At 63.3% G+C, this 56,286-nt stretch carries 56 protein-coding genes (2 of these 56 running past the window's edge); 20 read left to right on the forward strand and 36 right to left on the reverse strand.

The window, feature by feature from the left end; translation table 11 throughout:
• Both CNX70_RS17055 and CNX70_RS17060 read left to right on the forward strand, forming a co-directional pair.
• Positions 1-796: the 3' portion of a substrate-binding periplasmic protein gene (locus CNX70_RS17055; RefSeq protein WP_157751076.1), read on the forward strand. Its footprint begins 23 nt before the window's first position; only the last 796 of its 819 coding nucleotides appear in the window; the start codon falls outside the window, past its left edge; the stop codon is at positions 794-796.
• A gap of 1 nt (position 797) precedes the next feature.
• A complete protein-coding gene (locus CNX70_RS17060) occupies positions 798-1,925 on the forward strand; it encodes a metallophosphoesterase (protein WP_096235682.1) in 1,128 nt (375 codons plus the stop codon).
• 41 nt (positions 1,926-1,966) lie between these two features.
• Here the strand turns inward: CNX70_RS17060 and CNX70_RS17065 are convergent, their stop codons facing one another.
• From CNX70_RS17065 to CNX70_RS17085, 5 genes are all read right to left on the reverse strand, one after another.
• Entirely contained in the window at positions 1,967-2,677 is a 711-nt protein-coding gene (locus CNX70_RS17065) for a hypothetical protein (protein ID WP_157751078.1), read from the reverse strand.
• 17 nt (positions 2,678-2,694) lie between these two features.
• Complete coding sequence (locus CNX70_RS17070) at positions 2,695-3,990, reverse strand: hypothetical protein (RefSeq protein WP_096235684.1); 1,296 nt, start codon at positions 3,988-3,990, stop codon at positions 2,695-2,697.
• Positions 3,991-3,992: 2 nt separating this feature from the next.
• A complete protein-coding gene (locus CNX70_RS17075) occupies positions 3,993-4,649 on the reverse strand; it encodes a dynamin family protein (RefSeq protein ID WP_157751080.1) in 657 nt (218 codons plus the stop codon).
• 11 nt (positions 4,650-4,660) lie between these two features.
• Positions 4,661-6,853 carry a sugar kinase gene (locus tag CNX70_RS17080; RefSeq protein WP_096235686.1) on the reverse strand — a complete coding sequence of 731 codons (2,193 nt, stop codon included), beginning with the start codon at positions 6,851-6,853 and terminating at the stop codon, positions 4,661-4,663.
• A 421-nt stretch (positions 6,854-7,274) separates the two neighbouring features.
• Positions 7,275-8,207, reverse strand: coding sequence for a LysR family transcriptional regulator (locus CNX70_RS17085; protein ID WP_096235687.1), 933 nt, complete (start codon positions 8,205-8,207; stop codon positions 7,275-7,277).
• A 123-nt stretch (positions 8,208-8,330) separates the two neighbouring features.
• On the opposite strand from CNX70_RS17085, the gene CNX70_RS17090 reads away from it, so the two are divergent.
• The gene (locus CNX70_RS17090) at positions 8,331-9,098 is read left to right on the forward strand and encodes an SDR family oxidoreductase (protein ID WP_096235688.1); all 768 of its coding nucleotides are present in this window, start codon (positions 8,331-8,333) and stop codon (positions 9,096-9,098) included.
• Here the strand turns inward: CNX70_RS17090 and CNX70_RS17095 are convergent.
• The 10 genes from CNX70_RS17095 to CNX70_RS17140 all read right to left on the reverse strand — a co-directional run bounded on the left by CNX70_RS17095 (position 9,026) and on the right by CNX70_RS17140 (position 21,146).
• A complete protein-coding gene (locus CNX70_RS17095) occupies positions 9,026-10,015 on the reverse strand; it encodes an NAD(P)/FAD-dependent oxidoreductase (RefSeq protein WP_096235689.1) in 990 nt (329 codons plus the stop codon). The two genes, CNX70_RS17090 and CNX70_RS17095, sit on opposite strands and share 73 nt — an antisense overlap.
• Positions 10,002-10,454: an RrF2 family transcriptional regulator gene (locus CNX70_RS17100; RefSeq protein ID WP_096235690.1), complete on the reverse strand. Its 453-nt coding sequence runs from the start codon at positions 10,452-10,454 to the stop codon at positions 10,002-10,004. The genes CNX70_RS17095 and CNX70_RS17100 overlap by 14 nt, the downstream gene beginning before the upstream one ends.
• 114 nt (positions 10,455-10,568) lie before the next feature.
• Positions 10,569-11,981 (reverse strand): cytochrome c, encoded by a 1,413-nt coding sequence (locus CNX70_RS17105; RefSeq protein WP_096235691.1) that lies wholly within the window; start codon positions 11,979-11,981, stop codon positions 10,569-10,571.
• Positions 11,978-13,588 carry a GMC family oxidoreductase gene (locus CNX70_RS17110; protein ID WP_096235692.1) on the reverse strand — a complete coding sequence of 537 codons (1,611 nt, stop codon included), beginning with the start codon at positions 13,586-13,588 and terminating at the stop codon, positions 11,978-11,980. Before CNX70_RS17110 ends, CNX70_RS17105 begins: the two co-directional genes overlap by 4 nt.
• A 9-nt stretch (positions 13,589-13,597) precedes the next feature.
• Positions 13,598-14,122, reverse strand: coding sequence for a sugar dehydrogenase complex small subunit (locus CNX70_RS17115; RefSeq protein ID WP_244198837.1), 525 nt, complete (start codon positions 14,120-14,122; stop codon positions 13,598-13,600).
• Positions 14,123-14,150: 28 nt separating this feature from the next.
• Entirely contained in the window at positions 14,151-15,317 is a 1,167-nt protein-coding gene (locus CNX70_RS17120; RefSeq protein ID WP_341865520.1) for a porin, read from the reverse strand.
• Positions 15,318-15,646: 329 nt separating this feature from the next.
• Complete coding sequence (hpaR, locus tag CNX70_RS17125) at positions 15,647-16,102, reverse strand: homoprotocatechuate degradation operon regulator HpaR (protein ID WP_244198838.1); 456 nt, start codon at positions 16,100-16,102, stop codon at positions 15,647-15,649.
• 86 nt (positions 16,103-16,188) lie between these two features.
• On the reverse strand, positions 16,189-17,136 hold the full coding sequence (locus CNX70_RS17130) for a DMT family transporter (RefSeq protein ID WP_096235696.1): 948 nt from the start codon (positions 17,134-17,136) through the stop codon (positions 16,189-16,191).
• 71 nt (positions 17,137-17,207) lie between these two features.
• Positions 17,208-19,025: a DUF885 domain-containing protein gene (locus CNX70_RS17135; protein WP_208624436.1), complete on the reverse strand. Its 1,818-nt coding sequence runs from the start codon at positions 19,023-19,025 to the stop codon at positions 17,208-17,210.
• Between the two features lie 114 nt (positions 19,026-19,139).
• Positions 19,140-21,146, reverse strand: coding sequence for a glycoside hydrolase family 3 protein (locus tag CNX70_RS17140; RefSeq protein ID WP_096235697.1), 2,007 nt, complete (start codon positions 21,144-21,146; stop codon positions 19,140-19,142).
• 217 nt (positions 21,147-21,363) lie between these two features.
• Between CNX70_RS17140 and CNX70_RS17145 the strand changes: the two genes are divergently transcribed.
• Entirely contained in the window at positions 21,364-22,398 is a 1,035-nt protein-coding gene (locus tag CNX70_RS17145) for a helix-turn-helix transcriptional regulator (protein ID WP_096235698.1), read from the forward strand.
• Positions 22,399-22,405: 7 nt separating this feature from the next.
• On the opposite strand, the gene CNX70_RS17150 is transcribed toward CNX70_RS17145, so the two are convergent.
• From CNX70_RS17150 to CNX70_RS17175, 6 genes are all read right to left on the reverse strand, one after another.
• Positions 22,406-23,518: a porin gene (locus tag CNX70_RS17150; protein ID WP_096235699.1), complete on the reverse strand. Its 1,113-nt coding sequence runs from the start codon at positions 23,516-23,518 to the stop codon at positions 22,406-22,408.
• 24 nt (positions 23,519-23,542) lie between these two features.
• On the reverse strand, positions 23,543-24,187 hold the full coding sequence (gene maiA / locus CNX70_RS17155; protein ID WP_096235700.1) for a maleylacetoacetate isomerase: 645 nt from the start codon (positions 24,185-24,187) through the stop codon (positions 23,543-23,545).
• Positions 24,184-25,545, reverse strand: coding sequence for an MFS transporter (locus CNX70_RS17160; RefSeq protein WP_096235701.1), 1,362 nt, complete (start codon positions 25,543-25,545; stop codon positions 24,184-24,186). The genes maiA and CNX70_RS17160 overlap by 4 nt, the downstream gene beginning before the upstream one ends.
• A 66-nt stretch (positions 25,546-25,611) precedes the next feature.
• On the reverse strand, positions 25,612-26,319 hold the full coding sequence (locus tag CNX70_RS17165) for a fumarylacetoacetate hydrolase family protein (protein WP_096235702.1): 708 nt from the start codon (positions 26,317-26,319) through the stop codon (positions 25,612-25,614).
• A gap of 20 nt (positions 26,320-26,339) precedes the next feature.
• Positions 26,340-27,392 (reverse strand): gentisate 1,2-dioxygenase, encoded by a 1,053-nt coding sequence (gene gtdA, locus CNX70_RS17170; RefSeq protein ID WP_096235703.1) that lies wholly within the window; start codon positions 27,390-27,392, stop codon positions 26,340-26,342.
• Positions 27,389-28,603 carry a 3-hydroxybenzoate 6-monooxygenase gene (locus CNX70_RS17175; RefSeq protein WP_096235704.1) on the reverse strand — a complete coding sequence of 405 codons (1,215 nt, stop codon included), beginning with the start codon at positions 28,601-28,603 and terminating at the stop codon, positions 27,389-27,391. The genes gtdA and CNX70_RS17175 overlap by 4 nt, the downstream gene beginning before the upstream one ends.
• Positions 28,604-28,752: 149 nt before the next feature.
• On the opposite strand from CNX70_RS17175, the gene CNX70_RS17180 reads away from it, so the two are divergent.
• Positions 28,753-29,673 (forward strand): LysR family transcriptional regulator, encoded by a 921-nt coding sequence (locus tag CNX70_RS17180; protein ID WP_096235705.1) that lies wholly within the window; start codon positions 28,753-28,755, stop codon positions 29,671-29,673.
• A gap of 45 nt (positions 29,674-29,718) precedes the next feature.
• Positions 29,719-30,174, forward strand: coding sequence for a GNAT family N-acetyltransferase (locus CNX70_RS17185; protein WP_096235706.1), 456 nt, complete (start codon positions 29,719-29,721; stop codon positions 30,172-30,174).
• On the opposite strand, the gene CNX70_RS17190 is transcribed toward CNX70_RS17185, so the two are convergent.
• Positions 30,162-30,566, reverse strand: a complete 405-nt coding sequence (locus CNX70_RS17190) for a winged helix-turn-helix transcriptional regulator (protein ID WP_096238517.1) — start codon at positions 30,564-30,566, stop codon at positions 30,162-30,164. The genes CNX70_RS17185 and CNX70_RS17190 overlap by 13 nt on opposite strands.
• A 162-nt stretch (positions 30,567-30,728) precedes the next feature.
• Between CNX70_RS17190 and CNX70_RS17195 the strand changes: the two genes are divergently transcribed.
• From CNX70_RS17195 to CNX70_RS17210, 4 genes are all read left to right on the forward strand, one after another.
• Positions 30,729-31,301: an FMN-dependent NADH-azoreductase gene (locus CNX70_RS17195; RefSeq protein ID WP_096235707.1), complete on the forward strand. Its 573-nt coding sequence runs from the start codon at positions 30,729-30,731 to the stop codon at positions 31,299-31,301.
• A gap of 121 nt (positions 31,302-31,422) precedes the next feature.
• Positions 31,423-31,710, forward strand: a complete 288-nt coding sequence (locus CNX70_RS17200; RefSeq protein ID WP_096235708.1) for a putative quinol monooxygenase — start codon at positions 31,423-31,425, stop codon at positions 31,708-31,710.
• A gap of 77 nt (positions 31,711-31,787) precedes the next feature.
• On the forward strand, positions 31,788-32,354 hold the full coding sequence (locus CNX70_RS17205; RefSeq protein ID WP_096238518.1) for a hypothetical protein: 567 nt from the start codon (positions 31,788-31,790) through the stop codon (positions 32,352-32,354).
• The gene (locus CNX70_RS17210) at positions 32,354-33,085 is read left to right on the forward strand and encodes a hypothetical protein (RefSeq protein ID WP_096235709.1); all 732 of its coding nucleotides are present in this window, start codon (positions 32,354-32,356) and stop codon (positions 33,083-33,085) included. The genes CNX70_RS17205 and CNX70_RS17210 overlap by 1 nt, the downstream gene beginning before the upstream one ends.
• Positions 33,086-33,236: 151 nt before the next feature.
• On the opposite strand, the gene CNX70_RS28250 is transcribed toward CNX70_RS17210, so the two are convergent.
• From CNX70_RS28250 to alkB, 9 genes are all read right to left on the reverse strand, one after another.
• Positions 33,237-33,533 (reverse strand): hypothetical protein, encoded by a 297-nt coding sequence (locus tag CNX70_RS28250; protein WP_157751082.1) that lies wholly within the window; start codon positions 33,531-33,533, stop codon positions 33,237-33,239.
• A gap of 72 nt (positions 33,534-33,605) precedes the next feature.
• Positions 33,606-34,175 carry a sigma-70 family RNA polymerase sigma factor gene (locus CNX70_RS17215; RefSeq protein ID WP_096235710.1) on the reverse strand — a complete coding sequence of 190 codons (570 nt, stop codon included), beginning with the start codon at positions 34,173-34,175 and terminating at the stop codon, positions 33,606-33,608.
• A 783-nt stretch (positions 34,176-34,958) separates the two neighbouring features.
• The gene (locus CNX70_RS17225) at positions 34,959-36,497 is read right to left on the reverse strand and encodes a cryptochrome/photolyase family protein (RefSeq protein ID WP_096235712.1); all 1,539 of its coding nucleotides are present in this window, start codon (positions 36,495-36,497) and stop codon (positions 34,959-34,961) included.
• Positions 36,498-36,528: 31 nt separating this feature from the next.
• Positions 36,529-38,988, reverse strand: a complete 2,460-nt coding sequence (locus CNX70_RS17230) for a penicillin-binding protein 1A (protein ID WP_096235713.1) — start codon at positions 38,986-38,988, stop codon at positions 36,529-36,531.
• A gap of 74 nt (positions 38,989-39,062) precedes the next feature.
• Complete coding sequence (locus CNX70_RS17235) at positions 39,063-39,458, reverse strand: hypothetical protein (RefSeq protein ID WP_096235714.1); 396 nt, start codon at positions 39,456-39,458, stop codon at positions 39,063-39,065.
• Positions 39,455-40,273 carry a class D beta-lactamase gene (gene blaOXA, locus CNX70_RS17240; protein WP_096235715.1) on the reverse strand — a complete coding sequence of 273 codons (819 nt, stop codon included), beginning with the start codon at positions 40,271-40,273 and terminating at the stop codon, positions 39,455-39,457. The genes CNX70_RS17235 and blaOXA overlap by 4 nt, the downstream gene beginning before the upstream one ends.
• An 86-nt stretch (positions 40,274-40,359) precedes the next feature.
• The gene (locus CNX70_RS28255; RefSeq protein ID WP_157751084.1) at positions 40,360-40,527 is read right to left on the reverse strand and encodes a hypothetical protein; all 168 of its coding nucleotides are present in this window, start codon (positions 40,525-40,527) and stop codon (positions 40,360-40,362) included.
• 21 nt (positions 40,528-40,548) lie between these two features.
• Positions 40,549-41,478 carry a GTP cyclohydrolase FolE2 gene (folE2, locus tag CNX70_RS17245; RefSeq protein WP_096235716.1) on the reverse strand — a complete coding sequence of 310 codons (930 nt, stop codon included), beginning with the start codon at positions 41,476-41,478 and terminating at the stop codon, positions 40,549-40,551.
• Positions 41,479-41,563: 85 nt separating this feature from the next.
• On the reverse strand, positions 41,564-42,226 hold the full coding sequence (gene alkB / locus CNX70_RS17250; RefSeq protein WP_096235717.1) for a DNA oxidative demethylase AlkB: 663 nt from the start codon (positions 42,224-42,226) through the stop codon (positions 41,564-41,566).
• Between the two features lie 94 nt (positions 42,227-42,320).
• Here alkB and CNX70_RS17255 point away from each other — a divergent pair, with 94 nt between their 5' ends.
• Positions 42,321-42,791 carry a heme-degrading domain-containing protein gene (locus tag CNX70_RS17255; protein WP_096235718.1) on the forward strand — a complete coding sequence of 157 codons (471 nt, stop codon included), beginning with the start codon at positions 42,321-42,323 and terminating at the stop codon, positions 42,789-42,791.
• Here CNX70_RS17255 and CNX70_RS17260 read toward each other — a convergent pair.
• Genes CNX70_RS17260 through CNX70_RS17270 form a run of 3 tightly spaced genes read right to left on the reverse strand, consistent with a single transcriptional unit; the run spans position 42,788 to position 44,942 of the window.
• Positions 42,788-43,480, reverse strand: a complete 693-nt coding sequence (locus CNX70_RS17260; RefSeq protein ID WP_096235719.1) for an aspartate/glutamate racemase family protein — start codon at positions 43,478-43,480, stop codon at positions 42,788-42,790. The two genes, CNX70_RS17255 and CNX70_RS17260, sit on opposite strands and share 4 nt — an antisense overlap.
• Before the next feature lie 15 nt (positions 43,481-43,495).
• Complete coding sequence (locus CNX70_RS17265; RefSeq protein ID WP_096235720.1) at positions 43,496-44,233, reverse strand: SDR family NAD(P)-dependent oxidoreductase; 738 nt, start codon at positions 44,231-44,233, stop codon at positions 43,496-43,498.
• The gene (locus CNX70_RS17270) at positions 44,226-44,942 is read right to left on the reverse strand and encodes a GntR family transcriptional regulator (RefSeq protein WP_096238519.1); all 717 of its coding nucleotides are present in this window, start codon (positions 44,940-44,942) and stop codon (positions 44,226-44,228) included. The genes CNX70_RS17265 and CNX70_RS17270 overlap by 8 nt, the downstream gene beginning before the upstream one ends.
• A gap of 135 nt (positions 44,943-45,077) precedes the next feature.
• Between CNX70_RS17270 and CNX70_RS17275 the strand changes: the two genes are divergently transcribed.
• On the forward strand, positions 45,078-45,530 hold the full coding sequence (locus tag CNX70_RS17275) for an acyl-CoA thioesterase (RefSeq protein WP_208624438.1): 453 nt from the start codon (positions 45,078-45,080) through the stop codon (positions 45,528-45,530).
• Here CNX70_RS17275 and CNX70_RS17280 read toward each other — a convergent pair.
• Positions 45,527-46,210, reverse strand: a complete 684-nt coding sequence (locus tag CNX70_RS17280) for a YoaK family protein (RefSeq protein WP_096235722.1) — start codon at positions 46,208-46,210, stop codon at positions 45,527-45,529. The genes CNX70_RS17275 and CNX70_RS17280 overlap by 4 nt on opposite strands.
• Positions 46,211-46,400: 190 nt before the next feature.
• Between CNX70_RS17280 and CNX70_RS17285 the strand changes: the two genes are divergently transcribed.
• Positions 46,401-47,765 carry an amino acid permease gene (locus tag CNX70_RS17285; RefSeq protein ID WP_096235723.1) on the forward strand — a complete coding sequence of 455 codons (1,365 nt, stop codon included), beginning with the start codon at positions 46,401-46,403 and terminating at the stop codon, positions 47,763-47,765.
• A 64-nt stretch (positions 47,766-47,829) separates the two neighbouring features.
• Here the strand turns inward: CNX70_RS17285 and CNX70_RS17290 are convergent, their stop codons facing one another.
• The gene (locus CNX70_RS17290; protein WP_157751086.1) at positions 47,830-49,449 is read right to left on the reverse strand and encodes a hypothetical protein; all 1,620 of its coding nucleotides are present in this window, start codon (positions 49,447-49,449) and stop codon (positions 47,830-47,832) included.
• 583 nt (positions 49,450-50,032) lie between these two features.
• Here CNX70_RS17290 and CNX70_RS17295 point away from each other — a divergent pair.
• The 7 genes from CNX70_RS17295 to CNX70_RS17325 all read left to right on the forward strand — a co-directional run.
• Positions 50,033-51,742: a methyl-accepting chemotaxis protein gene (locus tag CNX70_RS17295; RefSeq protein ID WP_096235725.1), complete on the forward strand. Its 1,710-nt coding sequence runs from the start codon at positions 50,033-50,035 to the stop codon at positions 51,740-51,742.
• A gap of 21 nt (positions 51,743-51,763) precedes the next feature.
• Positions 51,764-52,393 carry an adenylyl-sulfate kinase gene (gene cysC, locus CNX70_RS17300; protein WP_096235726.1) on the forward strand — a complete coding sequence of 210 codons (630 nt, stop codon included), beginning with the start codon at positions 51,764-51,766 and terminating at the stop codon, positions 52,391-52,393.
• Positions 52,394-52,426: 33 nt separating this feature from the next.
• Complete coding sequence (locus tag CNX70_RS17305) at positions 52,427-53,545, forward strand: sulfotransferase family protein (RefSeq protein ID WP_096235727.1); 1,119 nt, start codon at positions 52,427-52,429, stop codon at positions 53,543-53,545.
• A 112-nt stretch (positions 53,546-53,657) separates the two neighbouring features.
• A complete protein-coding gene (locus tag CNX70_RS17310; RefSeq protein WP_096235728.1) occupies positions 53,658-55,016 on the forward strand; it encodes a sensor domain-containing protein in 1,359 nt (452 codons plus the stop codon).
• 166 nt (positions 55,017-55,182) lie between these two features.
• Positions 55,183-55,686 carry a phage tail protein gene (locus CNX70_RS17315; protein WP_096235729.1) on the forward strand — a complete coding sequence of 168 codons (504 nt, stop codon included), beginning with the start codon at positions 55,183-55,185 and terminating at the stop codon, positions 55,684-55,686.
• A gap of 58 nt (positions 55,687-55,744) precedes the next feature.
• Complete coding sequence (locus CNX70_RS17320; protein WP_096235730.1) at positions 55,745-56,236, forward strand: phage tail protein; 492 nt, start codon at positions 55,745-55,747, stop codon at positions 56,234-56,236.
• A 16-nt stretch (positions 56,237-56,252) separates the two neighbouring features.
• On the forward strand, positions 56,253-56,286 hold the beginning of the coding sequence (locus tag CNX70_RS17325; RefSeq protein ID WP_096235731.1) for a phage tail protein. It continues 503 nt past the right edge of the window; only the first 34 of its 537 coding nucleotides appear in the window; it begins with the start codon at positions 56,253-56,255; the stop codon falls past the right edge of the window.

Consider the following 56,286-nt stretch of genomic DNA (forward strand, 5'->3'; position numbering starts at 1 on the left):
CCCCCGTGCCTGGCTGGCTGCCTTTGCCGCCACGGCCTTGCTGGCAATGCCGGCCAGTAAGGCCGTGGCGGCCAGCACCGAAGCAGGATTACCAGGCAGGCTGGTATGCCATGACGACCTCTTCGCACCCTACTTCATGCAGATTCAAGGCCGCATCGAGGGATTGAACGTCGATGTGCTGCGCGAGGCGGCAGCCCGCCTGGGCATCGCCATTGAATTTCGCGCCATGCCATGGCGCCGGCTCAAAAGTGAGCTGGCCAGGCCGCAGGGCACGGTCGATTGCGCCTTCGCCATGAGCCGCACGCCGGCACGCGAGCAGTACCTGGAATTTGGCAAGGTACCGCTGCAGCCGACCGAGTACGCGCTGTTCGTGCGGCAGGCCGACACGCTGCCGGCCGTGGGCAAGCTGGACGACCTGGCCGGCAAAGTGATCGGCGTGCGCGGTGGATTCCGCCTGCCCGAAGCCATCGCCGCCGGCGTGGCGCAGGGCCGCTGGAGCATCGCCGACGTACCAACGGATGCCGCCAACTTCCAGAAACTGGCGCTGCGCCGCATCGATGCCGTGCTGGCGGACGGCGTCGTCGGCCAGTACACGGTCAAACAGTTGAAACTGCAAGGCATCGTCCGCGTGGCGCCGCCACTGGCCCGCTTCGACACCTATATCGTGTTTCGCAAGAATACAGGCTCGCCCGCGCTGGCCGCCGCCTTCGACCGCGTATTCCGGCGCATGCGCCAGGATGGCAGTTTCACACTCATCACTTCCGCCTATCTGGGCGCCCCACTTCTGGAACCTTGACATGACAACCCGCACGCCGCTGCTGCGCATCACCATGATACTGGGCGCCCTGCACGCCCTGCTGGGCTGGCTGCTGCTGCCTGCGCTACCCGTCGGCGTGGCCGGCTGGCTGCTGGGTGGCGCCGTCTTGCTGGCCTCGACCATGCTCATGCCGATGACCATCTTCGCCCGCGCCGTCACTGGCGATGCGCGCCTGGCCGACCGTCTGAGCTGGGCCGGTTCGCTGTGCATGGGCTTTTTTTCCTCGCTGTTCGTGCTCACCATGCTGCGTGAGCTGCTGATGCTGATTCCCGCCACCCGCCCGCACGCGCAAGCGTCCGCCGTGGCGGCCCTGGCCCTGGCGCTGCTGGCCAGCGTCGTCGGTTTCATCAACGCACGCCGTGTGGCGCGCGTGCGCGAAGTCGACGTGCCGATCGCCGGCCTGCCGGCCGACCTGCACGGTTTTAGCATCGTGCAACTGAGCGACATCCACGTGGGCGCCACCATCCAGCGCGCCTACGTGGAAGCCATCGTCGCGCGCGCCAACGGCCTGCAGGCGGACCTGATCGCCATCACGGGCGACGTGGTCGACGGCACGGTGGCGCAACTGGGCAGCCATACGGCGCCGCTGGGCGAGCTGCGCGCGCGCCACGGCGTCTTCCTTGTGACGGGCAACCACGAATACTATTCGGGCGCGACCCCTTGGGTGGCGGAATTTCGCCGCCTGGGCTTGCGCGTGCTGATGAACGAGCACACGGTGCTCGAACACGACGGCGCGCGCCTGGCGCTGGCCGGCGTCACCGATTTCAATGCGGCCGCCTTCGATCCGGCGCAGAAAAGCGACCCGCAAGCGGCCATCGCCGGCGCACCGGCCGATATCCCCCGCATCCTGCTGGCGCACCAGCCGCGCAGCGCGCCCGAGGCCGAAGCGGCCGGCTACGACCTGCAATTGTCGGGCCACACGCACGGCGGCCAGTTCTGGCCCTGGAATCTGTTCGTGCCGCTGCAGCAGCCGTATGTGGCGGGACTCCACCGGCGTGGCCGCCTGTGGATTTACGTCAGCCGCGGCACCGGGTACTGGGGCCCGCCGAAACGCATCGGCGCGCCGGCGGAGATTACGCGACTCAGGCTGGTGGCGCACAGCGGTTGAGCAGGCCTGGGGCATGGCCAGTTTCTTTATCGCTGCGGCAGTCAGACCCTCCCGGCAAACATGGCAATTCCGGCGGCACAGCCTGCGCTGGCCACGACCAGGGTGGCAATCAGCCAACGCCGCACAGATTGTGTCGAGGACGTCAGCTGCTCCGTCCATTTTCTGGCCCACGCATCCTGCTGCATCGCCAGCGCGGTCAATTGCATTTGCTGCTCGGCAAACGCCAATTGCATCTGCGCCACGGACTGCACCAGCGGCGCCACCTCGGCTTCGTTGCGGCGGGCAACCTCCATGAGCGATGCCGCCACATGCGTGCCCAGCTCATGGCGCTGCTGCGCCATCATTTCATGCAACTGAATGAAGGATTGCTTGTCGGACTCACCTTGCTCCACCAGTTGTCCCGACAATTTTTCCACCGAGTCGCGGTGGGCAGTCACCGTGCCCTGTTCCAGCGTATTCTGGACCTGATGCAGCATGGGTTGCAATGACAGGCGAATTTCGCGCGGCGTCTCTTCGGCCAGCGATTTGAGCGAGCGAATCTGCGTGAGCGCGTCATCCGCACTCATATTGGTGCCCTGGATAATGGCCTGTAAATCTTCCAGCATCGATTCAAACTGGTTCAGCCGTTTGTCCAGCTCGCGGACCGACTTCGTAACAGGCGCCAGCGGTTCCTGCATTACTTTTTGCAATAGTTCCTGAAATTCGTGTTCCTGGCGGGCGATATCGTGTTGATTGTTCATGGCCTTGGTCAATATGAAGTAAAAGTGAATTAAATGGCGGAGGGTTCGATGTGCAGCAGGACTTGCTTGCGTACGTCCACAAGGCGCACGGCAGCCAGCAAGCCCAGAAAGCCGGTGACGCGGTTGCCGGCGGTGCAGATCGCCTGTCGCCGCTGTTCCAGCTCAGCGACATATTCCGCGTCGAGCAGCGATGCAAAGCGGCGGCTCTCCAGCAGGTCGTTTTCCATCCGCTGTTCAAACAGCTCGCGCGCCTGCGTGTGCTGTGCCAGTTTCTCCTCCAGCAGCTTGATCGGCGCGATGCCGCCGTCGGCAAGCCGCTGAAAGTCGTCACGTTTGTAGCGTTGCTCCTCCAGCTCCTCCAGCAGGCGTTCCCGCCAGGCATGAGCGGCGGCCAGCCAGCGTTTGCGGGCAAGCGCCTTGAGTTCCGTCTGGACCTCGTCGATACAGCGCTTGAAGGTCCTGAGATCCCTGGCATAGTCGCTGCCCTCGCCGGTGCTCCAGTATTTGTCCACCCAGTAGGCATTGAGGGTGGAGAGGAAGCTGCTGAACGCATCGTCCAGTATGTCGTCGCTGCCGCTGGCGCCATCCTTCAACTCCACACGGCGCCAGAACGGCTGCGTGCCTGACATCCGTGCCGTGTCGGGATGGCAGGCCAGCATGGCCTGCTTCATGGACGACTTCGCGCGCCGGATCACTGCCTTGAAGCCGTCGACGCTTTCGTATGGATCGCCAGGCGCCGTCGTAGCAAAAACGAAATGCCGCGCTATGTCTTTCGACAACGCCTCGTCCGTCAATGCTTCCTGCGCCTGCGCCAGGCTGGCGCATTGTTTGCCGATATTCTCGGCCGCCAGTTGCGCCTGCCCTTGTTCGTGTTGCGCCCGCCCCAGCACCGCTTGCAGCGCCTCGCTCTCGGCACCCAGCACTTCCTGGCGTTTTTTCTTCACCCTGGCAATCACCATGTGCGCATCGACGGCAACGCGCAGACGCGCCAATGGCGTGGTCGACGCCTGTATATCGCTCAGCAACTGCTGCTTGAGTGTCAGCATCATCGGCTGTACCCGCGCATACAGAAGGGGCTCGGCTTCGCGGGCATCAAGCCACGACTGCCCGAACTCAAGCGGGAAAAAGTTCGCCGCGCGCTTGACATCCTCACTCAGCGGTATCGAGCGTTCAATCTGTTCGACAAGGCGCCGCCGGTACAGCGGCACTTCGGCCTCGCCAGCATGCTCGCGCACCATGTCGCGCACCGACTGCGCCGTGAAGGAATACGTGGTGACAATCCGAAAACGCCGCGGCGCGCTTTGCCAGTCTTCGATGCCCGGCAACGTCAGGCCGCCCCCTGCAGGAACGACAAGTCATCACCGCGCCCCACCAGCAGGATCAGATCGGCCAGCGGCACATATTTGCGGGCCATCGCATGTACATGCTCCTGCTCTGCCGCGTTTGCCGGTTTGTCGCCGGGAAGATCGAGCATGCGCACGCCCGACTGCGCGACATCGGCATCAAAGCATTCCAGCGGGACGAACACGACGCATGGCCCATGCGCGACCAGTTGGCGCATTTCCATCGCCGTTCGCAACCGGCCAAGTTCTGCCTCCATGGCCAGGTCATCGCCGTACCATGCGATGGCTGTTTCATTGACTTTCAGTCCCCAGCGCTGATCCGGCGAACGGCGGTATTCCATCGTGGTGGCGGTGGCCGATTGTCCGGCCGCGCGTCCACCCCGCAAGACCCGCGCCACGCGCGGCATCTGCGTCGCCAGCACCCCCATCAACTCCATCAGCAAGGTGGTTTTGCCGACCTGAGTCTTGCCGAAAACGACCACGTAGGCTTCCGCCTGCTGATCCTTGCTGGCCAGGCGGTCACGGATTTCAGGGCTCAGCGATTCAGCAAAGCGCGTATATGCCCGGAAGGCCCAGTCCAGCCGCTCCTGGTCATGCTGTGCCCATGCCGCGCGCACGCCGGACGCTTGCGCCGGCGCCAAGCTGCCCCGGCTCACGCGGCCGCATCCGCATGGAACAGCGCCATCGTATGCCCGGACCGGCCCAGTTCAAACAGCAGGTCACGCTGCAGCGAACGCACATCGGCCAGGGCCTTCGCCAGGCGGTCTTTTTCCATCAGCGCTTCATCCAGGCGGTAGCGCGCGCGCAATGACTGTTCCAGCCGGCCCCGCATCTGGCCCATCATCTGATTGAAATGATGGATGAAATGCTTGTGGTGGTGTGCCTGTATGCTCTGCAACATCGATTGCGACACGAGCCGTGCCTTCTCGTCATGGATGCGCGTGGCCTGCATGGCGGAATACGCCAGATACCCCACCGCCACTGCGCCGACCACGGCGGCGCCAACGCCGCCGATGGCGGCACCGGCCGCCGCCGTGCCACCCGTACCGGTGCCGGCAGCCGCGGCCGAGGCGGACGCCGGATTGAACATGCTCATCAGCGCAGGGATCACATCGACATCGCCATCGCTGAGCACATCGACGGCAAAGACGGTGGCAATGCTGCGCAAAACCGTCTTGCCCAAGGTCACGCCGTCGCCCAATTGCTGCACCGCCTTTTTCATCATGTCGGCTTGATCGGACGCCTCTGCCGTCTTCAATTCCGGCGTCAGACCCACCAGCGCGGGCATCATGCTGGCCAGCCGCGCATATTCCAGCGTCAGCGCCGGCAAGAGCTTGATCGCGCTGACGACATCCTTGGTCACCAACTGGGCCGGCCCTTCCGCCCGCCCCTTTGCACCCAAAATCACCCGCAGATTTTGCTGGTCGTCCTCGTCCGGACGCTGCCAGGCAATCACTTGCTGCTTTGCATCGACATAGCCCAGTTTTTGCATCGGTGTCGCATCGCTTCCGTGCGCGATGGCAAGCACTTGCTGGCCCTGCTCACCGCGCAGTTTCTTCTGCGTCAGCCCGCCGATCATGTCGGTGTGCTTTTCCAGCACATCGGCCTGGCCGCCCCACGATGCGCTTACGCTCTGCGCTATGTGCTGGTGGCTTTGCGTGGCCGTTCTGGCGAAGTCCTTGATTTTGTTGACCACACCCTCGTGATCGCTGATCAAGCTGCCTTCGAGCGTCTTCCAGGCCGCACCCAGATGCGCTTGCAGCAATTGATCGACGCCTTCCAGATAGTCCTCGCGCAAGCTATCCCTGGCTTCGTCGAAGGCCTCCAGATAGCTGCGCACTGCCTGCAAGCCCTCATTGCCGCTCTCGCGTTCATGAAAGAGCAGCTTGGTTTTATTGTGCACCAGTCCCAGCACCGAGGTCAGGTCACGGCTCAGCACCCCTGCCAGACGGCTCAATTGCGCCTTGCGGTCGCCGCCGCCCGAGCAGGACAGGTCCTGGATCGCCTTGGTCAAAGCTGGCAGCCAGTCTTGACGATAGTTCTGGTCATCCGCGCCGACGCAAATGATTCTGGTCCCGGCCAAGTCGGCTGGCACCTTGAACACATGGGCCGCCGTATCGCGCAACGCCTGCAGGCGCTCCGGCTTGCCGCGCGCGGCCTCCGTTTTACTGATCACCACCAGGGTTTGCGCGCCACCCAGTTCGCCTTGCAGCATGTCGGTGACGATGTCGACCTGCTGCTGGTTGGCCATGCGCGTCTCGTCCGTGACGACGATGCAGCCGACCGCACCGACCAAGGCCTGGCGCATCAGTTCCTGCCATGATTTATTCTCGCGGTCCTGCGTCTCGTAGCCAGGCAGCAGCAGCCAGGCCTGGTTCGCCCGGTTGAAATAGCGTTGCGGCACTTTCAGCACGGGCAGCAGCACGTCCATTTCCGGGTCGCATACGGCTTTCTGGAAGGTGGCGACATCGACGTCGTCCTCCACCAGCACGTATTGCCCGTCCTGCTTGCGCAGACAGCGCAGCGCGCCCTGCACCTCGGTGTGCGACGCATCTTCCAGCACCAGCACGGGCAGCTTCTCGCCCCGGCCTTCGTTGGGCTGCAACCATTGCGCCGACTCGCCATCGAGCGCATACAGCGAGCGCAGCAGTGTAGTTTTTCCCGCCCCTTGCGAGCCACCGATCGCCAGGATCGACGTCGTGCCCAGCACTTCGGCAAGCAACAGGCGGCGCATGATCAGCGGCATGTCGGTGCGCAGGCGCTCGTCGTCAATCAACTGACTGGCGCCATGCAATTCGCGTAAGGCAGCGTTCAAATCTTGCAGCAAAATTTCAGGAGAATGCATCGTGAGGACTTTCTATCGACAACGGTTTAAATAACTGCGCTCCAGGCGATGTTGATCCCATACCTATAGTCGCGCGGCAAGCGCATGCGGCGATTCGTGGATGGGATCTGTCAGGAATGGACGGCACAGACAAAAACTTTCTTTTCGGAATGTTTTCATCTTACACAAGCGTAGCGACAGATCGTGTCGCCACTACCCGCCATGTCATGTTATTTGTGAAAAGAAAGTATATTTACAACAATGTGGCGGCTAGCGCTGGCGAGAAGGGCCATAACCATGTAGTAGAACAGCTATCAACACCGACTGCGCGTCGTAATTTGCGGTCTGTGATGCTCACTGCCTCGGCGGCCCCGTACTTCGTACAGTTGCGCCTCTCGATCCAACGGGGCGCCGAGCCTTCCTTCCGCTCGCCACGATTTTGTCAGGTGTTGTAATCAGGCCGTATCTGCGCGGCGAAATCGCGCTGGCGGAATTGCTCCAGCAAAAAATCGACGAAGGCGCGCGTCTTCGCGGGCAAGAGCTTCTTGCTGGGATAGTACACGGACAGCGGGCCGGAATCGGCACACCAGCCGGGCAGCAAGCGGATCAAGGCGCCGCTGCGCAAGTGGGCCAGCGCGTGCGGCATGGGCAGCAGCGCTACGCCGACCCCCATGATGGCCGCCTGCGCCATCGCGTCCGGGTCGTCGAAGATGGCGCGCGGGCGGGATTCGGCCACGCCTTCGCCGCCTTGCCCGTCGCGCAGTATCCAGCTGCGCAATCTGCCGCTGCCGGCCGAGCGGCGCACCACGCCGTCGAAGTGCGCCAGGTCCGACGGATGCACGGGCATGGCCTTGCCCTGCATGAAGGCGGGCGACGCCGTGGCGACGATGTGGGCGTGGCCCAGTTCGCGCGCCACCACGCCCGGCGTCAGCTCGATGCCGCCGCCGATGGCGACATCGAACCCCTCGCCGATCAAGTCCACTTGCCGGTTGTCGAAATGGCAGTCGGGGACCACGCCCGGGTAGCGCGCGATGAACTCGCCCAGCAGGGGCACCACGTAGCTACGGCCAAACGACGGCGCCATGCTGATTTTCAGGATGCCGGCCGGCTGGCCGCCCTCTTCCGCCACGCCGGCGATCGCTTCGCGCAGGGTGGACAGGGCGCCGCCTATCTGCTGCAGGAAACGCTCGCCCCCTTCCGTCAGGGTCAGGCGGCGCGTGCTACGCTGGAACAGCCGCAGTCCCAGGCTCGCTTCCAGCCGCGCCACGTTCTTGCTGACGGCCGCAGGCGTCAGCCCCAGGCGGCGCGCAGCCGCAGAAAAGCTGCCCAGCTCGGCAGACAGCACGAAGGATTGCAGGTGATTGAGGGCGTCCATGCGCCTATTCTACCCGCTCATTTGATACTTATGGTTGAAAGTGATTGTAGCGATTCATGGCTAGCGCGCAGGCAATGGAAAGCAGATACTGGCTTCCTCGACTCCTCACACAGAAAGCCCATCATGCAAACCCAAGCCACCACCAGCACCTCTTTGCCACTGCAAAACAAGATCGCGTTTGTGACGGGCGGCTCGCGCGGTATCGGCGCGGCCATCGTGCGCCGCCTGGCCAGCCAGGGCGCCACCGTCGTCTTCACCTATCAAAGCTCGGCCGCCGAAGCGCAGGCGCTGGCCGCCACAGTGGAAACAGCCGGCGGCAAGGCGCATGGCGTGCAAGCCGATGCGGCCGACGCCGCAGCCTTGACGGCGGCCATCGATACGGTGGCGGCGCAGTTTGGCAAGATCGACATCCTCGTCAACAATGCGGGCGTGTTCCTGCCCGGCGCCATCGAGGATTTTTCGCTGGCCGACTTCGACAAGACCTTGAACGTTAACGTGCGCGCCGTGTTCGTCGCCATCAAGGCGGCCGTGGCGCACATGCCCACGGGTGGGCGCATCATCAATATCGGCAGCACGAATGCGCACCGCATGCCGTTCGGCGGCGCGGCCGCCTACGCCATGAGCAAATCGGCGCTGATCGGCCTGACGCAAGGCCTGTCGCGCGACCTGGGGCCGCGCGGCATCACCATCAACAACGTGGAACCGGGCCCCATCGCCACGGACATGAACCCGCCGACGGGCGACTTCGCCGACCTGATGCACGGCCTGATGGCCCTGCCCCGCCACGGCACGGCCGATGAAATCGCCGGCATGGTGGCCTATCTGGCCAGCGCAGAAGCGGCGTTCGTCACGGGCGCAGGGCTGAAGATCGATGGCGGTTTTGCCGCCTGATCCAGTCCGAACATCAGCGAGCGGTGCGCTGCCACGCCCGCCATGGCGCCATCGGCCACCGCGAATGCCACGCTGCCAGCCATGCGCCCCGCGTCGCCACAACAGAAGACGCCGGGCACGCTGCTGGCCTTTTGCTCGTCGGTACGCACAAATGGCCCCATGGCACCCTCTTCCAGCGCGCAGCCCAACTCGCCGGCCAGGGCACTGGCCAGGCGGGTGCGGGTCGCCACGAACAGGCCGGCCATCACGTGGCGGCTGCCGTCCGCCATGACCACATCGGCTACCCCGTCGATCTGCGCCACGGGCGTGTGCACCACTGTCACGCCGCGCGAGGCCAGTTGCACCAGCTGCGCCGCATCGGGCTCGAACGCGCCATTCAGGAAAAAGGTGACCGTGCCCCAGTCGGGCAGCATCAGGGCGTGGTGCATGGACAGGGGCCCCGTGGCCAGCACGCCGATGGCGCCCTGCTCCAGTTCATAGCCATGGCAATACGGGCAGTGAAAGACGCTGCTGCCCCAGCGCGCGGCCAGACCAACGACGGGCGGGAGCTCGTCGATCACGCCGGTGGCCAGCACCAGGCGGCGGCCCCGGACGACGCTGCCGTCCGCCAGGGTCACATCAAAGCCATCGCCATCGCTGCTGGCGGCTGCCTGCACGGCCGTCCCGTCCCGCCAGGTGACGGTGGCATACGCCAGCAGTTGCGCCTTGCCTTCGGCGGCGATGGCTGCCGTCCCGCTGCCATCTTGGGTCAGGAAGCCGTGGGAGTGGCTGGCGTAGCGGTTGCGGCGCTGGCCGCCGTCGATCACCAGCACGCGGCGGCGGGCGCGCCCCAGTTGCGTGGCGGCGGACAGGCCGGCGTAGCTGCCGCCGATGATGATGGCGTCAAACGTGGCGCTGTGCGGTTCAGGAATGTGCATGGGGGGCTCCTCGGTGTAAGGCGTATTGTTGGCTGAAACGTTCGGCCAGGTCGGCCAGGGTGACGGCGCCAAAGCGCTGGATCAGCAGCGCCTCGGCTTCGTCGAAGGCGCCGGCCAGCGACTGGTTGACCACTTGTTCGACCAGGCAGCCCGGCTGATCGACGCGGTTGCCCATGGCGAAAATGGTGGGCGAACCCACGGCCACATAAATGTCTTGCAGGGTCACGCGGTGCAAGTCGCAGACGATGCGCCAGCCGCCGCCATGGCCCTTGACCGACGCCACGTAGCCGCGTTCGCGCAAGCCGGCCATCACGCGCCGCACTAGCACGGGGTTGGTGTCCAGGTAGCCGGAGAGTTCCTCGGACGTCATCGGGCGTCCCGCATGGGCCATGTGCAGCAGCACATGGAGGATCGATGATAGTTTGCTGTCGCGTCTCATGTAACTAATGATAGTACATAAATCCCATAGATGCAAATCAGTTGCAAACTCTTGCGTGAAAAAGGGGTCAGACCCTGTCGGGTCTGACCCCAGCCTTTGCTTCAGGGTTTATTTTCAAGCTGCTGATGTTTCCTTGCGCCGCCGTCCCCGCCACCACACCAGCAAGCCCAGCAGCACCAGCACGCCAACGATGATGCCCGCGCGTGCCAGGCCGATCAGGTTGGATGGCACGCCGCCGTTGCGCAAGGTCGTTACCTGCTCCGCCGTCACCTTGACGTCGGGATTGCCGTACATCTTCTGCACGTAATTACCGAGGGTGACGATCTGCTCGTCCGACAGGGTCTGGCGGAAGGCTGGCATCAAATGTCCCGCAGTATGATTACCCTTGCCGTCCTGCCGCTCCACCCCATCGAGGATCGCCATCACCAGATTGTTGCTGTTGCTGCGGCCCGTCACCGAGTTATGGAACAGCGGCGGCAAGCTGCCGTCGAAACTGCCCTCGCCCCTGGCTTGGTGGCAGCTGGCGCACTGCGCATCGTACAGCTGCGCACCCGACATCTTGTTCAGGTTTTGCGGCAGCGGCACGCCGCGGATGCTACTCAACTCGTCGCCCGCCTGGCCCCATTGCGTCACCGCTTTCGTATCCGCCTTGTCGCGGATGGCGGGCACGCTCTTGACGTAGTGCGCGATGGCGTTCAAATCCGCATCGCTCAGGTGCTTCAGGCTATGGTCGATGGCTTCGGCCATCGGTCCGGCCGCCTGCGCCTTGTTGGCCGCGCGGCCCGTGCGCAGGTAGCTGGCCAGCTCCTGCTGGCTCCAGCTGCCGATACCGCTGTTGACATCCGATGTGATGTTCGGCGCGTACCACGTGCCCAGGTCGGTCCCACCCAGCTCTTTCGACAGCTGCTCGGCCATCAGCGCATTGCGCGGCGTGTGGCACGTGGTGCAGTGGGCCAGACCTTGCGCCAGGTAGGCGCCGCGGTTCCACTCCATGCTTTTCGACGCATCGGCCACGAACGGTTTTTTATCGAGGAACAGCATATTCCAGAGCGCCATCGACATGCGGATGTTGAACGGGAACGGCAAGTCCGTCTTTTGCGCCGGCGCCGTATCGACCGCCGCCACGCCATGCATGAAGTAGGCGTACAGGGCGGCCGTGTCGTCATCCGTCACCTTGGCGTAGGCCGTGTAGGGCATGGCCGGATACAGATGCGCGCCGTCGGCCCGCACGCCGTGGCGCACGGCGTCGGAGAATTGCGCCAGCGTGTAGTTGCCGATGCCATGCGTTGTCGATGGCGTGATGTTGGTGGCAACGATGGCGCCCAGCGGCGTGGCCAGCGCCAGCCCGCCCGCCATCGGTTTGCCGCCAGGCACGCTATGGCAGGCGATGCAGTCGCCCGCTGTGGCCAGGTAGCGGCCACGCTCGATCGCCTGCACGTCGGCGCCAGGCGCTTGCTCCGCCAGCACCGGCAAGGCCACGAGGGACAGCAAGGCGGCGCTCGCCACCATTCGGAAGGCCGCCATCATGCTGTTCCTCCCTGTTGTTCGTCGAGGATATGCTTGACGCTGCGCAGCGCCACGGCCAGACCGTTTTCCGTCGAATTGCAGGTGCCGGACGTAGGCAGCACGCCGGTGCTGCACAGGAACAGGTTGGCATGGTCGAAGGTGCGGCCCCACTGGTCGCACACGGCCTTGGCCGGATCGGAACCCATCGACAAGGTGCCGCAAATGTGCTGGTTGTTGGCGAACACGCCTTCCTTGCTGTGGCGCAGATTGGTGCCGCCCATCAGCTTGGCGATGTGCTCGAAATCCTGCTTCGAACGCTCGTGACCGCGCTTGGTGTACTCGTCGATCGCATAATGCGCCTGCGGCTTGGGAATGCCCATGGCGTCCTTTTCGCTGCTGAGGGCGATGCGGTTTTCCGGGTTCGGCAGCACTTCCAGCACGTTTTTCAGGCTCATTTCGCGGGCCGAGCGGAAACGCAGCTGCTGTTCGAATTCGGCGCCAAAGACGCCCTTGCCGATCAATTCCCTGGTGGCGCCATCGACGCGCGAGATGTTCGTGAAGTCCAGGCGGTATGGCGAATGCTGGTTGCGGAAATCGCCGTCGCGCATGGTGTTGATGGAGTTGGGGCTTTGCGGGCCCCGGCCCAGCCACAGGTCTTCATCGGCGTCGAAGGTGATCGAGGTGCTCGGGTGGTCCATCAGGTTGCGGCCCACCATGTCGCTGCTGTTGGCCAGGCCGTTCGGGTATTTGTCCGAGGCGGAAACGAGCAGCAAACGGGGGCTTTCGATGCCGTTCGCCGCCAGAATGAAGGTCTTGGCCGTGACCCGGTGGCTTTTTTTATCCACGTCGTAGTACAGCGCCGCCGTGATGCGGCCCTGCGCGTCGTGTTCCAGCTTGTATACGTTGGCGTTGCAGACGATCTTCACGCCCGCGTCTTCCGCCTGCACTGCGGCGATGCCGCCGTGATATTGCGCGTCGATGGGGCAGATCGGCTGGCAGCTGTTGTTGCCGCAGCAGGCGGGGCGGCCATCGTAGCTGACGCTGTTGCGCGCCACCGTGTTGCCGACCACCTTGAACGACGGGTCGAGGCGCTCGCGGATGCGGCGCATGGCGTAAGGCTCCGTCACAGGGTCCATCGGGAAGGCCTGCTGGCGCGGCGAACCCGTGTTATCGGCCCCGGAAACGCCCATGATGTCTTCCGCTTCCTGGTAGAACGGCTCCAGGTCTGCGTAGCTGAGGGGCCAGTCGACGCCCACGCCATACAAGGTATGGATGCGGAAGTCGTTCGGCACGTTGCGCCACGCTTGCGCGGCCCAGTGCCACGAGGTGCCGCCGAACTGGCGGATGTATTCGGCCGGGTACGGATACGGGCCGGCCTGCACCAGGTGGCCGTTATCCTTCGGCTGGTAGATCGGGTGCGGTGCCGTGACCACCGACGGATATGGCGACATCCAGTCGCTGCGGCGCGTCGTGTTGCGGAAACGGGCGACGATTTCGCCGCGCGACACGCGCGGGCCCGCTTCCAGGATCAGCACCGAGGCACCGGCCAGCGCCAGCTTGCGCGCGGCCAGGGAGCCGATGATGCCGGAGCCGATGACGAGGTAATCGGCAGAGAGTTCTTCAGCCATGATGGCTCCTTAAATTGGTTTTCTGGCCCAGCTGCCGTAGGCGCCGTAGGAATACGTCGGGGGCTTTAGCACATCGGCCACGACGGCCGCGTTCAAGGCCTGCTCGTAGGCGACGCAGACGGCCGCCTCGCCCGTGCCGACGATGCCCAGGTACCAGGCGCTGGCGATCTGGCGCGGCAAGGCCGCCAGCGGCGCCTGGGCCGAGTCGAGCGCATCGAGCGCTTCCTGCAGGCCGGCCGCCTGCAAGCCCTGCGCATTGATCAGGTTCAGCAGCGCGCGCACCTTGGAGGGAAAGGCCGCGTCCTGCGCCACCAGCGCGTCATACAGGCGCTTGGCCAGCACGGGGTCGAGCACCGGGCGCCCCACCAGCATGGCCGACACGCCGAGGAAGGCGCCCTGCTCCGCATTGGCGACCGGTTCGGCCAGCGCCCAGGGAATCAGCGCCGCGGCCGAAGCCGACAGCAAGCCGGCCAGCACCATGCGGCGGCCAGGATTGAAAGGGCCGCGGCCCTCCTTATTGTGTGTAGCGTCCAATTGAAGCTCCCGTGAGTTCAGCAACCGTTCAGAAAGAATGCTTGAGACCGACCATCACCACTGTCTGGCCACCGTTCGACGACGGCGTGCCGTTTTGCGAATCGCCGACCGAGGCGACGGCATCGATGATGGCGCCGCCCTGGCCCAGGGTCTGGCCGCGCGCCAGCTGGCGCGCTTCGATCAGGTAGATCGCCGTGCGCTTCGACAGCGCGTAATTCTGCTCGAACGACAGCTGGCGGTAGCGCGCGCGATCCGACACGCCGTTGGCATGGCTGGCGAAAGTATCGCTGTAGCCGGCGGACAGGAACCACTGCGGCGTCAGCTGGTAGCTCGAGATCAGGCCGGCCGTGTTGAAGATGGCCGTGTCGCGGAAGGCCGAGCGGCTGCCAGCCTGGTATTGCACGTTGCTGGCATTGGCGCCCACCATCCACTTGCCCATGGTGTAGCGCGCGCTGGCGGCGATGAATGCTATGCTTTCGGCCGAGGCGTAGCCCTGGTTGATGGCCGAGATGCCGAAGCTGCCAGATGCGTTGTCGCTCCAGCCGGCGCCATTCTGTCCATTTTTCAGTTTCAGGTAGCCGAGCGCGAATTCGGCCGGCGAGGTGCTGTACTTGACGGCGGCGCTGAAGCTGCTGCCGACGGCATTGCCGTCGGCCGCTTCGCCCAAGCCGTATTGCGCGCTCGCCTGCAGGCCGCGCCAGGCGGGCATGCTGTAGGTGACGGAATTGCTGATGCGCACGGTCGTATCAAGGCCGTCGATATCGCCAGGGTGAGCTCCGGTGGCGCCCGTCAAGACGTTGCTCGATGCCAGGGAGCCCACCAGCAGGTAGTAAGGCGTGTACTGGCGGCCAGCCGTCAGGGTGCCGTAGGCGTTCGATTGCAGGCCCACGTAGGCCTGGCGGTTGAACAGGGAGCTGGCCGAACTCTGCGCGCCCGTATCGCTTTCAAAGCCGTTTTCCAGCAAGAACAGCGCCTTCAGGTCACCACCCAGGTCTTCCACGCCCTGGAAACCGATCTTGCTGGCGGACAAACTGCCACTGCGCATGTAAGTGTTCGACTTGCCGCCCTGGTTGCTCGCGTAGGCGGTAGCCGCATCGACCACGCCGTAAATGGTGACATTGCTTTGGGCGCAAACGTTTGCGCCGATGAGCGTGGAGACGGCCAGCGCCGCAGCGCGCATGCATGGTGTGTTCATTTTTTCCTGACTTTCCTGTTTTGTTGTACGCCCGGCAAGTATCGCCACCACGATGGCGGGTACTGGCTGTGACGCCGCGTTGCCGCCCCATCAACGATGGGGCATCCGCTGTTCTTCTTGATCTGGATCAAGTAGGGCAAATTATACGCTTATTTACTAACATGTAAGTGATTGACTGTAAGGCGTAGTCTTATAGCAAAACTGACAGATGCGCGGGCACAAGCCCGGCAGGATGCGGCAATGCGTGGAACCGGCATGGCAAAAGCAGCGGCGGCGCGTGTCGAAAAACACGCGCCCGATGAATGCTCAGGCAAGGAGAAGTTTGGAGGTCAGCGCAGGATGGCGGGCGCCACCGGCAGGGTTTCCAGGGCAATGAAGGCTTCCAGGGTGCGGCGCATGTCTTCGAACACTTGCTTGCCGTAAGCCGCTTCCAGATGTTCATATTGCAAGTCGATGAGTTTACCCATCTGCAGCAGCAAACTGGCACCCGCTTCCGACAGGTGCACCTTGCGGCGGCGCTGGTCGCCTTCGAACTTGCTGCGCCCGATCAAGCCGATTTCTTCCATGCGCGCCAGGATGCCGCTCATGCTGGGACTGGAAATCTGGCAGATATTACACAGCTCGCGCGGTTCCAGCGTGGGGCTTTCGTTCAGCGCGCGCATGATGCGCCACTGCTGCTCCGTCACGCCGAAGTGATTGAGGATGGGGCGGAAATGCTGGAGCAGGCTGTCGCGGGCCTTCAGCAGCAGCTGCGGCATGTTCGGATAACGGATCGGTAGCTGCAAGCGGAACTCCTAGTATGACCGGCAAATGAGCGTCATTATACGGCCGGCCCAGGGCAAACGGCGGGCTGGCAACGATGTATTTTTCGCTACGTCCGCCCTGCCCCGTCCTCCTGCGCATGCCGCTGCACGGACCACAGCACGCCCGCCGTCAGCAAGAGCATCGCCGCCCATTCCAGGGCGCGCGGCATGCGCTGCGCGTAGACGAAGCCGTACAGCAGCGCGAACAGGGTCTCCGACAAAATCAGCTGGCCCGACAAGGTGACCGGCACCAGGCGCGACGCCAGGTTCCACAGGTAGTTGCCGATCACGGAAGCGCCCAGCGCCAGCAACAGGCACACGAGCCAGAAGCGGGGCCAGTCGCGCGCAGGACCGCCATCGACGCCACCCGCCGGCTGCAGCGCCAGCATCACGGCGCCCACGACCAGCGCGATGACGCCGCTGGCCAGGCCATACAGCATGGACCATTCCACCGAACTGAAATGCACGTGGCGCTTGAGGAAACGGGCATTGTCGAGCGCATACCAGGTCCAGCAGGCGAGCGCGCCGATGGCGCACAGCACGCCGGCCAGCCTGTGCGCCAGGCTGGCGCCGCCTGCGCCGCCGGCATGGCTGAAAATATCGAGATTGATGCAGGCGATGCCCAGCGCTACCACCAGCAGCGGCAAGGCCAGTTGGCGCAGGGGTAGCGCGCCATGGTCCTTGCGGCCAAAAATCGTCACGCTCAGAGGCAGCAAGCCGATGATCAGCGAAGTGGCCGCCACGCCCGCCAGCTTGACGCCATACGCCAGCAGCAGGTAATACACGACATTGCCGGCCAGCGCCTGGCGCAGCATGGCCAGCCAGTCGCTACGCCGCAAGCGCCGCAGCAGGGGCAGGAGTCGCGGCAACATCAGGCCGGCCGCCAGCGCGCCATAGCAGACGTAGCGGCCCAGCATCAGCTCGACCGGAGAAAAGTCCGGTAGCAAGACGGGCACAATGAAAACGGCGCCCCAGAAGGCGCCGGCCAGCAACCCACATACGATCCCACGCCACATGCGGCCACTCTCGCGTCATCACTTGAAGGCGCCAGTATAGGGTATGCGGCGCAGCGCGGAGTGGCCCGTCGTCAACCCTTCGCCTTGCGTTGCTCGGGAATGAAGTGTTCGCGCACGGCCTTGGCCAACAGGTACGGCGGCAGCAAACCCTGGCCAAGCAGGAAGTTATTGAAGGCCAGGCGGTCGAATTTAGCGCCCAGCGCCAGCTCCGTTTCCGCGCGCAATTGCAGGATGCGCGTATAGCCATAAAAATAGCTGCCCGCCTGGCCCGGCATGTTGAAGGTATAGCGGTCCAATTCCTGGCGCGCCATCGCCTTCGACAGCATCACTTCGTCCGTCAGGATGCGCCCCGCCTCTTCGCGCGTGACCTGCCCCAGGTTCAGCATCGGGTCGAGCATGGCGCGCGCCGCGCGCAGCATACGGAACTGCAGCGCGATGAACTGGCCTTCGGCCGGCTCGTAGGGAATCATCTCCGCTTCCGCGTACAGCGCCCAGCCTTCCACGTTAACGCTGTTGAACGCGTACAGGCTGCGCGCCTGCGACACGCCCCGCTCCACCATGGCGCTGAACTGCAGTTCGTGGCCGGGACGGCCTTCGTGCGCGCTCAGGGTCCAGGCCGCGCCCGCAAAATTGAAATCGTCGTACGCTTCGCCCTTGCCGCTGGCGGCCGGATTGCTGACGGGGAGGACGAACTGGCCGTGTTCTCCCGTATTGCCGATCAGCGGAGGCGGACGCATATGCGGCGCCGGCTGCGCCGCCGATTCGGCGGCGGACGCCAGGCGCATCGTCATGGCGCGCGCAGGGATATCGACCACGCGCTGCCGGGCGATGCGTTCTTCGAGCTGCGTATTGACGCCCTTGTAGTGCGCTTCGAGCTGCTCGTTCGGGATGGCGTCCACTTTCAGGGCGCGCAACACCTGGCGGTAATCACTGCCATCGACACCCTTCATCGACATTTTCGCCGCCACCACGGGTGCCAGCGCCTGCATGGCGGCGCGCGTTTCCAGGTAGGCCACTTGCGCCCGTTCCACCAGCGCGCGCGGCTCGATGTCGATGCCCACCTGTTTCAGGCGGAAGGCATACAGCTCGGGCGCCATGCGGAAATCCGTACGCGACAAGGGCAGCACCACCTGCTTTTCCCACGCCGCGTACGCGTTCAGCTGCTGCTCCATGGCCGCCAGCGCAGGTTCGGCGCCAGTGATTTTCATGTCGGCGAACAGCTTGCGGATGCCGGCGACATACGTGGGCACGTTTTCCAGCGACTGCGCCACCTGCAGGCGCACGGGTCCCGCCAGGCCAGGCTTGCCGATTTTTTCCGTGAAGCGCGCCTTGGCCTGCTGCGTGATCGGCGTGCTGCCCGGGAACTGGCCCACGTAGCGCTGCAGGCGTTCCAGCGCCTTGGCGCGGCGCGCGGCCGGGCGCTGTTCCTGCAGCAGGCTTTGCATGCTGCCGAAGACCATTTGCGGCACATCGACCCACGGCAGGGTGTATTTGGCATCCAGCTGGGCGCCCATGATTTCCTGGTCGACGGCCTGCGTCAGGATTTGCAGATCCTGGCGGACGCGTTCGTCGCGTTCCAGTTCCAGCTTTTGCTGCAATTGCGCGCGCGCCTGCTGCATGGCCGCCACCTGGCGTTCGACAATATTGGATCCCAGGTCGGCGGCCAGGCCGTCGTACTGCGCCAGGCCCGTGTCGGAAGCGTTTTCGGGCGAGAACTGCGCCTGCGCCGCCAGCACGATGGCCGCGTTACGGTTGCTGGCTTCAACCCAGGCGGACGACGCGCTGGCGGCGGCCGGGACTGCGGGGCCTGCGGCCATGGCGGGCATGGCAAACGCGGTGGAGAGCAAGGCGGCAAGCACGGTCTGGTGCACTTTCGGAATGACGGACATCGTGGGGTTCCTTCCTGAGGTGAGCGATGAGCGAAGCGGCCAGTATCGGCGAGTGCCAGGGTGCTGTCAATCGGGCAGGAACAGGCCGCACCGGGCGGCCCGTCCCGCTCCCTATCAGTACCCCAGGCCGTAGCCGAACTTGTACAGCGGATGGGCCGTGTCATACGGCACGTCCGATTTCTGCACCTGCACTTCGGCCATCGACGATGGCAGCTCGAACGGCAGTTTGCCTTGCGGCTTGGCCTTGCCCGTCAGGACATCGAACAGCGCGCCATCGCTGACGCCAAAGTTGGCGAGGATGGCGCTGGCCTTGTCCTGCACGTTGCCGAGGATGGCCGGACGGTCCAGGTACACCGTCACCACCGTCTTCGGCGCATATTTCGCCGCGTTCTTGATCGCCTCGTAGTCGGCGTCGCCATCGACATAATTCAGGCGCCCTTCGTGCTGCATGCTGCCGAAGATGTAGTTCGGGTGCAGGGTTTCATACGGCGCGGCCACGCGCAGCAGGGCCACGTCGGCTTCCTGCGGCGTGGCCACCACCGTGTAGCCATACTGCTGCGCCACGGCCGCATCGATGCCATACAGGTAGACCTTCTTGACGCTGGCCGCCAGCGGCAAGACCTTGTCCTTGTTTTCCAGCAGGACCAGCGAGCGGCGCTGGGCCTCCAGGCCCGCCTCGATGAAGTCCGCCTTGCCCACGGTGGTGGCGGCCTTGGCCGCATCGACGAACGGATGCTCGAACAGGCCTTGCTTGAATTTCTGGATCAGGATGCGCCGCGCCGAGGCGTTGATGCGCGCTTCCGTCAGCTGGCCCCGCTGCACGGCTTGCGTCAGGTACGGCGCTTCCGTCACGCCGCCAAACTGGTCCATCCCCGCCGTGACGGCCTTCACGTAGCGCTCGGCCTTGGTGGCGTCTTCCATGCCCCACGGCGTGCCGAAGCCGATGAAGGAAGGCGCCACGCCCGGCGCCGTGCCGTTGCGGCAGTTGGCGTCGCAGTCGGAAGTGATGCCCCAGTCTGACAGGATCACGCCTTCAAAACCGTATTTGCCGCGTAGCAGATCCGTCAGCATGGTCTTGCTGAAACCGGCCGCCACTTGTTCCAGGGTGATGCCATCGATGGTGATATTGCCGTCCGGCAGAGCGTAGGTCGGCATGACGGAAGCCGCCTTGGCCGTGAACGCCCCTTCGAACGGCTTCACGTGATAGGCAAAATTATTGCCCGGGTAGGTCATGTAGCGGCCATAGTAGTTGTGGCCGTCGAAGCCTTCCTTGGTGGCGCCGTAGCCGACCCAGTGCTTGACGACGGCCACCACACTCCCATCATGCAAACCCGTATTGCCATCCTGGAAGCCCTCGATATAGTGCTGCACCATGCGCTTGGCCAGATCCGCATCTTCGCCAAAGGTGCCGTTGATGCGCGACCAACGCGGCTCTGTGGCCAGATCGGCCTGCGGTGACAGGGCTTGCGTGATGCCGACGGCCAGGTATTCCTGGCGCGCGATGTCGCCGAAGCGGCGCACCAGCGCATCGTCGCCGATGGCGGCCAGGCCCAGGGTTTCCGGCCACTGCGAGAAACCCTTGGTACCGGCGCTGGCGCCCACCGTGTATTGGAAATGGTGGCGCGGGTCCGTGCTGATCGACACGGGAATGCCATGGCGCGATGTTTCGCTCAGGGCCTGCACCTTGTTGTACTGAGACGCCATGTTGGCCGTGTCGCCCGCCATGCGGGTAATGAAGGTGTTGACGTATTGCTTGACGATCAGGTCTTGCAGGGCCGTCAAGTCATACGCGCCGCCCAGGCCGATGCCCGAAGGGTCGGACACGGTGGGCGCCGTGCCGTGCATCATCAGGCCCGCTTTTTCATCGAGGCTCATGCGCGACAACAAATCGTCGGCGCGCGCTTCGGCTGGCAGGCGCCAGTCTTCGTACGGGTCGATCTTGCCGTTGCGGTTCATATCCTTGAAGGTATAGCCGTCAACATTCAGCTGGCTAAAAGTGGTGGTGCCAAACACGGGCTGCGTGTACTGCTCGCTGTCGTTGTTGCCGCAGGCGGCCAGGGCAAGCGTGGCAACGCAGCCGGCGACCACGCGGGCCATCGGTTTCAAAGTGCAATTCATCATTATCTCCAAGACTGTTTTTGTAGGTATCAAGGCACAGCAGCAAGGCCGGCCGAAAACAATATAGCGTGAGAATGCGTGAGTTTCTTGACCGCGCAGCACGCGCTTTATACCCGCGAGAACAATTTTTGGTTAGACGGCACGACAACCAACAATCTCCTACAAAGTGCTAATATTTGTGAAAAATTACTACAACAAGCAGAATAAGCAGGAGACACCCTTGCACAAACCCGATACACGCACGGTTTCGAACCGCATCGCGCAGCAATGCGCGCGCGCCATGCAGGCCGATGGGCACGACCCCGCCGACTTTTTCCGCCACACGGGCATCACGCCGGCACAACTCACGGAACCTGGCGGGCGCATCAACGCCGAGCGGCACCGCCGCATGACGGCCTACGCGCAGCAATTGCCACAGCACCGCGGCCTGCTTGATCTCGACGTGACGCACTGGTTCGCGCATTACTCGGGCATCGCCCACGTCTGCTTCAACCGCCCCACCCTGCGCAGCGCGCTGCACGAGCTGCTGCACTTGCGGGGCCTGATCGGCGAATTTGACTTCATGCTGATGAGCGAAAATGGCACGCGCGTCGAGATCGAATACCTGTCCGAGTTCTGCCCGCTGGGGGGCGCCATGCAGGCGCTGGCCAATTTCCGCATGCTGTCGCTGGTCGCGCGCGCCTACGACGAAGGCACGGCCACCGCCTTCCACGCCAGCTTCCGGGGCAAGGCACCGTGGTTCGCGTCCGCCATTGCCGAGTGCTTCGGCGCCGCCGCCACCTTCGGCCAGGCGCGCAACACGCTGACGTTCGACGCGCCGGCGCTGGACCGGCCCTTTGCCCAGTTCAACGCCATGCTGGCGCCGCACGCGCTGCGGCACGCGCAGGGGCAATTGCAGCAGTTGCAGGGCGCGCAGCTGTTTTCGGCCCGCGTGGAGCAAGCCATCATCGATTTGCTGGGCCAGCAGGCCGACGTGGACGGCACCTCGCTGCTGCCAGCCCTGTGCGATGGCCTGGCGATGAACCGCTGGACCCTGCAGCGCCAGTTGCAGCAGGAGCAGACCTCGTTCCGCGCGCTGGAATTGCGCGCCAAGAGCCGCGAATCTCGCCGCCTGCTGCGCGAAACGAACCTGAGCGTGGCGGACATCAGCGAGCGCCTGGGGTTTTCCTCGCAAAGCGCGTTCACCCGCTTTTTCAAGACCCAGTTCGAGCTGCCGCCGGCGCGCTACCGGCAGGATATGCAAGGCAGCCCATAGGAATGCGTCAGAAAAAGTGGCGCACGCCCGCCATCACGCCATTCTGCGTGCGCCCCGCGCCCACGGTGCCGCCCGCGTCCAGCGCCACGGCCGCCGCGCCGCTGTTGTCCATGCGGCCGATGGCGCTGTAGATGGCCGTGCGTTTGGACAGGTGATACGTCAGGCGCACAGTGGCCAGGGTGGCATCGTTCGGACTGTCCTTGACGGCCAGCCTGGCGAGCTGTCCATCGAGGACCAGCGCGGGCGCCAGCCGATACGCGGCGCCGAAGTACAGCAGCTGCGAATCAACGGGCCCCGTGGCGGCGCGGATGCTGCGGTCGATGATGCCGCCGCCGATTTTCAGCTTATCAACCATGGCATAGGCGCTGGCGATCACGCGGCGGTCGAAGTTGCGGCTCGATGTGAGGCCGTTGGCCGCGCCCGCGTTGCCGTACATGATGTCGTACGACGCCGTGGCGCCGTAGCGGCCCGTGTCGTAACCGAGCAAGGCGGTGATCTGGCGGCAAGCCTTGGCATTGCCCGCCACTTCGCCCGCGCAGCCCGTGGCCGCCGGCCCACCCGCCGCCGAGGCATCGCGCCCCAGGCTATAGGTGGCGCCCACCGTCACATCGGAAAACGTGCCCAGGTAGCCGATGGCGTTGTCGCTGCGCGCATTCGGCAGGTACAGATCGAGGCTGCTGATGGAAAACAGGGCCGGGCCCATGATGTCGGACTTTTGCGTGGCCCAGAACGACATGTTCATCTGCCGTCCCAGCGTCAGAGTGCCATAGCGCCCCTTCAAGCCCACGTACGACTGGCGGCCGAACAGGCGCCCGCCCTGCCCCGCGATGCCCGTGTCGACGCCGAAGCCCGATTCCAGCGCGAAGATCGCCTGCAAGCCGCCGCCCAGATCTTCCACGCCCTTGAAACCTAAGCGCGATGGCAGTGAACCCGTCAAGGTGGGCATCTTGGTGACGCTGTCGCCGGCCGCATTGGCATTGCTTGTGTAAGCCACGGAGCTGTCGAGCACTCCGTACAGGGTGACGCCGCTTTGCGCGCAAGCGCCTGTGGTCACGCTGCAGGCGCACGCGCCCAGCAGCGCCAGCGCAGTCAGCTTGCGTGTGGCATTGATTTTTCTCATGCTTGTCTCCGTTTATTGTGGTTTTTATTCTGCGTCTGGCTGTGCATCCGGGTGCGCGTGCTGGAACGCCGGCAGCGCCTCGCAGTGCGCGACGATGCGCAGGATCGTGGGATACAAAGCCAGGTCGCACTGGAAGCGCCGCGCGTTGTACACCTGCGGCACCAGGCAGCAATCGGCCAGGGTCGGCGTGTCGCCATGGCAGAACATGCCCGTATGCGCGCCGCTCGCCAGCTGCGCTTCCAGCGCGGCCAGGCCCAGATGGGTCCAGTGCTGGTACCACGCGTTCTTCTGCTCCTGCGACAGGGCCAGGGGTCCCGTCAGGTAATTCAGGACGCGCAGGTTGTTCAGCGGGTGGATGTCGCAGGCGCAGACCATGGCCAGCTGGCGCACGCGGGCGCGGCCCAGGGCATCGGCCGGCAGCAGTTTTTGCCCCGCCTGCGTCTCGTCCAGGTACTCGATGATGGCCAAGGATTGCGTCAGCACGGCGCCGCCGTCCTCCAGCACGGGCAGCAGGTGCTGCGGGTTCAGGCTGGAAAACGTGGGCGTGAACTGCTCGCCACCATTGCGGCTCAGGTGCACATAGGCCGTGTCGGCGTGCAGCTGCTTCAGGTTCAGCGCGATGCGCACGCGGTAGGATGCGGAGCTGCGGTAATAGCCATGCAGTTTCATACGGTGCTCTCTTTCAGGGTAGCGGGAACGGCGCTGACGCCAGTCCGGGTGCGCATCAAACGCCCCATGGCCAGCAAGGCCAGGGACGCCAGCACGGCCGGAATGGCCAGCAAAAAGAAGATGGTTTCGTTATCGAGTTTCAGGGTCAGCATCAGGCCGCCGGCCATGGAACCGAGCACGGAACCGCTGCGGCCCACGGCGGCCGCCCAGCTGACGCCCGTGGCGCGGCTCGACGTGGGGTAAAAGGCGGCGGCCAGCGCATTGGCGCCCACTTGCGAGCCGCTCACGCCGAAGCCCACGCCAAACACGGCCAGCACCAGCAGGGCCAGGCTGCTGCCCGACAGGGCCACGACGACGATGCAGCCGGCCGCCGCAAGGTAGGCGATGCTGAGCACTTTGTGCGGACTGTAGCGGTCCATCCAGCGCCCCAGCATGATGGCGCCGACCGTGCCACCCACCTGGAACATCATCGTCACCAGCGAGGCGTTCGACAGGGACAGGCCATTACCATTCAACAGGGTCGGCATCCAGCTCGACAGCAGATAGATGATCAAGAGGCTCATGAAAAACGTGGACCACAGCAGCAAGGTGCCGCCAATCACGCCGGGACGGAACAATTCGGCCATGGGCGAGCCGGCGAGTTTTTTGTCGCTGACGACGAGGCGCGGCAAGGCGGCCAGGGTGGGCGCGATGCGGCGCACGATGTTCAGCACCTGGCTGGCGTCGCGGCCTTTCAGCACCAGCCAGCGCAGCGATTCGGGCAGCGCCAGTAGCAGCACGGGCACCAGCAGCAGCGGCAAGGCACCACCCAGCATCAGCACGCCGCGCCAGCCGATCAGGTGCAGCAGCTGCGCCGAGGCCAGGCCGCCCAGCGCGGAACCGATGGTAAAGCCGCAGAACATCATGGTCACCAGGCCGGAACGGCGCTGCTGCGGGCAGTATTCGGACGTCATGGTCACGGAAGTGGGCATGGCGCCGCCCAGGCCCAGCCCCGTCAAAAAGCGCAGCACCAGCAGCATCGTCAGATCCGTCGACCAGGCCGACAGCAGGCTGGCCGCGCCGAAGAAGGCCACGGAGACGATCAGCACGGGACGGCGGCCGTAGCGGTCCGCCAGGGGGCCGAACAGGAACGAGCCGGCCATCAGGCCAAACAGCCCGGCGCCGAACAGGGGCGCCAGCGCGGCGGGCGTCAAGCCCCATTCGGCGCGGATGGCGGGCGCGATGAAGCCGATCGAGGCCGTGTCGAAGCCGTCGATGGCGACGATCAAAAAGCATAGCCAGAGGATCAGCTTCTGGTAGCGGGAAAACGGGTGGCTGTCGAGGAAGTGCTGGACGTCGGTGCCGGCGTGGGTAGTCATTGTCTTGTCTCCATTGTTATGGTTCGCTTGGGCTGCGCGATCTGTGCCGCGCTGGCCCGATGGTGTTTACTGCACCGCGACGGTGATCGGTGTCAGCCCGGCGATGCGCGCCTCCATGGTTTGTCCGCGGGTGACGGCGCCCACGCCTTCGGGCGTGCCCGTCATGATGATGTCGCCCGGCTGCAGCTCGAACAGCGTGGACAGATTGGCGATGACTTCATTGACGGACCAGATCAAATGCGTCAGGTCGCTCGTCTGCACGATTTTTCCATCGACTTCCAGCACGATGGCACCCGTGCTGATCTCGCCGGACACCCCGATGGGCGTGAGCGCGCCGATGGGGGCCGAATAGTCGAAAGCCTTGCCGATCTCCCACGGGCGGCCCTGTTCGCGCATGCGCATCTGCAGGTCGCGCCGCGTCATGTCCAGGCCCACGCCGTAGCCGAAGATGTGCGACGCCGCGTCCTCCAGGGCGATGTCCTTGCCGCCCTTGCCGATGGCGACCACCAGTTCGATCTCGTGGTGGTAGTTCGACGTCTGCGCCGGATACGGCACGGTGGCCGTCACGCCGGGCGACACGGGCACGACGGATTGCTCGTCATTCGGCTTGCAAAAGAAGAATGGCGGTTCGCGGTCGGGGTCAAACCCCATTTCACGCGCATGGGCGGCGTAATTGCGGCCCACGCAGTAGATGCGGCGCACGGGAAACTGGCTGTCGCTGCCAAGTATGGGCAGGCCGGCGATGGCTTGGGGGGCGAAGATGAAGTTGGTCATGGTTAAATCCTGTGAAAAAATCAATCGGTCAAAAACTGCTCGCGCAGCACGCCCATCGCTTGCTGCACGGGGCGGTCGGAAAAACTGAACAGCACGACGTCGTCCTGCGGGCAGTCGAAGGAGACCACGGCCCACGACGGCACGACGAAGGTGTCGCGCGGGGCGAAGTCGAATACCTGCTCGCCTATCGTCACCTTGCCGTGGCCTTCGACGACGCTGTAGACGCTGCCGTCGGTGCTGCGCGCGCGCTTGCCGGCAAACCCTTTGGGCAGCAGCTGCATGAAGGTGGCCATGGTGGGCATGGGAGAGCCGCCCGTCAGCGGGTTCGTGTAGCGCAGCTTGTAGCCGTGCCAGTCGTCGATGGCGTCCGTGCGCGACAACAGCTCCAGCGCTTCGCGCGAACGCGCATACGGGTAGTTGAAGATGGGCGAGGTCGCGCTCTGGTACAGCGACTTGACGGGCGCCATGTTGTAGCCGTAGCGGGCGAAGCTCTGGCCTTCCGGACGGCTGACCGTCTGGCTGTCCTGCGTGTCGTTTTCCGCGAAGCCGGAATCGAAATAGCGCAGCATGGGAATGTCGAGGCCATCGAGCCAGACGACCGGCTCGCAGACGCCGTCCACGCCCAGGTTGCCATGGTCATGCCAGGTCCACGACGGCGTGATGATGAAGTCACCGGGGTGCATGGTGGTGCGCTCGCCCGCCACCGTCGTATAGGCGCCCTGTCCGCTCACGACAAAGCGCAGCGCCGACTGGCTGTGGCGGTGCGAGGGCGCCACTTCGCCGGGCAAGATCAGCTGCAGCCCAGCGTACAGCGATTGCGTAATCGATGAACGGCCCGGCAAGGCCGGGTTTTCCAGCACCAGGACTCTGCGCACGGCTTCGTGCGCCGTAATGACCTCGCCGGCGCGCGCCAGCTGCGGCGCGATGTCCGCATAGCGCCACAGGGCGGGCGCATACGGCGCCGTCGGATGGGGCGGCACCAGGGTGTGCAAGGATTGCCACAGCGGCGACAGATGCATGCCGCTCAAGGCTGCATATAAAGCCTCGCGTTCGGGCGTTTGATGGGAAGTCATGCTGCGTCCTTCTCGGTGGTGGCCAGGCAGGTGTGCGCCGTCCAGCCATACAGCCAGGCCAGCGCTTCATAGAATTGCGCGGGCGTGCGGCCGCGCCACAAGTCGTTGCGCACCAGGCGTTCGACGCCTTTGGCGTGGTACAGGCGACCCATTTCGCGCGCCGACAGCACCACGCGGGCCGTGCGGGCGATGCGCGAGCGTTGATACAGCTGGAAGGCGGCGGCCATGTCGAAGTCGCAGGCGCGCACGGCTTCGCCCAGGGTGACGGCATCTTCCAGCGCCATGCAGGCGCCCTGCGCCAGGTATTGCAGCATCGGGTGGGCCGCGTCGCCCAGCAAAGTCATGCGCTTCGTGCTCCAGTTGGCGACGGGGTCGCGGTCGGCCGTGCTCCAGCGTTTCCAACTGGTCGGCTTGTGCAGCAGCTGGCGCGGCTGCGCATGCACGCCGTCGAAGTAGGACAGCACTTCTTCCTTGCTGCCGTCCGTGACGCTCCACGCTTCCTGCTCGCGGCTGTGGAAAGTCACCACCAGGTTGTATTGCTCGCCATTGCGCAGCGGGTAATGCACGAGGTGGCAGTTCGGGCCGGCCCAGACGACGGGCGCGTTCCAGCGCAAGTCGGCCGGCATGTCGGCGGCCGGCACCACGGCGCGGTACACCACGTGGCCGGAAACGCGCACCGCATCGCCCACGATGCGCTCGCGGATGACGGATTTGACGCCATCGCAGCCGATCAGCACATCGGCGCGGAAGCTGCGCCCTGCCGCGTCCGTGACGCTGACGCCCGCGTCGTCTTCCGCCACATCCGTCACCTGCGACGAGGTCACAAAGGTAATCAGCGGCGAAGTGCGCACGGCGTCGAGGATGGCGCCGTGGATGTCGGCGCGGTGGATGACGGCGTAGGGATTGCTGAAGCGCTGGCGGAAGGCAGCATCGACGACGAAAGTGCCTACCTCGGTCGCGTCGACGGCGTCCATCATCACCAGGCGTTCCGTGAACACGGCCTTGGCACGCGTGCGTTCGCCCACGCCCAAGGCATCGAGCGCGGCGAAGGCATTGGGCGCCAGCTGGATGCCGGCGCCGATCTCGCCCAGCGTCGATGCCTGTTCCAGCACGGTGACGGCCAGCCCCAGGCGCGACAGGGACAGGGCGGCGGCCATGCCGCCGATGCCGCCGCCGACGATCAGCACGGACGGCTTGTGGGTATGTTCCATTTCTTTCCTCCAATTGATCTGTGTGCTTGCGCGATGCACGTTTGCCGTGCTCTTGGTATGGCAAGCAGTGTGCCGACAGGTCAATATTTGGTAAAGCGATGGAATACAATAACAACAATCACGTTTTTAAATAATGGTGGAATCCTCTTATGTCGCGCTTCGATATCGAATTGCTGTTCATCTTTGACGAGATCTATAAAAGCCGCAATGTGACGCGCGCGGCGGAAAACCTGGGCTTGCCGCAATCGACGGTCAGCATCGGCCTGGGGAAATTACGCACGCATTTCGGCGACCGCCTGTTCGCGCGCACCTCGAAAGGCATGGAGCCGACGCCGCGCGCGCAAAACGCGGTGCAGGACGTGCGCGCCGCGATTGCCGCCTGGCAGCATGCGCTGGCTGACCAGCCCGTGTTCGACCCGGCCGCCAGCACGCGCGAATTTGCCATCTGCATGACGGACATCAGTGAAATCGTGCTGCTGCCCACCTTGCTCAACCACCTGCAGCAGATCGGCCCCCGCATCACGCTGGACGTGTCGAAGATCGCCACCGACACGCCGGCGCGCCTGGAAGGAGGCGAAGTGGACTTGGCCGTGGGCTTCATGCCGCACCTGGAATCGGGGTTTTATCAGCAGAAACTGTTCGACCAGCATTTTGTCTGCCTGGTAGCCAGTAGCCACCCGCGCATCCGCGACACGATTACGGTGGCAGAGTTCCTGGCGGAGGGGCATATTGAGGTGAAAAGCTCGGGCACCGGGCATTCCATCGTGGAAAAGGTGCTGGCGGCGGCCGGCGTGCAGCGGCGCATCGTGCTGAAACTGCCCAGCTTCCTCGGCGTATCGCGCATCGTCGCCGAAACCGAGTACATCGTCACGGTACCGTACCGCTACGCGCTGCAAATGCGCGACCACGAAGCGTTCCGCATCCTGCCCCTGCCTGTGGCGCTGCCCAGCTTCTCAGTCAAGCAGCACTGGCACGAGCGCTACCATGAAGATGCGTCGAACCGCTGGCTGCGCCAGACCATGGCGCAGCTGTTTGGGGCGGGCGACAGCAAAACATTGCCAATTGGGTAATTTTTCCGCATACTGGCAGGCCCAGCTTTTTCATTGCCTTCAATTATGTCCATCAGCCTGCGTGCCGTCACCGTCGACAATTTTGACCTCATCAGCGAATTGCCCCTGCTGCCCCAGCAGCGCGACTACCTGGCCAGCAACGACTATTCCATGGCGCAAGCGAGTTTCCATCCCGCCACCATGCATACGCGCGCCGTGTATGACGACGAGGAAGTGATCGGTTTCCTGATGTTCGTCTCGCCCGACGACGAAGATCCACCCGGCTACTACCAGATCTGGCGCTTCATGATCGATCACCGGCGCCAGGGGCAAGGCCATGGCCGCGCCGCCCTCGCTCTGGCGCTGGCGGAAATCCGCGCCCGCCCGGACGCGCGCAGCATCGAAATTTGCTACAAGCCCGATAATGCCAACGCGAAACAGTTCTATGCCAGCATGGGTTTCGTGGAAAAAGGCTTGGATGCGGATGGCAATGACATGCTGGCCGTCATTCAGCTGGCCTGACTGTCCGGCGCTGCGCCCGCATCGGCCCTGGCATCGAACGCCAGCCGCGCCGCATCGATGGCGTCGCGGTGGCCGTAGGCCCAGGCGCCCAGCGCGCTGATGGGAATCAATAACGAGCGGCCCAGGTCCGTCAGCGCGTAATCGACGCGTGGCGGCACGGTGGGAAACACCGTGCGCGTGACGAGACCGTCGCGCTCCAGACCGCGCAAGGTCAGGGTCAGCATGCGCTGCGAGATGCCGCCGATCAGGCGGCGCATCTCGTTGAAGCGCTTGGTGCCATTGCCCAGCAACATCACCACCATCACGCTCCATTTGTCGCCCACGCGCGTGAGGATATCCGTGATCGGCCGGCACGCGTCGGCCACGCCCGCGTGGCCGCCGTGGTCGCGCATGCGCCGTTCCAGCTCGGCGCCGCGCGCGGCCACCTCGCCAATAGTCACATCCGTGTGCCCCAGTGTGGAAAAAGTGCCTTCTTGTGCGTTCATTTGATAGTCACTATATTTACCTCGGTTACAAAAACATACCACCCGATCATACCATCCAAGAAGGCTCACATGAACATCCTGCATATCGATTCCAGCATCCTCGGCGAGCATTCCATCAGCCGCCAGTTGTCCGCCGCCATCGTCGCCCGTCTGCAAGCGGCCGCGCCCGGCGCCACCGTCCACTACCGCGACCTGGCAGCCCAGCCCTTGCCGCAATTTACAGCCGCCCCCAGCGCCACCGAGGGCGAAGCACTATCCGCCGCGCTGGAGCAAGTGCTGGCTGCCGACGTCATCGTCATCGGCGCGCCCATGTACAACTTCGCCATCCCCAGCCAGCTCAAATCCTGGCTCGACGCGCTGGCCGTGCCCGGCAAGACGTTTCAGTACGGCGCCAATGGCCCCGAAGGCTTGCTGGGCAGCAAACGCGTGATCATCGCCTCGACGCGTGGCGGCTATTACGGCGCCGACACGCCGATGGCCGCCCTGGAACACCAGGAAAGCCATCTGCGCGCCTTCCTTGGTTTCCTCGGCATCACGCAGCTCGAGATCGTGCGCGCCGAAGGTGTCAAGGTCAGCGACGCCGCCAGGGCGCAGGCATTAGCGGGCGCCTTTGAGCAGATCGGCGCGCTGCAGGCGGCGTAGGTTCAGCTTGATTATCTGGCTGCGGCGGAAACTGTTTCGGCGCAGCCAGGCTGGGCATGGCGGGCAAGAATGGGCAAACTACGCTAAGCTGCACCCGCCCCACCACTCTACAAGGACCACCATGACCCTGATCGTCGTCGCCACCATCGATGCCCAAACTGACCATATCGACGCCGTGCGCGCCGCCCTGGAAGCCGTCGTACCACCCAGCCGCGCGGAAAGCGCCTGCCTGCGCTACGAATTACACCTCGACAACAAGATTCCCACGCGTTTCATCATGCTGGAAGAATGGACCGACCAAGACGCGCTGACGGCGCATTACGCGACGCCCCACTTCAAGGCGCTGGTAGCCGCCGTGGGCGACAAGACCGTGAAGATCGACGTGGCCGAGTTGAGCAAGCTGAAGTAACCGCACGGCAGCGTTCAATCGCGCGTTCCCCAAAGAAAGTTGCCACTTATAATATGGCAACTTTTTTTATGGCCATCATGACACCATTCTCCCGCATACACGGCGCCCTTGCGGCCGCCGCCTTCACCGTTTGCACCGGCGCCGCCGCGCAAGCGCCCATGCCCAAGCTCGTGGGCGAATACAACCTGCTTTCGTCGACGACCGTGCCGCCCAGCAACTGGGGCTATTCCAAGGCCCGTGTTTCAATCAAGCAGCTCGATGACCATCACCTGCTGATCCTGCTCGCCTGCGAGTGGAAACGCGAGCCGAAGGCCGTCTGCGGCGACTATTTCTATGCCCAGTGGCGCGACGATGGCCTGTATCTGCAGGATATGAACACGTTTGCCATGCGCCTGTACTTCGATCCCGCCACACGCAAGCTCACCATCATTTCGCGCGGCGCTGACGCCAGGCAGAGCGTGCGCCACGAAGTGTTCGGCACGACGACCGCGCCGCTGGTCGACACCGCCCTGGTGCGACGCATGAAGCGCGAGCAATCGAATGCCGACAGCAAGGAAAACCGGCGCGTGTTCGGGCCCTACACCAAGTGGGACTACCAGCAAAACCGCATCGAATTCCAGCGCCAGGACTTGACGGCACCGTGATGGCGCGCCTGATCCAGCCCATGCGGCGCCAGCTGCTGCGCCTCGCCGGTGCCCTGCTGTGCTCGCCCGTGCTCGCGCGCGCGGCCGATGACGGCCTGCCCGTCGCCGTGCGCCAGCGCATCCTGGCCACGCTCGACGCACCGCTGCCCAAGGTGCTCAATGTGCAGCATCTGGCCCTGATACGGCGCTTCAACATCGGCTGGTCGCCCGTGGAAAGCGGCGCGCCCATGCTCAATCCGGCCTACCCGCTGGGCAAAGGCGACACCCTGGCGCTGGCCATGCAAGCCATCGCCAGCAAGGATGCGGCGCTGGCCGCCCAGCGCCTGATGGAAGCGTCGCTGCTGCTGCCCCACTTCGTGCAGATGGCCGACCTGAAACCGGGCAGCTATGCCAACGGCAAGACGCCGTTTACCTTGACCGCCCGGCATCTGGCGCTGCTGCGGCAACAGTCGTGGATGACGCTGGAAATGCTGGGCATGGGCGCGGAAGACTACCTGGCCGAAGGGTACTGGCCCACCCCGTCCGTCGACGGCAAGCGCCCGTATGGCGACTTCACAAATTACCCGGTGGAAATGGCGCAAGCGCTGGGCCTGCCCGTGCGCCAGCAAGCGGACGGCAGCCTGGCCATCACGCCCGCGCTGAGAACGGAACTGAAAGCGCTGCACCAGCAGACCATGCCGGCGCTGCAAGTGTTCGTGCGGGAAGCGGGCTTGCGGCGCAATACGGTCTGAAGCGTAGCCGGCTTCCTGTCGAGTACGTACGGCACTCCCCGACCAAATACTATTCCAACGGATGAGCAGCTCCCATCGCCGTCCGACGCGGTACCGAAGCGTGACAATTGCCCTCGGATTTCGGCGCATAGCAGCTTGTTTTCAAGCCGACTCAATCTGATTTCGCCCTTGTCGCGGTCTGCTTGGACTGGAAGCGATTGGCAGGCCCATCCTCGAATCCAATCATTTTTGGTGGCGATGGGTCTTTTCTGCGAGCATATATCAATACACGCAATGCGACAGATAGCGGCACACCATTTGTTCGCAAGTATTTTGCTGCAATGGCGGTACCAAGCATTTCCTGGAAAATAATCGCAACATCTATTTTTTGTGCGGTCAATGCATCGATTCGTCTTCGACGATCAAGCTCCTCTTGCGCCAGGCCGCTGATGTAATTTTTATTTATCATGTAAATTTATGTTAAGTAGCGACAAATAATCGCAGCTTGCGCTTGGGGTACCGCAATTATGCGAGGCTACATTCAATCATCCTTTTCCAGCCTCTTGCGTATCTCTGCCCTGACCCTGTGAATACGGCTTCGCACTGTTCCCATAGGACATCCCATCTTTATTGCAATCTCATCGTAGCTCATACCATCAATCTCACGTAGCAATAATGCCTTTTTCAAGAGAGGCGGCAAGTTGGCGATCAATCGAACAATTTCCAGCCCAGTTTCCATTGCAGTACATATTTCCTCTGGACTATTTTCATTAGAAATATTTAATGCATCAACAACATCATTCACGCCGTCGAATGAGCATAATGTGCTTGATTCAATTTTTAATTCATTACGATAATAGTTTTCGATACTATTCATGGCTATTGAATACAACCATGCATATAACGTCGAGTAGCTACGACATTTTTTAAACCATTGAAATGCATTGAGAAAGATAATCTGAACCATATCATCGATATCTTGCTTATGATGAACATGAAGACTTACCAAACCTCTCATATGAACACTATATTTGACATAGAGCGTATGAAATGCCGAGGGGTCACCGACATAAATGCCTTCCCTCATGAAATTTTCATTTTTTTCAAGCATGAATCGGTCATTCGACACCAAGGATGAGCTTGTATCCTAGCAGTAAGAATTTATCCTAAAAACAATACACCAAGAATCTTGATTTATATCAAAGTTAAAAACATAACAGAGTGTCATCGAAAAATTAATTAAATCAATACTTTCCGACGAAAATAATTAAAATCGGAAATTATTTTTTCTGATTTCAACAATACATATGCATAAAGAAATTTTAATTTATTTTTCATAAATAATATTTCATTTTGGAAATTTTTTCAGTCAGGAATTTATTGATGTGCTCGTTTTCGTGTGCGGCGAAAAATTTTTATATAGTAATATTTAAAAAACTTACGCACCTGAATGAGCATTTTGGATGATTAAAAATATAAGAACTTCATATGTCATCGAGTTCACGCAGCGAACGACGCGGGTATTAAGGTCGCTCAATGTCGATTCTGGGCGAATGAAGATTGATATAAAAGACACGGCGATGCCGTTCGACACGCGCATAGTTGATGCCTGGGTCAGCATGGAAGACGGTGTCCTGTGGCTGGAGCATGAAACGGGAGGGGAGCATACGGTGAAAATCAGACTTGCTAAAGTGCTACGTTGGTCACGTCAGCCCAGATGGTAGCCAAACTGCAGACGTCACTCTGCAATTCGACGCCTGTTCCCATCATATAATCTACTGGCCCACGCCGTGGCCGATGGCAAGCGTCCGTACGGCAACTTCACAAATTACCGTGTGGAATTCCCCTGGGAAAATAGCGCAGGCTACCATTGGGCTGCCCGTGCACCAGCAGGCTACAGTGAATCGAGCCGGGCCAGCATCGTGGCTGCCTGCTGCCGGAAAGCCGCGATCGTCGCCGCGTCCATTTTCTCCAGCTGGCGATACGCCATGCCGATGCGGGGATTGCGTTCCAGGGTGTCTGCATTGCGATGGAAAAAATCCCAGTACAGGGCATTGAAGGGACAGGCGCGCTCGCCGACGCGCGCCTTTTTATCGTAATGGCAGCCTTTGCAATAATCGCCCATGCGGTCGATATACGCCGCGCTGGAGACGTACGGCTTGGTGGCCAGCAGCCCGCCATCGGCGAACTGGCTCATGCCGACGGTATTGGGCAACTCCACCCATTCGAAAGCATCGATATAGATGCCCAGGTACCAGCCATGCACCCTGGCCGGATCGAGGCCGGCCAACAGCGCGAAATTGCCGATCACCATCAGGCGCTGGATGTGATGTGCATGCGCCTGCTCCAGCGACTGGGTGATCGCCTGCGACAGGCAATGCATCTTCGTCTTGCCATCCCAGAACCATGAAGGCAGCGGGCGCGTGTGGCCAAAAAAGTTCTTCTCCGCATAGCCGGGCATATGCGCCCAGTAAACACCACGCACATACTCGCGCCATCCGAGTATCTGGCGGATGAATCCCTCCACCGCAGCCAGGGGCGCATGGCCGGCGTGATAAGCCGCTTGCGCCCTGGCGACGACTTCGCGCGGGTTGAGCATTTTGACGTTCAGCGCGAACGACAGCAGGGAATGAAACAAGCGCCATGCCTTGCTGCTCATCGCATCCTGGAAATCGCCAAAATGCGGCAAGGCCCGCTCGATGAAGGCATCGAGCTGCTGCAGCGCCTCATCCCGGTTCAGCGCCCACGCCAGCCGGTCGGCATGCGGCGCGCCGAAGCTCTTCACGCCTGCGGCGACGATGCTTTGCCATAACGGGGAATGGTCATGCACGGTGCGCGGATCTTGCGGCTCGGCGGGCGTGCCGCGCCAGGGCTTGCGGTTATCGTGGTCGAAGTTCCATTGACCGCCGACGGGTTTTTTCGCGTCTTCCATCAGCACCTGGTGCGTGCTGCGCATCTGGCGATAGAAAAACTCCATCAGCCATTGCTTGCGTCCAGCGAAAATATCGGCAGCCTCATGGCGGGCCGTATAGAAATGCTCGCTGTCGACCATCAGCCAGGGGATGGTCGAGCGTCTTCCCGCCTGGTACAGCTGCTGGTCGAGGCGCCACTCGTCGGGCGCCTGGTATTCGAAGGCGCAAGCGTCATAGTGACGAATCAGCGCTTCGATATTCTCCGGTATCGAACGCGTGCTTGCCACCTCGTCGATGGCGATGTAATGCACGCTGTGGCCAAGCTGGCGCAGCTGGCGCGCCAGCTCGCGCATGGCTGCGAAGATCGCCAGGATTTTCTGCGCATGATGCAGCACATAATCGGTTTCTTGCCGCACTTCCATCAGGACATAGATGGTGGCGGCATCGACTTCGGTGAACCAGCGATGCTGCGCATTGAGCTGGTCGCCGAGTATCAGGCGCAGTGTAGGCTTGGGTGACATGATTGTCCTGTATCAATTAACATCGCGTCGGCTACCCTTGAGGCACGGGCTGCGGCGCCGGCTGCGGCATAGGAGCGGGTGCCGGAGCGGGCTCCGGCACCGCCTTGCCATGCGTGTCCTGCTCGCCTTCGGACGGCACGGCCAGCGGCGCTGGCGGCACGCCTTCCTGCAGCAAGTCTCCCGGCTCTTCCACCGGTTCGTCCTGCGGCTCATCGACCGGTTCCACATGGCGCAGCGGTGGTGGCGGCTTGCCGCCGGGGAAGATGGCGTCGCGCGACAGCTTGCCCGTGTCCAGCGCAGTCTTGAAGAAGTCGCCCACCACCAGCACGGCATTGTGGCCGCCCTGGCCCCAGTAATTGCTGCGCATGGTGACGCGTGCGTCGTTGAAACCCACCCAGGCGCCGCCCACCAGTTCCGGGTGCATCAAAATAAACCAGCCGTCCGCATTGTTTTGCGTGGTGCCGCTCTTGCCGGCCACGTCGGAACGGATGCCGAAGCGGCTGCGGATGGCCGTGCCCGTGCCGCGGTCGATCACGCCGCGCATCATGTCCGTTAGCGTGGCGGCCGATGCCTCTTGCATGGCGCGCTGGGGCTTGTCTTCGCCGAAGCGGGCGATGACCTTGCCTTCGCGGTCCGTGATGTGCGTGACAACAAACGGCAGGCGCGCTTCGCCCTGGGCCGCAATGCTGGCGTAGGCGTTGACCATTTCCAATAAGGTGACGGGACTGGTACCCAGCGCCAGGGATGGCACTTTTTCCAGCTTGCTGTCGCGGATACCCAGCGCGCGCGCCAGCTTGATGATCGGCGGCAAGCCCACGTCTTGCATCACTTGCGCCGTGATGGTGTTTTTCGAGTACACGAGGCCATCGCGCATGGTCATGTCGCGCCCTGTGGTGCCGCTCATGTCGGTCGGGCGCCATTTCGTGCCGTCGGCCGCCTTGATATCCATCACTTCATCGCGGTAGACGTGCTCGGGGCTCAGGCCCTTTTCCAGCGCCGCGCCATACACGATGGGTTTGAAGGTGGAGCCGGGCTGGCGCGCCGCCTGCGACACGTGGTCGAATTGCTCGCGCGCAAAGTCGCGGCTGCCCACCCAGGCGCGCACGGCGCCCGTGGCCGGGTCCATTGCCGCAAAGCCCGCTTCCAGCCGCGTTTTCGACTTGCGCAGGGCCGCCATGAAGGCGCGGTCGCCCTTCAGCTGCGCCAGCGCCGCCTCGGGCGTGCTGCCGGCCGCCGTCAGCTTGCGGTAATCACCCGCCTCGCGCACGAAGGCGTCCAGCAGAGCCGGATGCGATTTCCAGAAATACTCGAAGGCCACGCTACCAGCCTGCATGCCCGCGTACATGCCCGTCGAGGTGGACGAAGGCACGCCCGCGCGGCTCCATTCCACGTCGGCAATGGCCTGCAAGGCGTTCGCCTGGCGTTCGACGGCGCGCTCGGCCGCCTGCTGCAAATCGTGGTCGAGCGTGGTGTGCACCACCAGGCCATCGCGTTCCAGGTTGTAATCGTTTTCGTCGGCCCAGTCGATCAGCCACTTGCGCACATAGGCCGTGAAATGGCTGTCCGATTGCGCCCGCTCGCTCTGGCGCTCGAAATGCAGGCGCAGCGGACGCTTGATCAACTGTTTATAGCGCGCCTCGTCGATGACGCCGTGCTTGCGCATCTGGCCCAGCACCACGTTGCGCCGCTGCAAGGAACGTTCGGGATTGCCGACGGGATTGTAGTAATTCGTGCCCTTGAGCATGCCGACCAGGGTGGCGCTCTCCAGGATGTCGAGGCGCGAGGCGGGCTTGTCGAAATAGGTGCGGGCCGCCATTTCGATGCCGTAGGTGTTGTACAGGAACGGCACCGTGTTCAGATACGCTTCCAGGATTTCCGTCTTGCTGTAGGTGGCCTCGATTTTCAGGGCCGTGATGAGTTCCTTCAGCTTGCGGTTCAGGTTGCGCGAGCGGCCTATCTCCTCGGGGAACATATTGCGCGCCAGTTGCTGCGTGATGGTGGAGCCGCCCTGGGGGTTGCCCCCCGCCGTATGCAAGATGGCGCCCGCCGTGCGCGTGAAATCGATGCCGTGGTGTGCGTAGAAACGGTGGTCTTCCGTCGAGATCAAGGCGCTGATCACGTTCGGCGAAATCTGCTTTAACGTGACCCGTTCCTGCAAGCCCTGGTCGAAACGCACCAGTTCCTTGCCGTCGGTGCTGACCATGGTGCTCGGTGCGGCCGCGCGCGCCTGGCGCAAATCGTGGATACTGGGCGTCAAGGGAATCAGCAGCAGCAGGTACAGCGTCAACAAGGCCAGCAAAGCCAGGAACGACCACAGCCCCAGCACCAGCGCGCGCCGCACGGGCGGCAAGGTCATCAAGTGCGCATGGCCGCGCCGGTACAGCGCTACTGCTTTTACCCACGCCACGCCCGCCACACGAACGACCTGCGCGCGCACCTGTATCCACGCCTGGCGTGCTTTTTCCTGAAACTGCTCCATGCCTGATGCCATGCTTGTAACCTTGTCTGATGCCGGATGATCCGTTTCAGCAAGTATATAGGTCGGGCAACAAAGCGGGCCGGATTTTACGCCTGGCAGGCATCGAGGCGCGCCAGCGTGACGCCGACATACGCGCCCACGCAGCGCACGTCATGCGTTGTAAACGGGTTTTCCAGCTGCAGCAGGCCGCAATCGCAGACGACGGGGTCAACGCTGACGACGACGCCCAGCGCCAGGTAGCGCCAGCCGTCAAGCCGGCGCAGCCCCTGCTCCCGGCCCGGATTGGCGCGGAAGATGGCGTCCCAGTCGTCACGCTCGCTGGGCATGGGCGACAGTTCGAGCTGAACTTGCGTGCCGGCGGCCAGTTGCGCGCCGCCGAACTCGTCCATCACGTGCAGGCGCTGGCCATCCACCTCGATAACGGCTTCCAGGTACGCTCCCTCGGAGGCGATGAAGGTGGCGGCGACGATGCTGGCCGTCACTTCTGCGCCTGCTCCAGCAAGGCCGGCAATTCTTTCAGCATCGCTTCGCGCGTGCGCAAGCCCGCCGATGGCAAGCCCTTCTGCTCGTCCTGCACCAGGCGCGCAAACACGATGCTGCGCTCGCCCTTGCTGGCCCAGCCCACGAACCAGCCGTAGCCATGCGCTTCGTCAAAGCTGCCGTCGGCCTTGCGCGGGAAGGCCGCGCCCGTCTTGCCATGCACTTGCCAGCCATCCACGTCCGCCAGACGCGTCAAGCGCTGCGTTGCCTGCATCGCCTGCTTCGTCACGGGTAACTGGTAATTGACCAGTTTGCGCAAGAAACCCAGCTGTTCCAGCGGAGAGATCTTCAGCGAAGAGCTGATCCACGAGCGCTCCAGGCTATTGTCCTTGCCTGGATCGCCCGACACATCCGCATTGCCATAACGTAAAGCCTTGGCGTACTTCTGGAAGCGCTCGGCGCCCAGCGCCTGCGTGATCTGCTGCGAATACCAGACGACGGAATACTGCATCCAGCGCGACGGGTCCGTATCCTGGCGCCACGCTTCGCCGCCCCAGTCCACATAGCCCTGGCGGTATGGCAGGCTGGGCTTGTGCTCATCCTTGAGGAAACCGGCGTCATAGCCCATCAGGCTGAGGGCGATCTTGAAGGTCGAGGCGGGGGTGACTCTGTCGATGCAATTGCCTTCTTGCAACAAGACGGCGCCCGTTTTGGCGTCGGCCATGGCGGTGCAGATGGTGGCGGCCTGAGCCTGCGAGGCGGCCAGCGTGGCGCCTGCCAGGCCGAGGATGAACGGGAAGAATGCGCGGTATTTCATGGGCCTCCGGGGCTGGGGGAGAAGGACAAGGCGAGATTGTACCGGTCAGCGCGGCGCGATGCCAGCGCTGATGCAGCACCTGAGAGCTAGCGCCCCGCCGGCGCGCCCGGCTGGCGTTGCCGCTTCAAATGTTCCTCTTCCAACTCGTCCATGCCCAGCTTTTCCTCGTCGATCAGCGCACGTTCGCGCCGTTCACGCTCCAGTTCCTCTTCCAGGGCGCCTTCGCCAGGCTCCTGCGCGATGTTCTCCGGCATGCTGTCTTCCTCCAGGGTCGATTACTGAAAAACTCGGGCAAGCTGGCCCGCCTGCGCCACAGCATCGTGCGGATGCAGGCTTTCCATATGCCGTACGGTAACACGCGCCTGCGCATAATGTTGCGCCAGCGCCGCCTGCACGCGGCGGGCCGCGTCTTCCACATACATCAGGTTAGCACCATTGAGGCGCGCGAAAGCCTGCTCGTCGGCCCGTTTCACGGCCGTTTGCAGCGGCGTCGCCAGCGCCGCTTCCACCAGGTCGATCAAGGGAAACAGGTCCAGCTCCGCCTGCTCCGTCAATGCCACGCTGACCGTCGCCGTGCTGCGCTGGCTGTGCGGCGTGGCCAGGCTGGCGTGTTCCCGCAGCCAGTCGCGCGCGGCGATGCCATCGATGCCGCCCTCGCCGAACCGCGCCGCAAACGCGTCGGCAAGCAGTTGCCGCGCCAGCGCCGCCGAACACGGACAGGTCGACGAATAGCCGATTTCCACCGTCAGGGTCAGCGCAAAGCACTGCGCAGAAACACTCGCCTGCAGGCGCACTGGATACGATTTCCAGCCCGCCAGTCCCGCCGTCAGCAGCGCCGCCTGGCGCCGCAGCACGGGGAACGCCAGCGCCAGGCGCGCCTGCGTGCTGCCGCAATCAGCGTGGCTGTCCACCATGCGCCGCAGCACGGCGGCCAGCGCACCCGCATCGAGCGGCTGCGCGGCGGCAAACGCATCGAGCAGCCGATACAGCCGCGACATGTGGATGCCCTTCACGTGCGGATCGGGCAAGTCCACCTGCACATCGGCCCAGGCATGCACTTGCTGCGCCTGCCCGCCCTCTTCCAGCCACACGGGCAAGGCGATGCCCTGCATGCCGACCCATTCCAATGGCAAGGGGTGGCCCAGATGGGGACCGGCGGCCACATCGGGCAAGGGCGTGGAAACGGAATCGCGCTTCATGGTCATGGCTCCATATGCAAACAAGTTGCATATCATGGAGAAAAACAATCGTATTTGCAAGTATCTTGCATTAATGGGCATTAATGACAGCTCAGCCAGCCTTGCGAAACGTCAGATTGATGCGCTGCGCGCCCAACAACGCGTGTTCGCCATCCTTCAAGGGCGCCACGCCGTGGAAGCGCAGGCGGTCGGCGCCGCCCCACACCACCACGTCGCCATGCAGCAGGGCGATGCGCGCCGCCTTGTTGGCTCGCTCGGCGCCGCCGAACAGGAAGGTGGCGGGCAGGCCCAGCGAGACGGAAACGATGGGCGCGGTGAAATCGCATTCATCGCGGTCCTGGTGCAGGGCCATGCGCGCACCGGGCGCATAGCGGTTGACCAGGCAGGCGTCGGGCGTGAAGCCCGGATAGCCGGCCGCCAGCGCCGCCTGCTGCGCCAGGCGCAGGAACACGGGCGGCATCGGCGGCCAGGGGCGGCCGCTGGCCGGATCGAGCCGCGCATAGCGGTAGCCGCGTCCATCCGTGATCCAGCCCTGGGCGCCGCAATTGCTCATGGCAACGGACATGCGCAAGCCGCCCGGCGTGGCCATGTGGCGCAGGGGCGCCGCCAGCACGATGGCGTCCAGCGCCGGCAGCAATTCATCCAGATACGCCAGCGCAAAAGCGCGCAGCAGGACCGACGCGGAAGAACCGGGCACCAGCGGCGCGGGGCTGGCCGGAGCCTGGTCTTCATCGGCAAACAGGGACAGGTTCATGCCGTCTATTGTAGGCGCGGCGCGGAAAAAGCGCGCGCGGCTGATCCATGCTGCGCTACAGTAGCGTTTCCAGCCACTACCACCCGCCGCCACGATGGATCATTACGCCGATTTGCTGCAAACCCTAGCGCAACAGGAAGAATCCCTGCAATTCGAACGCTTCGACAACGACGCCGCGCTGGCCGTGGGCCTGTGGATCGTCGAAGAAGTGCGCAAGCGGGGCAAGGCCGTCACCGTGAACATCACGCGCAACGGCCAAGTCCTGTTCCACCACGCCATGACGGGCGCCACGGCCGACCAGGCAGACTGGATACGCCGCAAGAACCAAACGGTGCAGCGCTTTTGCCACAGCTCCTACTACATGGGCATCTCGTATAAAAGCCGCGGTAGCACCTTCGAAGACGTGAAATACCTCGACGACATCGAGTACGCAGGCCACGGCGGCGCCTTTCCGTTGCTGATACGCGGCGTGGGACTGGTCGGCACGGTGAGCGTTTCCGGCCTGGCGCAGGCCGACGACCACGCGCTGGTGGTGGCGGCGCTGCAGACGCAGCTGGAACGCTAAGCTTCCAGCGCCCGGCGCAAGGCGGCGCGCGCCAGCAAGCGCGTGGAGTCGAGCGTCGGCAGCGGCGAATTGGCATCGCTGATGATCAGCGGGATTTCCGTGCAGCCAAGGATGACGGCGTCGCAGCCCTGCTCGCGCAAGCCGCCGAGGATGGCCTGGAAGCGCGCCACGCTGTCCGCCTTGACCACGCCCGGCACCAGTTCTTCCATGATGATGCGGTTGATCTCGCTGCGTTCGTCCTCGCCGGGCCGCACGCAAGCGATGCCGCGCGCGGCCAGCCGGTCCGGATACACGGCGCTGTCGACCAGCCAGCGCGTGCCCGTCAGCCCCACGCGGCGAAAACCGCGCGCGGCCGCTTCGGCGGCGACGACGTCGGCGATATGCAGCCACGGCAGCGGCGAACGGGGCGCCATCAGCTCGAATGCCTGGTGGATGGTGTTGTCGGGGCAGATCAGGAACTCGGCGCCGGCGGCGGCCAGCTTGCGCGCCGACGCCAGCATCAGTTCGGCCACGCCGGCCAGGTCGCCAGCATTCAAGCAAGCCACATAGCGCGCCAGCGACGGCGTGTGCAGTGTCACTTCCGGATGTGCATACGCTCCCAGCGCATGCGCGCCCTCTTCGCAGATGGTGCGGTAGCACAGGGCCGCGCCTTCGGCCGAACAACCGACGATACCGATATGTTTGCTCATGCTCTTCCTCCTTGATTAAATGCGCTGGCCGCCGTCGATGGGAATTTCCGCACCCGTGATGTACGAGGCGCGCTCGCTGCACAGGAACTCCACCAAATCGGCCACTTCGGCCGTCGTGCCCAGGCGGCGCAGGGGAATTTGCGTGTCGACGATGTGCGAGGTGCCGGGCGACAGGATGGCCGTGTCGATCTCGCCCGGTGCGATGGCATTCACGCGCACGTTCAGCGGCGCCATGTCGTTGGCCATTTCGCGCGTCAGCGACGCCAGCGCCGCCTTCGAGCTGGCGTAGGCGGAACCGGCAAACGGATGCACGCGGTAGCCGGCGATCGAGCACAGGTTTACGACGGCACCGTGCGCATTCGACAATTCCTGCGCGAAGCCGCGCGTCAGCGCCAGCGGCGCAAAGAAATTCGTGTTGTACATTTCTTGCCACGTCTGCATGTCGGTCGTCAGCGAATTGACGCGCGCGCCGCCCGGCCCCTTCGGCGACACGCCCGCGTTGTTCACCAGCGCGTGCAGCTTCGAGTCGCCCAGCATGGGACGCAGGGTATCGACCATCTGCCCGATCTGGCTCAGGTCCGACAAATCCATGCACACATGCGTGTTGTGTTCCTGGCTGCGCGGGCAGCCGCCGGGAATCGGGCTGCGCGAGACGGTGATGACCCGCCAGCCCAGGCTGCGGAAGCGTTCGGCCACGGCGTGGCCGATGCCACGGCTGGCGCCCGTGACGATGGCGGTTTTTTGTTCACTCATGTTCTTCCTTGTTCTGTTCTCGTTCGGTTGTGCCGGCGTGAATGCGCTCCTGGCGCATGACATAGGCCAGCATCTGCGCCCCGCCGTCGAGGATGTCCTGTTCGATGGCGCGCCGCGCGGCCGCGCTGTCGCGCTGGCGCAGCGCGCTGATGATGGCATGGTGGTGGCCCACCCGCATGTCGGGCGAAAAGCTGGCGTAGCCGGCGGCGATCAGGGGCGCCGTCTGCATCCACAGGTGGTCGACGAAGCGTTTTAGCGTCGGCATTCCGGCCGCCTGCGCCAGCGCAAGGTGAAACACCTGGTTGCATTGCAGGGCCGCCGCCAGATCGTGCCGCTCGATGGCCTCTTCATTCGCCTGCAGCAGGCGCTCCAGGTCGGCCAGCGTAGCGTCGTCGATGCGCTGCGCCGCCTCGAATGCACCCAGCCCTTCCAGTTCCAGGCGCAGCGCGCGGATTTCCAGGTAGCGCGCCACGCTGAGCACGGGCACGCGAAAGTCGCGCGGCGAGCGCAGCACCAGCGCCTCTTCCTGCACCAGTTGCAGCATAGCGTCGCGCACGGGCGTGACGCTGGTACCGAGCTGCAGCGCCAGTTCGCGGATGCGCAGCCGGTCATTCGGCTGGAAGCGCCCGGCCGCCAGCGCGTCGCGCAGCATCGCATACACGGATTTGCCCAGGTTGACGTGCACCAGGCTGTCCAGGGAATGGTTCATAGGCATTTTCAGATTTTTCGGATTATGATGCATCATACATCAATGCATAAAACAGCGTTTTTCCAAGCGTGCGCCGCAGGCAGGAAATGCCGCCAGCACGTACAATCAGCCGCCACCGTAGCGAAAGGAGCGCACTTGAACTGGGATTATCCGCATGCCCACACCCTGCCCGTCATGCCCGAAGCGGGCGACATCGATGGCTTGCAGCATACGAACAACGCCGTGTATGTGCGCTGGTGCGAGCATATCGCCTGGCACCATTCGGCCACGCTGGGGCTGGACCTGGAAGATTACCGGCGCCTCGACCGGGCCATGGCAATCCGCCGCGGCGAATACGATTATCTGCTGCCGACGCGGGCCGGCGAAGCGCTGACCCTGGCCACCTGGCTGTGCGCCAGCGACGGCCGCTCCAGCATGGAACGGCGCTTCCAGCTAATCCGCGACAGCGACGGCGCCACCGTCGTGCGCGCACGCTGGAACCTGGTCTGCATCGAATTGAGCAGCGGCCGCGCGCGCCGCCTGCCGCCCGAGTTTCTGGCCGTGTACGAACCGGCCATCGTCGCGGCGCGCCAGAGCGCGCAGGATTAAGCTGGCAAGCGTGCCGGCTCCAGCGCGATCAGCACCAGCAAAATGGCCAGCGGCACGGCCAGCGCCGCAAAACCCACGGCCAGGTAGGCAAAGGCGGCCAGGATGGCGCCCACGGCAAAGCCCAGCAAGGGCCAGAAGCATTTGACGCAGCGCTCGCGCGTGGCGCCATCGGCCGCGCCGCGCAGCACGTCGACCGTATCGATCACCAATTGCGTGACGTTGCCCGTCATCATGGACGTGGGCGCCAGGTGCGCCAGCAGCAACCGGCTGATGGCGCTGTGCGCCCCCATGGCCGCCGCGCCGAACAGGCCGGCCGCCATCGCCAGCGCGCCCGGCTCCGCCGCCAACGGTTCGGCCAGCACGCCAGACACCATGAAACCGAGCAGCAGCGCCAGCTCCAGCAGCAGCGCCAGGCGCAGCGCCGGTCCGCCGCGGCGCTCGACCGCCACGCTCAAGAGCCGCGTCACCGCCACACCCACGATAAACGCAGGGAACGCCAGCAGCTTGAGCGCGATCGAGGCATGCGTGGCGTTGGCCAGCGCCGCGCCGATCAGCACGAAGTTGCCCGTCACATGGGCCGTGAACAGGCCGAACAGGGCGACAAAGCCCAGGGTATCGACATAGCCGGCCAAAAAGCCCAGGCTGATGCCTTGCAAACGACTACGCTGCGCAAGATGCATGCACGCTCCTTGAAATTTGCCATCATGATACCGCGTCGCCGGCGCAGCCTGCAGCGCTTTTTGCGCGCCGTTCGGCGAAGATGCGGGGCTTTTCTTGCGCCTCCGCAGTGCAACATGCATTTCGCTCCTGCTTTGCGCGCCCATGCTTTAGAATCAGCGACCTCAGCCCCGTAAAAACAGGATAAAACATATGACGGCAGTCGGGAATACCGAACCACAAGAGCTCAAGCGCGGCCTGAAAAGCCGCCACATCCAGCTCATCGCCCTCGGCGGCGCCATCGGCACCGGCCTGTTTCTGGGCATCGCGCAAACCATCAAGATGGCCGGCCCTTCAGTCCTGCTGGGCTATGGCATCGCCGGCGTCATCGCCTTCCTGATCATGCGCCAGCTGGGCGAGATGGTGGTCGACGAACCCGTCGCCGGCTCCTTCAGCTATTTTGCCGATAAATACTGTGGCCACCTGCCCGGCTTCCTGTCGGGCTGGAATTACTGGGTACTGTATATACTCGTCAGCATGGCCGAGCTGACGGCCGTCGGCATCTATGTGCAGTACTGGTGGCCGGGCGTGCCGACCTGGGTCTCGGCGCTGATCTTCTTTTGCGCCATCAACGCCATCAGCCTGCTGAACGTGAAAGCCTTTGGCGAAATGGAATTCTGGTTCGCCATCATCAAGGTGGTCGCCATCATCGGCATGATCGTCTTCGGCGCGTACCTGCTCGCGTCCGGCGACGCGGGCCCGCAAGCGTCGGTGGCCAACCTGTGGCAGCACGGCGGCTTCTTCCCGAATGGCTGGCAGGGCCTGGTGATGGCCATGGCCGTCATCATGTTCTCGTTCGGCGGCCTGGAACTGGTGGGCATCACGGCGGCCGAAGCGGACGACCCGAGCACCACGATTCCACGCGCCACCAACCAGGCCATCTACCGCATCCTGATCTTTTACATCGGCGCACTGGGCATTTTGCTGTCGCTGTATCCGTGGCAAAACGTCGTCACCGGCGGCAGCCCCTTCGTGCTGATCTTCCATGCGCTCGACAGTAACCTGGTGGCCACGGCCCTGAACGTGGTGGTGCTGACGGCCGCCCTGTCCGTCTACAACAGCGGCGTGTACTGCAACACGCGCATGCTGTTCGGCCTGGCCAAGCAAGGCAATGCGCCACGCGCGCTGCTGCGCCTGAACCGCCGCGGCGTGCCGCTGGCGGCGCTGGGCGTGTCGGCCCTGGCGACGGGCGCCTGCGTGGTGGTCAACTACTTCATGCCGGGCGAAGCGTTCGAAGTGCTGATGGGCCTCGTGGTCTCGGCGCTGATCATCAACTGGGCCATGATCAGCTGGATCCATTTGCGCTTCCGCGCGCAGAAAAAAATCGAAGGCAAGACGACCTTGTTCCAGAGCCTGGGCTACCCATTCACCAACTACCTGTGCCTGGTCTTCCTGGCCGGTATTTTGGTGATCATGTACCTGACGCCGGGCCTGCGCATCTCCGTCTACCTGATCCCCGTCTGGCTAGGCGCCCTGGGTGTCGGTTACTGGATCAGGCAACGCAAGGCCAAGGCCTGACGCGACACCGTCACCAAAGAAAAAGCCCGCCTTCTTGTGTGAAGACGGGCTTTTTCTCTGCACGCTATGCGCCGGCCGCCCCATTCTTGGCTTCCTGTGCCGCGAGCATGGCGTCCCCCTGCCACGGGCTGATCCACTGACCGGGATAGGATTGCAGCATGATCTCGTCGTTCAGTGTCAGCAAATCCTGTTTGTGCCGCTCATCCCTACCCTCGACAGTCTGGTCCGTCGTACCCGTCTTGTAAGGCCACAGCAGCGTGAGCAAGTCACGCTGCACCGAATGCTGGGTCGGCGTGGTCGTGTCCGACTCCAGCTTGCCCATCACATATGTCATGACATGCGTCGACTGGCTGGCCGCCTGCTGCAGGCTAGCTTTGACCAGCTTGCCTTCCTTATAGGCCAGTTGCGCATCGCTGCTGGCCGTGTCTTCGATCTGGTGGTAGGTGTAATTCTGTGATTCCACCGCTTCCGTCAAGCGCAACGGCACGCCAGGGATCAAGGGCATGTGGAAGCTGGCGCTCAGCTTTGATTGCTGCTGCTGCCGGATCGAGCGCTCGTCCTGGCTGGCGCCGGCCAGGGTCGTCTGTTGCGACAGTTCATAGTTGAAGCCATCCGTTTCCGTCAAGCGCATGGAATTGATCGATTTCGGCGTTTGCGACACCGAAGCGCTGAAGTCCGCCATGCCGGTCAGGATCGCCTTGTCCTCGGCTGCCAGGCGCCACTTGCCCGCTACCGGCAAGCCGTGCGGATCCTGCGGCGCGGCGTTGCTGTGCAAGGCGCCAAACGCATCCTTGAACATGGCCATCAGCGCCGGATCGCCATGCCCGCGCGACGCGGCCTGGCCGATCTGCTTCATATAACTGCTCATGGCCTTGGCCTGCTGCTCCTGGCTGCCCAGGGCATTGAGCTTGCTGGCGTCCACCTTCACGTCCAGCGAGCCTGCCACGCCCTTGAAGCTGACCTTGCGCTGCGCGCTGTCGGCCTGGAAGTCCAGCGTCTGCGTGCTTTGCGGCTCGGTGCGCACTTTCACTTCCGCGTGCAAGTTCACCGAGGCCAGCACGTTCTGGTCAAATTGCATCAGACCGTTCAAGCTGATCTTCGGCTGGCCCTGCGCCATGCCATCGATGGCTTCCTGGAAGGCCTGCGCCAGGCCGCCCAGCGCGCCGGCCTCGGTCTCGCTGAGTTCGCCGCTCGTGCTCATGCGCACGGCCAGGCCATCGTCCTGGCTATCGAGCGACAGCTTGACCTCCACGCCGCTCTTGGTGGTGATGCTGAGAGTGACCTTGTCTTCGCCATTGCCGTGCAAGCTGGCCGCTTGCATGGCCCCGATGTCGCTATAGGTATTCGGTTCCATGCGCGGCGGCGATTGCTGTACCGCCTGCGACACATTGCGCACGCCCCCCTTGATCTGCTCCAGCAAGCTCGCGCCCAGGCCGGCGAAACGGCCGCCAACCGTGCGCGAAAAAAAGTTTTTCGTCATTTGCTCGCTGACGCTATCGCGCGACGGGCTTTCCCATATCTTCGGCGACGGCGTCAGGTCGGCAATGGCTTGCCTGGTCCCGATGGCAACGATGGAAGACGGGCTTGGCGCCGGGGACGGCGCGGCATCGGCCTTGTTGGCCGCAGCACTGAGCGCGCGGGACGGACTTGGATTCCAGCTCGGGATCGAGGAGACGGAGGTCATGGGTCTTATGCCTTGCTAAACGAGGATCGGTGGTTGAATAAAATATGCATAACCTTCGGTTTTTGATAACTATTTACCTTCGAGCACTCCCAAGCTTTCACGGAGAAAGGGACGGGGCACATCTGAAACGCTAAGCAGACACTGCTATAACGACGCGAAAGGTGAAATCATGAGCGCAAAGTAGCATGAAAACTTTTCATTCTTGATACAAACCACGCTGCGCCGCCACGCCCGAACCCGCGCGGGTTTGCCATCTAAGTAACCCCCAATAAATTATTGTGATTTCTGACTTCCATAACCGGCGCTCTGCGGCGTTGCCCACTGCTAGCAGTGCTCGCACTGCGTCGCAGCGCACGCCTTGCATAGCATCCGGTTCTGTTCGTCATAAATTCACAATAATTTCCTGAGGATTACTTAACTCAATTCGAACTGTTGCCGCAAGTAAATTTCTACTGTTGCTCAAATGCTGAATGTGACTATGTGTGACATTTCACCTACCCGCAATCACTATGATCGTTGAGTGCTTCGCGACAAATCCGCATTAGCTTATGCGAAACGGCAAGCACAGCCTTAAGGAGGCAGCATGCAATTTCTGAACTTAACCATCGCCAAGCGGCTCGGCCTGGGCTTTGGCCTGGTCGCCCTGTTCCTGTTGCTGGTCATCGCGCTGGGACTGACCAGCATGCGGCAAATCCAGGACCGCATGGATGAAGCGACCAAGGTCAACAACGTCGAAACCAGGCTGGCCCAGACTATGGACTTGACAGTGACTGAGCGGGCGCTGGCGCTGCGCAATCTGATTTTGCTGAAAGAGAACAAGGAAATCCAGATCGAGGTCGCACGCATCGCGGAGCAGGAAAAAAAATATGCCGCCGCCCAGCAAAAGCTGGGGGCGATGTTCGCCAAGCTGGAAGGCACCTCGAGCGAAGAAAAAAGCCTGCTCGAACAGATCCGTACACAAAGCGAACTGGCGGCACCCTTCATCCAGCGGGCCGCCGCGCTGGCGCTGGAGCAGAAGCAGGACGATGCCTACAAGCTGCTGCGCTATGAATTCCGCCCCGTGCAAAAGCGCTGGTGGGAATTGCTGCGCGCCTTGATCACCGTCGAGGAAAAGCAGAATAACGAGGCCTCCAGCATGGCCGAGGCGGCCTACAGCCAGGCGCGCCTGGTGATGCTCAGCATCGGCACGCTGGCCCTCGTCACCAGCCTGCTGGCCGCCGTGCTGATCACGCGCAGCGTGACGCGCCAACTCGGTTGCGAACCCGACGAAGCGGCGGCGATCGCCGGACAGATCGCCAGCGGCAACCTGGCCGTGCCCATCCATACCCGCGCCGGCGACACGCACAGCCTGCTGCACGCCATGCAGTCGATGCGCGACAGCCTGGCGCAAATCGTCCAGCAAGTTCACGCCAGCACCGAGACCATCGCCACGGCGGCGGGACAAATCGCCATGGGCAACCTGGACTTGTCTTCGCGCACGGAGCAGCAGGCCAGCACGCTGGAGCAAACCGCTTCGTCCATGGAAGAACTGACCAGCACCGTGCGCATCAACACCGACCATGCGCGCCAGGCCAACGGGCTGGCCGAATCGGCTTCCGATGTCGCCACCAAGGGCGGCGCCGTGGTGGCGCAGGTGGTCGACACCATGGCGGCCATCGATGTCTCGGCGCGCAAGATCGTCGACATCATCGCCGTCATCGACGGCATCGCCTTCCAGACGAATATCCTGGCGCTGAACGCGGCAGTCGAAGCGGCCCGCGCCGGGGAACAGGGGCGCGGCTTTGCCGTGGTGGCCACCGAGGTGCGCAACCTGGCGCAGCGCTCGGCCGCGGCGGCCAAGGAAATCAAGGACTTGATCGGCGACTCGGTCGACAAGGTCCAGGCCGGCAACCGGCTGGTGGAACAAGCCGGATCGACCATGCACGAGGTGGTCGCCAGCGTGCGGCGCGTCACCGGCATCATGTCCGAAATGATGTCCGCCAGCCAGGAACAATCGGCCGGCATCGAGCAAATCAATATGGCCGTGACGCAAATGGACAATGTGACGCAGCAAAACGCGGCATTGGTCGAAGAAGCCGCCGCCGCCGCGCAAGCGATGCAGGAACAGGTCAACAGCCTGAATGATGTGGTCAGCGTCTTCCGCGTGGGTAACATCGCCGGTGGCCGCGATGCGGGACTGCGTGTGGTCAGCCGTCCGCCACCGCCGCTGGCGGCACGGCGCCCGCCCGCCACGCCAAAGCCGCCCCGTCCGGCCGTCGCCAAGCCCAGCGAAATCGAGTGGGAACAGTTTTGAGCCGGCAACGGGGAGTGGCACATGGGTAAACTGGAACAGATCACCGCCGCGGACGACGTGGTGGCGACGCACATCTTCCCGCATGCGGGCCATATCGGCAAGGAACAGCGGGGACCGCTGGCCGGCCAGCAGGCTGCGACATTATGGCTGACCGGCCTGAGCGGCGCAGGCAAGTCGACGCTGGCGTACGCGCTGGAAAGGCGGCTGCTGGCGGCGGGCCGCCTGAGCTGCGTGCTCGACGGCGACAATATGCGGCACCACCTGAATGGCGACCTGGGTTTTTCTCCGCGCGACCGCCAGGAAAACATCCGCCGCGGCGCCGTCGTGGCCAGGCTGATGAACGACGCCGGCATGATGGTCATCTGCGCCTTCATCTCGCCGCTGCGCAGTGATCGCGACATGGCGCGCCAGATCATCGGCAGCGACGATTTTATGGAAGCCTACATCAGCACGCCATGCGCGCTGTGCGAGGAACGCGATCCCAAGGGACTGTACAAAAAAGCGCGGGCCGGACTGATCCCGGCATTTACAGGCGTCTCCGCGCCCTACGAAGCACCGCTGGCGCCGGCGCTGACGCTCGATACCAGCATGCTGTCGCTGGAACAGGCGTGCGAACGGCTGTTCCAGCAGCTGTGCCCGCGCTTCATCTGATGCCGCGCACCCACCTGTTCGAGGAATGACGAAATGAGTTCCACGCACCACCCCGGCCACGGCGCGCGCCCGCAGCCTGTCATGATGATCCCCCTGCGCCGCTGCGGCAGCCATGCCCTGCGCCTGCGCCTGAACCTGTCGCCGCAGTTTTATTCACCGTATCCGCTGCACCTGGTCGACATGATGCCGCTGCTGCCCCTGTACGGCGACTTGCGCGACGACCGCGCCTACTTTCGCCTGGTGGTCGATGTAGTGGGCCTGGCGGCGGTCAGCATGGTCAAATGGCCCGGAGTCGTCTTCGATCCGGTGGAAGTGTTCGAAACACTGCGCGGCCAGCCGCGCAGCATCCACCGCGTGGCATGGGAGCTGCTGCTGCGCGCGGGCGAACGCCGCCAGGCGCAGGTGGTGATGGACAAATCGCTCGACAGCGTGCACTACGCCGACGACATCGTGCGGCTGTATCCTGACATGCTGTTCCTGAACATGGTGCGCGATCCGCGCGCGCAAGTGGCGTCGATGAACCGCGCCATCATCCACGATTTCGACACGCTGCTCAATGCCAGGACCTGGCTGGCCGCCCACACGGCTGCCGACCATGTCCTGCAACGCTATCCTCAGCGCGTGCTGACGATACGCTATGAAGACTTCCTGGCGCGGCAACAAGAGACGCTGGAAACGGTATGTGACTTTCTCGGCATCGCCTTCCTGCCGCAGATGCTGGACGTGGCCGCGTCGGCGGAAGCGCGGCACATCGCACAGCTGTCGTCGCTGTGGTCGGCCAACTGCCATGCGCCGATCGCGGCCAACATCGACAAATTCAGGCAGCAACTGTCGGACGATGAGATCAACCTCATCGAAACGCTCGCCGGACCGTACATGGACCGCTACGGCTACACGCGCCTCGCCCGCGGCGACGCCGACATCACGCCCGCGCTCATCGAACTGGCCGGAGTGCGCTCGGCAGAAGGACGCGAACGCGCCTGGCGCGCGCTGGAACAGGATAACTTCCGCGACTACGCGCTGCGCCGCTGCCGCGCCGACTATCTGGCCCAGCTGCATGCACGCCTCAGCCAGAGCGGTGGCGCGCCGGACAGCGGTGCCATCGTCACGCTGGATCCACTCGACCCGGACGCGTTTGTCGTCGATGATTGACATGCTGGCGCCGACACCTGCTCCGCAGCGGCATGCCGCGATCAACGCTCTTTGTTTTCTAAAAACAACAATTTCAATATCGATCGGCAATGTCCACTAGAATAGTGGACATATGAAACATCTGATTAGTGCGCCGGTCGCCAGCTTCACCGATTTGCTGCTCGACGCCGTGTGCATGGTCGATGTGAATGGACGCTTTGTCTTTGTCAGCGCCGCCTGCGAACGTATCTTCGGCTACACCCAGGAAGAAATGATCGGCATGGTCATGCTCGACCTGGTCGCGCCAGCCGACCGTCAGCGCACCATCGCGGCGGCGCAGGCCATCATGAACGGCCATGCCCAGGTCCACTTTGAAAACCGCTACACCCGGAAAGACGGGCGAGTCGCGCACATCATGTGGTCGGCCCGCTGGTCCGCCACCGACCAGCTGCGCGTGGCGGTGGCGCGCGATATCACGACGCTGAAACAGACGCAGGCGAAGCAGGCGGCGCTGTACGCCATCTCCGAGGCGGCGCATGCGACCGAGGAACTGCCGGCCCTGCTCCAGCGCATCCACCAGATCGTCTGCGAACTGCTGCCCGCCTGCGGCTTGACAGTTTCCCTGCGCGACGAGCACGGCCAGCATTTGCACCATGCGCAGCAGGGACTGGACAGCACGCCGGCAACGCACGCCGCGCTGGCGGGCCTGCTGTGCGAAGAAGTGCAGCGCAGCGGCCGCGCCTTGCTGATCGAACCGGGCCAGCTGGCCGGCTTGCCACCCGCCTTGCAGGCAGCCGCTGGCGACCTGCAGGAGTATTGGCTCGCCGTCCCACTGCAGTCGTCGCGCGGCATCATCGGCGTGCTGGTATTGCAAAGCGGCCAGGGAGCTGCCACAGGCAACGAACACGAGCTCGATTTGCTGCAATTCGTCGCCAAGCAACTTGCCATCGCCATCGAGCGCAAGCAACTGCAGAGCCGCATGCACTTCATGGCCATGCACGATGAACTGACCCGCCTGCCGAATCGGCGCCTGTTCCATGACCGCCTGCAGACGGCGTTTGCGCGTGCCCAACGCCATGATGGCCGGCTGTCGCTGCTGTTTCTTGACCTGAACCGCTTCAAATTAATCAATGACCACTACGGCCATGCCTGCGGCGACCTGCTGCTGCAGGCCGTAGCGGGCCGGATCCGGGCTTGCCTGCGTGAGACCGATACCCTGGCCCGCCTGGGCGGCGATGAATTCGTCGTGCTATTGGAAAACAATCCGCTGTCGGTCGATGTGATGCTGATCGAACGGAAAATCCACGCGGCGCTGGCCACCCCGCTACGGCTTGGCGATGGCCGCCGCCTGCGCATCAGCGTCAGCATCGGCGTCGCGCACTACCCGGAACACGGCGAGAATATGCAACAACTGCTGCGCCACGCCGACCGCGCCATGTATGTCGCCAAGTCGCCCTCGCTGACACCGGAATATCCGCACGCACCGGAATAACATCCTGGATGTCAGTATTCAAAAAACGCACCCCCATCACAAGAAATTTTATTTGATCTACCACAATAAAAAGTGTGGAATTATTATCAACTTCTGATACAGTCAGAGCGCAATAAGTCATGAGCATTTTCTTCTTTTTTATATTGATCAAGTATAGGAGTCGTTTATGTCTGAATGTTATGTGGGCGAAATCCGTATGTTTTCGGGAAATTACGCACCGCTTGGCTGGCTGATGTGCGATGGACAATTGCTCAGCATTAGCGAAAACGAGGTGCTGTATTCGCTGATCGGCACTACCTATGGCGGCGATGGCAGAATGACGTTCGGCCTGCCAGACCTGCGCGGCCGCGTGCCTATCCACACTAGCCCCTCCCACTATTTGAGCCAGGCCGCCGGCACGGAAACCGTCACCTTGCAAACGCTGGAGATGCCGATGCATACGCATGCCGCCGCGGCACAGAAGGCCACCGGCACCTTGGCCAGTCCGACCAACGGCGTGTGGGCGACGACCAGCACGAATAACTATGCCACGGCCACGAGCAGCTTGACAAACATGAATTCGGCGAGCATTTCCACTGCCGGCAGCACGCTGCCGCACGACAACATGATGCCCTTCCTCGCCCTCTCTTTCATCATCGCCACCAGCGGAATATATCCAACCCGGCCATAAACCTATGCTGGGCGAGTAAATATTATTTATACCAAACAAATGATAAGGAGAGCGCTTCATGGAACCGTTTTTGGGTGAGATACGGCTGTTCAGCTTGGCTTATGCCCCGAAAGGATGGGCGGCATGCGAGGGGCAATTGCTGTCAGTACAAAGCAATGCCGCCTTGTTTTCCCTGCTGAGCACTTTATACGGCGGCAATGGCAGCTCCACTTTCGCCTTGCCTGATCTGCGCGGCAAGGTTCCCATCTATTGCGGCACAAGCTATATTCAAGGCAAGGCCGGCGGCGCAGAAACGCATACGCTGCTACCCAACGAAATGCCGCAGCACACGCATACAGCGCACGCCTCCGCCATCGCCGTCGATGTGAGCTCACCCAAAAATGCCACCTGGGGCAATTTCCCCGCCGGCTATGCCGCCAGCGCCGACACCATGCTCAACGCGGCGGCGATCGGCAGCGCAGGCGGCAATCAGCCACACAACAATATGCAACCCTATCTGGCGCTCACGTTCTGTATCGCCGTTCAGGGCATTTATCCACCACGACCATAAAAAAAGGGGGCATACCATGGCAGATCCATTTGTCGGAGAGATCCGGATTT

The sequence above is a fragment of the Janthinobacterium svalbardense genome (assembly GCF_002327145.1).
GTDB lineage: Bacteria > Pseudomonadota > Gammaproteobacteria > Burkholderiales > Burkholderiaceae_D > Janthinobacterium > Janthinobacterium tructae.

Bases quoted from the DNA above. Each gene is read 5' to 3' on its own strand.
- CNX70_RS17060 (WP_096235682.1), top strand. From the start codon at position 798: ATGACAACCCGCACGCCGCTGCTGCGCATCACCATGATACTGGGCGCC.
- CNX70_RS17080 (WP_096235686.1), bottom strand. From the start codon at position 6,853: ATGCATTCTCCTGAAATTTTGCTGCAAGATTTGAACGCTGCCTTACGC.
- CNX70_RS17085 (WP_096235687.1), bottom strand. From the start codon at position 8,207: ATGGACGCCCTCAATCACCTGCAATCCTTCGTGCTGTCTGCCGAGCTG.
- CNX70_RS17090 (WP_096235688.1), top strand. From the start codon at position 8,331: ATGCAAACCCAAGCCACCACCAGCACCTCTTTGCCACTGCAAAACAAG.
- CNX70_RS17095 (WP_096235689.1), bottom strand. From the start codon at position 10,015: ATGCACATTCCTGAACCGCACAGCGCCACGTTTGACGCCATCATCATC.
- CNX70_RS17100 (WP_096235690.1), bottom strand. From the start codon at position 10,454: ATGAGACGCGACAGCAAACTATCATCGATCCTCCATGTGCTGCTGCAC.
- CNX70_RS17105 (WP_096235691.1), bottom strand. From the start codon at position 11,981: ATGATGGCGGCCTTCCGAATGGTGGCGAGCGCCGCCTTGCTGTCCCTC.
- CNX70_RS17110 (WP_096235692.1), bottom strand. From the start codon at position 13,588: ATGGCTGAAGAACTCTCTGCCGATTACCTCGTCATCGGCTCCGGCATC.
- CNX70_RS17120 (WP_341865520.1), bottom strand. From the start codon at position 15,317: ATGAACACACCATGCATGCGCGCTGCGGCGCTGGCCGTCTCCACGCTC.
- CNX70_RS17130 (WP_096235696.1), bottom strand. From the start codon at position 17,136: ATGTGGCGTGGGATCGTATGTGGGTTGCTGGCCGGCGCCTTCTGGGGC.
- CNX70_RS17135 (WP_208624436.1), bottom strand. From the start codon at position 19,025: ATGTCCGTCATTCCGAAAGTGCACCAGACCGTGCTTGCCGCCTTGCTC.
- CNX70_RS17140 (WP_096235697.1), bottom strand. From the start codon at position 21,146: ATGATGAATTGCACTTTGAAACCGATGGCCCGCGTGGTCGCCGGCTGC.
- CNX70_RS17150 (WP_096235699.1), bottom strand. From the start codon at position 23,518: ATGAGAAAAATCAATGCCACACGCAAGCTGACTGCGCTGGCGCTGCTG.
- maiA (WP_096235700.1), bottom strand. From the start codon at position 24,187: ATGAAACTGCATGGCTATTACCGCAGCTCCGCATCCTACCGCGTGCGC.
- CNX70_RS17160 (WP_096235701.1), bottom strand. From the start codon at position 25,545: ATGACTACCCACGCCGGCACCGACGTCCAGCACTTCCTCGACAGCCAC.
- CNX70_RS17165 (WP_096235702.1), bottom strand. From the start codon at position 26,319: ATGACCAACTTCATCTTCGCCCCCCAAGCCATCGCCGGCCTGCCCATA.
- gtdA (WP_096235703.1), bottom strand. From the start codon at position 27,392: ATGACTTCCCATCAAACGCCCGAACGCGAGGCTTTATATGCAGCCTTG.
- CNX70_RS17175 (WP_096235704.1), bottom strand. From the start codon at position 28,603: ATGGAACATACCCACAAGCCGTCCGTGCTGATCGTCGGCGGCGGCATC.
- CNX70_RS17180 (WP_096235705.1), top strand. From the start codon at position 28,753: ATGTCGCGCTTCGATATCGAATTGCTGTTCATCTTTGACGAGATCTAT.
- CNX70_RS17185 (WP_096235706.1), top strand. From the start codon at position 29,719: ATGTCCATCAGCCTGCGTGCCGTCACCGTCGACAATTTTGACCTCATC.
- CNX70_RS17190 (WP_096238517.1), bottom strand. From the start codon at position 30,566: ATGCGCGACCACGGCGGCCACGCGGGCGTGGCCGACGCGTGCCGGCCG.
- CNX70_RS17195 (WP_096235707.1), top strand. From the start codon at position 30,729: ATGAACATCCTGCATATCGATTCCAGCATCCTCGGCGAGCATTCCATC.
- CNX70_RS17200 (WP_096235708.1), top strand. From the start codon at position 31,423: ATGACCCTGATCGTCGTCGCCACCATCGATGCCCAAACTGACCATATC.
- CNX70_RS17205 (WP_096238518.1), top strand. From the start codon at position 31,788: ATGACACCATTCTCCCGCATACACGGCGCCCTTGCGGCCGCCGCCTTC.
- CNX70_RS17210 (WP_096235709.1), top strand. From the start codon at position 32,354: ATGGCGCGCCTGATCCAGCCCATGCGGCGCCAGCTGCTGCGCCTCGCC.
- CNX70_RS28250 (WP_157751082.1), bottom strand. From the start codon at position 33,533: ATGATAAATAAAAATTACATCAGCGGCCTGGCGCAAGAGGAGCTTGAT.
- CNX70_RS17215 (WP_096235710.1), bottom strand. From the start codon at position 34,175: ATGCTTGAAAAAAATGAAAATTTCATGAGGGAAGGCATTTATGTCGGT.
- CNX70_RS17225 (WP_096235712.1), bottom strand. From the start codon at position 36,497: ATGTCACCCAAGCCTACACTGCGCCTGATACTCGGCGACCAGCTCAAT.
- CNX70_RS17230 (WP_096235713.1), bottom strand. From the start codon at position 38,988: ATGGCATCAGGCATGGAGCAGTTTCAGGAAAAAGCACGCCAGGCGTGG.
- blaOXA (WP_096235715.1), bottom strand. From the start codon at position 40,273: ATGAAATACCGCGCATTCTTCCCGTTCATCCTCGGCCTGGCAGGCGCC.
- CNX70_RS28255 (WP_157751084.1), bottom strand. From the start codon at position 40,527: ATGCCGGAGAACATCGCGCAGGAGCCTGGCGAAGGCGCCCTGGAAGAG.
- folE2 (WP_096235716.1), bottom strand. From the start codon at position 41,478: ATGACCATGAAGCGCGATTCCGTTTCCACGCCCTTGCCCGATGTGGCC.
- alkB (WP_096235717.1), bottom strand. From the start codon at position 42,226: ATGAACCTGTCCCTGTTTGCCGATGAAGACCAGGCTCCGGCCAGCCCC.
- CNX70_RS17255 (WP_096235718.1), top strand. From the start codon at position 42,321: ATGGATCATTACGCCGATTTGCTGCAAACCCTAGCGCAACAGGAAGAA.
- CNX70_RS17260 (WP_096235719.1), bottom strand. From the start codon at position 43,480: ATGAGCAAACATATCGGTATCGTCGGTTGTTCGGCCGAAGGCGCGGCC.
- CNX70_RS17265 (WP_096235720.1), bottom strand. From the start codon at position 44,233: ATGAGTGAACAAAAAACCGCCATCGTCACGGGCGCCAGCCGTGGCATC.
- CNX70_RS17270 (WP_096238519.1), bottom strand. From the start codon at position 44,942: ATGAACCATTCCCTGGACAGCCTGGTGCACGTCAACCTGGGCAAATCC.
- CNX70_RS17280 (WP_096235722.1), bottom strand. From the start codon at position 46,210: ATGCATCTTGCGCAGCGTAGTCGTTTGCAAGGCATCAGCCTGGGCTTT.
- CNX70_RS17285 (WP_096235723.1), top strand. From the start codon at position 46,401: ATGACGGCAGTCGGGAATACCGAACCACAAGAGCTCAAGCGCGGCCTG.
- CNX70_RS17290 (WP_157751086.1), bottom strand. From the start codon at position 49,449: ATGACCTCCGTCTCCTCGATCCCGAGCTGGAATCCAAGTCCGTCCCGC.
- CNX70_RS17295 (WP_096235725.1), top strand. From the start codon at position 50,033: ATGCAATTTCTGAACTTAACCATCGCCAAGCGGCTCGGCCTGGGCTTT.
- cysC (WP_096235726.1), top strand. From the start codon at position 51,764: ATGGGTAAACTGGAACAGATCACCGCCGCGGACGACGTGGTGGCGACG.
- CNX70_RS17305 (WP_096235727.1), top strand. From the start codon at position 52,427: ATGAGTTCCACGCACCACCCCGGCCACGGCGCGCGCCCGCAGCCTGTC.
- CNX70_RS17310 (WP_096235728.1), top strand. From the start codon at position 53,658: ATGAAACATCTGATTAGTGCGCCGGTCGCCAGCTTCACCGATTTGCTG.
- CNX70_RS17315 (WP_096235729.1), top strand. From the start codon at position 55,183: ATGTCTGAATGTTATGTGGGCGAAATCCGTATGTTTTCGGGAAATTAC.
- CNX70_RS17320 (WP_096235730.1), top strand. From the start codon at position 55,745: ATGGAACCGTTTTTGGGTGAGATACGGCTGTTCAGCTTGGCTTATGCC.